Origin of the sequence: Pseudomonas sp. HB05 (genome assembly GCF_016756915.1) — a bacterium.
GTDB lineage: Bacteria > Pseudomonadota > Gammaproteobacteria > Pseudomonadales > Pseudomonadaceae > Aquipseudomonas > Aquipseudomonas alvandae.
Genome location: NZ_JAESPG010000028.1, coordinates 1 through 57,671, shown reverse-complemented (window position 1 = coordinate 57,671; position 57,671 = coordinate 1). Strand labels below are relative to the sequence as shown.

Annotated in this window: 45 protein-coding genes and 1 riboswitch (1 of these 46 running past the window's edge); of the genes, 19 read left to right on the top strand and 26 right to left on the bottom strand. The window is 60.3% G+C overall.

The annotated features are described in order from the left end of the window. Window positions 1-839 carry the beginning of a methionine synthase gene (gene metH / locus JMN22_RS21880; protein WP_198798002.1) on the bottom strand. Its footprint begins 2,872 nt before the window's first position, so the window shows 839 of its 3,711 coding nt (coding positions 1-839); it begins with the start codon at window positions 837-839; its stop codon lies off the left edge, out of view. Window positions 840-994: 155 nt separating this feature from the next. Between metH and JMN22_RS21875 the strand changes: the two genes are divergently transcribed. Together JMN22_RS21875 and nfuA are read left to right on the top strand one after the other, a co-directional pair. After that, window positions 995-3,286 carry a fatty acid cis/trans isomerase gene (locus JMN22_RS21875; RefSeq protein WP_030137970.1) on the top strand — a complete coding sequence of 764 codons (2,292 nt, stop codon included), beginning with the start codon at window positions 995-997 and terminating at the stop codon, window positions 3,284-3,286. Window positions 3,287-3,401: 115 nt separating this feature from the next. Next, window positions 3,402-3,986, top strand: a complete 585-nt coding sequence (nfuA, locus tag JMN22_RS21870) for a Fe-S biogenesis protein NfuA (protein WP_003182850.1) — start codon at window positions 3,402-3,404, stop codon at window positions 3,984-3,986. A 300-nt stretch (window positions 3,987-4,286) separates the two neighbouring features. Here nfuA and cobM read toward each other — a convergent pair whose 3' ends face one another. From cobM to JMN22_RS21850, 4 genes are all read right to left on the bottom strand, one after another. Next, the gene (gene cobM / locus JMN22_RS21865; RefSeq protein ID WP_030137971.1) at window positions 4,287-5,033 is read right to left on the bottom strand and encodes a precorrin-4 C(11)-methyltransferase; all 747 of its coding nucleotides are present in this window, start codon (window positions 5,031-5,033) and stop codon (window positions 4,287-4,289) included. A 68-nt stretch (window positions 5,034-5,101) separates the two neighbouring features. Continuing rightward, window positions 5,102-5,506, bottom strand: a complete 405-nt coding sequence (locus JMN22_RS21860) for a cobalamin biosynthesis protein (RefSeq protein ID WP_030137972.1) — start codon at window positions 5,504-5,506, stop codon at window positions 5,102-5,104. Further along, complete coding sequence (locus JMN22_RS21855; protein WP_030137973.1) at window positions 5,503-6,198, bottom strand: CbtA family protein; 696 nt, start codon at window positions 6,196-6,198, stop codon at window positions 5,503-5,505. Before JMN22_RS21855 ends, JMN22_RS21860 begins: the two co-directional genes overlap by 4 nt. Window positions 6,199-6,209: 11 nt before the next feature. Further along, entirely contained in the window at window positions 6,210-6,398 is a 189-nt protein-coding gene (locus JMN22_RS21850) for a CbtB domain-containing protein (protein WP_030137974.1), read from the bottom strand. Between the two features lie 98 nt (window positions 6,399-6,496). Next, window positions 6,497-6,717, bottom strand: a riboswitch (cobalamin riboswitch). Window positions 6,718-6,881: 164 nt separating this feature from the next. Between JMN22_RS21850 and JMN22_RS21845 the strand changes: the two genes are divergently transcribed. The 5 genes from JMN22_RS21845 (at window position 6,882) to JMN22_RS21825 (ending at window position 16,657) form a co-directional block, all read left to right on the top strand. Further along, complete coding sequence (locus tag JMN22_RS21845) at window positions 6,882-8,507, top strand: methyl-accepting chemotaxis protein (RefSeq protein ID WP_198798001.1); 1,626 nt, start codon at window positions 6,882-6,884, stop codon at window positions 8,505-8,507. A gap of 40 nt (window positions 8,508-8,547) precedes the next feature. Then, window positions 8,548-9,729 (top strand): pyridoxal phosphate-dependent aminotransferase, encoded by a 1,182-nt coding sequence (locus tag JMN22_RS21840; RefSeq protein WP_198798000.1) that lies wholly within the window; start codon window positions 8,548-8,550, stop codon window positions 9,727-9,729. Between the two features lie 297 nt (window positions 9,730-10,026). Beyond that, entirely contained in the window at window positions 10,027-11,988 is a 1,962-nt protein-coding gene (locus JMN22_RS21835; RefSeq protein WP_198797999.1) for a hypothetical protein, read from the top strand. A 103-nt stretch (window positions 11,989-12,091) separates the two neighbouring features. Continuing rightward, a complete protein-coding gene (locus JMN22_RS21830) occupies window positions 12,092-14,062 on the top strand; it encodes a hypothetical protein (RefSeq protein ID WP_198797998.1) in 1,971 nt (656 codons plus the stop codon). Between the two features lie 243 nt (window positions 14,063-14,305). Beyond that, entirely contained in the window at window positions 14,306-16,657 is a 2,352-nt protein-coding gene (locus JMN22_RS21825) for an autotransporter outer membrane beta-barrel domain-containing protein (RefSeq protein WP_198797997.1), read from the top strand. 74 nt (window positions 16,658-16,731) lie between these two features. On the opposite strand, the gene JMN22_RS21820 is transcribed toward JMN22_RS21825, so the two are convergent. Further along, on the bottom strand, window positions 16,732-20,715 hold the full coding sequence (locus JMN22_RS21820) for an Ig-like domain-containing protein (protein ID WP_198797996.1): 3,984 nt from the start codon (window positions 20,713-20,715) through the stop codon (window positions 16,732-16,734). Between the two features lie 139 nt (window positions 20,716-20,854). On the opposite strand from JMN22_RS21820, the gene JMN22_RS21815 reads away from it, so the two are divergent. The 5 genes from JMN22_RS21815 to JMN22_RS21795 all read left to right on the top strand — a co-directional run bounded on the left by JMN22_RS21815 (window position 20,855) and on the right by JMN22_RS21795 (window position 30,794). Further along, entirely contained in the window at window positions 20,855-23,728 is a 2,874-nt protein-coding gene (locus tag JMN22_RS21815; RefSeq protein ID WP_198797995.1) for a hypothetical protein, read from the top strand. A gap of 533 nt (window positions 23,729-24,261) precedes the next feature. Beyond that, window positions 24,262-27,648, top strand: coding sequence for an Ig-like domain-containing protein (locus JMN22_RS21810; protein ID WP_198797994.1), 3,387 nt, complete (start codon window positions 24,262-24,264; stop codon window positions 27,646-27,648). Between the two features lie 646 nt (window positions 27,649-28,294). Continuing rightward, complete coding sequence (locus JMN22_RS21805; RefSeq protein ID WP_198797993.1) at window positions 28,295-28,558, top strand: hypothetical protein; 264 nt, start codon at window positions 28,295-28,297, stop codon at window positions 28,556-28,558. Window positions 28,559-28,787: 229 nt separating this feature from the next. Further along, window positions 28,788-29,489, top strand: coding sequence for a response regulator transcription factor (locus tag JMN22_RS21800; RefSeq protein WP_030141219.1), 702 nt, complete (start codon window positions 28,788-28,790; stop codon window positions 29,487-29,489). Between the two features lie 3 nt (window positions 29,490-29,492). Next, complete coding sequence (locus tag JMN22_RS21795; protein WP_198797992.1) at window positions 29,493-30,794, top strand: ATP-binding protein; 1,302 nt, start codon at window positions 29,493-29,495, stop codon at window positions 30,792-30,794. 230 nt (window positions 30,795-31,024) lie between these two features. On the opposite strand, the gene JMN22_RS21790 is transcribed toward JMN22_RS21795, so the two are convergent. Both JMN22_RS21790 and pncA read right to left on the bottom strand, forming a co-directional pair. Next, window positions 31,025-31,666, bottom strand: a complete 642-nt coding sequence (locus tag JMN22_RS21790) for a DUF1345 domain-containing protein (RefSeq protein WP_198797991.1) — start codon at window positions 31,664-31,666, stop codon at window positions 31,025-31,027. Window positions 31,667-31,704: 38 nt separating this feature from the next. Beyond that, entirely contained in the window at window positions 31,705-32,349 is a 645-nt protein-coding gene (gene pncA / locus JMN22_RS21785) for a bifunctional nicotinamidase/pyrazinamidase (RefSeq protein ID WP_198797990.1), read from the bottom strand. Window positions 32,350-32,683: 334 nt separating this feature from the next. Here pncA and JMN22_RS21780 point away from each other — a divergent pair, with 334 nt between their 5' ends. Beyond that, window positions 32,684-34,762 (top strand): putative bifunctional diguanylate cyclase/phosphodiesterase, encoded by a 2,079-nt coding sequence (locus tag JMN22_RS21780; protein WP_030141224.1) that lies wholly within the window; start codon window positions 32,684-32,686, stop codon window positions 34,760-34,762. A 9-nt stretch (window positions 34,763-34,771) separates the two neighbouring features. On the opposite strand, the gene JMN22_RS21775 is transcribed toward JMN22_RS21780, so the two are convergent. Next, window positions 34,772-35,872 (bottom strand): DNA alkylation repair protein, encoded by a 1,101-nt coding sequence (locus JMN22_RS21775; protein WP_198797989.1) that lies wholly within the window; start codon window positions 35,870-35,872, stop codon window positions 34,772-34,774. A gap of 348 nt (window positions 35,873-36,220) precedes the next feature. Between JMN22_RS21775 and JMN22_RS21770 the strand changes: the two genes are divergently transcribed. Beyond that, window positions 36,221-36,529, top strand: a complete 309-nt coding sequence (locus tag JMN22_RS21770; RefSeq protein ID WP_198797988.1) for an RcnB family protein — start codon at window positions 36,221-36,223, stop codon at window positions 36,527-36,529. Here JMN22_RS21770 and JMN22_RS21765 read toward each other — a convergent pair. Continuing rightward, window positions 36,526-36,849 carry a protealysin inhibitor emfourin gene (locus tag JMN22_RS21765; protein WP_030141227.1) on the bottom strand — a complete coding sequence of 108 codons (324 nt, stop codon included), beginning with the start codon at window positions 36,847-36,849 and terminating at the stop codon, window positions 36,526-36,528. The two genes, JMN22_RS21770 and JMN22_RS21765, sit on opposite strands and share 4 nt — an antisense overlap. Then, complete coding sequence (locus JMN22_RS21760) at window positions 36,846-37,910, bottom strand: M4 family metallopeptidase (RefSeq protein WP_198797987.1); 1,065 nt, start codon at window positions 37,908-37,910, stop codon at window positions 36,846-36,848. The genes JMN22_RS21765 and JMN22_RS21760 overlap by 4 nt, the downstream gene beginning before the upstream one ends. 139 nt (window positions 37,911-38,049) lie before the next feature. On the opposite strand from JMN22_RS21760, the gene JMN22_RS21755 reads away from it, so the two are divergent. Continuing rightward, window positions 38,050-38,391 (top strand): FKBP-type peptidyl-prolyl cis-trans isomerase, encoded by a 342-nt coding sequence (locus JMN22_RS21755; RefSeq protein WP_198797986.1) that lies wholly within the window; start codon window positions 38,050-38,052, stop codon window positions 38,389-38,391. 15 nt (window positions 38,392-38,406) lie between these two features. Here JMN22_RS21755 and JMN22_RS21750 read toward each other — a convergent pair whose 3' ends face one another. Then, entirely contained in the window at window positions 38,407-39,525 is a 1,119-nt protein-coding gene (locus tag JMN22_RS21750) for a cytochrome P450 (protein ID WP_198797985.1), read from the bottom strand. Window positions 39,526-39,606: 81 nt separating this feature from the next. Between JMN22_RS21750 and JMN22_RS21745 the strand changes: the two genes are divergently transcribed. Further along, window positions 39,607-40,362 carry an ArsR/SmtB family transcription factor gene (locus JMN22_RS21745; RefSeq protein WP_198797984.1) on the top strand — a complete coding sequence of 252 codons (756 nt, stop codon included), beginning with the start codon at window positions 39,607-39,609 and terminating at the stop codon, window positions 40,360-40,362. Between the two features lie 226 nt (window positions 40,363-40,588). On the opposite strand, the gene JMN22_RS21740 is transcribed toward JMN22_RS21745, so the two are convergent. Beyond that, on the bottom strand, window positions 40,589-41,383 hold the full coding sequence (locus JMN22_RS21740) for an AraC family transcriptional regulator (RefSeq protein ID WP_030141232.1): 795 nt from the start codon (window positions 41,381-41,383) through the stop codon (window positions 40,589-40,591). A 110-nt stretch (window positions 41,384-41,493) separates the two neighbouring features. Here JMN22_RS21740 and JMN22_RS21735 point away from each other — a divergent pair, with 110 nt between their 5' ends. Further along, window positions 41,494-42,423 (top strand): DMT family transporter, encoded by a 930-nt coding sequence (locus tag JMN22_RS21735; RefSeq protein WP_198797983.1) that lies wholly within the window; start codon window positions 41,494-41,496, stop codon window positions 42,421-42,423. A gap of 215 nt (window positions 42,424-42,638) precedes the next feature. On the opposite strand, the gene JMN22_RS21730 is transcribed toward JMN22_RS21735, so the two are convergent. The 5 genes from JMN22_RS21730 to JMN22_RS21710 form a co-directional block, all read right to left on the bottom strand. Then, the gene (locus tag JMN22_RS21730) at window positions 42,639-43,658 is read right to left on the bottom strand and encodes a branched-chain amino acid aminotransferase (RefSeq protein ID WP_198798003.1); all 1,020 of its coding nucleotides are present in this window, start codon (window positions 43,656-43,658) and stop codon (window positions 42,639-42,641) included. A gap of 241 nt (window positions 43,659-43,899) precedes the next feature. Continuing rightward, window positions 43,900-45,282: a dihydrolipoyl dehydrogenase gene (gene lpdA, locus JMN22_RS21725; protein ID WP_030141235.1), complete on the bottom strand. Its 1,383-nt coding sequence runs from the start codon at window positions 45,280-45,282 to the stop codon at window positions 43,900-43,902. A gap of 3 nt (window positions 45,283-45,285) precedes the next feature. Further along, window positions 45,286-46,554 carry a dihydrolipoamide acetyltransferase family protein gene (locus tag JMN22_RS21720; RefSeq protein ID WP_030141236.1) on the bottom strand — a complete coding sequence of 423 codons (1,269 nt, stop codon included), beginning with the start codon at window positions 46,552-46,554 and terminating at the stop codon, window positions 45,286-45,288. Continuing rightward, on the bottom strand, window positions 46,555-47,613 hold the full coding sequence (locus tag JMN22_RS21715) for an alpha-ketoacid dehydrogenase subunit beta (protein WP_030141237.1): 1,059 nt from the start codon (window positions 47,611-47,613) through the stop codon (window positions 46,555-46,557). It lies immediately after the preceding gene. 1 nt (window position 47,614) lies between these two features. Beyond that, the gene (locus tag JMN22_RS21710; RefSeq protein ID WP_030141238.1) at window positions 47,615-48,850 is read right to left on the bottom strand and encodes a 3-methyl-2-oxobutanoate dehydrogenase (2-methylpropanoyl-transferring) subunit alpha; all 1,236 of its coding nucleotides are present in this window, start codon (window positions 48,848-48,850) and stop codon (window positions 47,615-47,617) included. A gap of 194 nt (window positions 48,851-49,044) precedes the next feature. Between JMN22_RS21710 and bkdR the strand changes: the two genes are divergently transcribed. After that, window positions 49,045-49,533, top strand: a complete 489-nt coding sequence (gene bkdR, locus JMN22_RS21705; protein ID WP_003202929.1) for a Bkd operon transcriptional regulator BkdR — start codon at window positions 49,045-49,047, stop codon at window positions 49,531-49,533. A gap of 28 nt (window positions 49,534-49,561) precedes the next feature. On the opposite strand, the gene JMN22_RS21700 is transcribed toward bkdR, so the two are convergent. Further along, complete coding sequence (locus tag JMN22_RS21700) at window positions 49,562-50,425, bottom strand: MBL fold metallo-hydrolase (protein WP_198797982.1); 864 nt, start codon at window positions 50,423-50,425, stop codon at window positions 49,562-49,564. A gap of 138 nt (window positions 50,426-50,563) precedes the next feature. On the opposite strand from JMN22_RS21700, the gene JMN22_RS21695 reads away from it, so the two are divergent. Next, window positions 50,564-51,364 (top strand): sulfite exporter TauE/SafE family protein, encoded by an 801-nt coding sequence (locus JMN22_RS21695; RefSeq protein WP_198797981.1) that lies wholly within the window; start codon window positions 50,564-50,566, stop codon window positions 51,362-51,364. Between the two features lie 137 nt (window positions 51,365-51,501). Here the strand turns inward: JMN22_RS21695 and JMN22_RS21690 are convergent, their stop codons facing one another. From JMN22_RS21690 to JMN22_RS21660, 7 genes are all read right to left on the bottom strand, one after another. Further along, a complete protein-coding gene (locus JMN22_RS21690; protein WP_198797980.1) occupies window positions 51,502-52,371 on the bottom strand; it encodes an aldose 1-epimerase in 870 nt (289 codons plus the stop codon). A gap of 199 nt (window positions 52,372-52,570) precedes the next feature. Then, window positions 52,571-53,851 (bottom strand): TRAP transporter large permease, encoded by a 1,281-nt coding sequence (locus JMN22_RS21685; RefSeq protein WP_198797979.1) that lies wholly within the window; start codon window positions 53,849-53,851, stop codon window positions 52,571-52,573. After that, window positions 53,851-54,378, bottom strand: coding sequence for a TRAP transporter small permease (locus JMN22_RS21680; protein WP_198797978.1), 528 nt, complete (start codon window positions 54,376-54,378; stop codon window positions 53,851-53,853). The genes JMN22_RS21685 and JMN22_RS21680 overlap by 1 nt, the downstream gene beginning before the upstream one ends. 75 nt (window positions 54,379-54,453) lie before the next feature. Further along, window positions 54,454-55,422 carry a TRAP transporter substrate-binding protein gene (locus JMN22_RS21675; protein ID WP_198797977.1) on the bottom strand — a complete coding sequence of 323 codons (969 nt, stop codon included), beginning with the start codon at window positions 55,420-55,422 and terminating at the stop codon, window positions 54,454-54,456. A gap of 59 nt (window positions 55,423-55,481) precedes the next feature. Continuing rightward, the gene (locus JMN22_RS21670) at window positions 55,482-56,387 is read right to left on the bottom strand and encodes an SMP-30/gluconolactonase/LRE family protein (RefSeq protein WP_198797976.1); all 906 of its coding nucleotides are present in this window, start codon (window positions 56,385-56,387) and stop codon (window positions 55,482-55,484) included. Between the two features lie 43 nt (window positions 56,388-56,430). Further along, window positions 56,431-57,252, bottom strand: coding sequence for an NAD-dependent epimerase/dehydratase family protein (locus tag JMN22_RS21665; protein WP_198797975.1), 822 nt, complete (start codon window positions 57,250-57,252; stop codon window positions 56,431-56,433). A 181-nt stretch (window positions 57,253-57,433) separates the two neighbouring features. Beyond that, window positions 57,434-57,671: OprD family outer membrane porin (locus JMN22_RS21660; protein ID WP_198797974.1), on the bottom strand; the 238-nt coding region annotated here is incomplete at its 5' end.

The window sequence follows — 57,671 nt, the reverse complement described above, 5'->3', positions numbered from 1 at the left end:
AGGCCTGCGTTGGGGTGGGCCGATACGTGGGTGCTGGCCTTGTTCGACAGCTCCTCCAGGTACGGGCGCAGTTCGCTGGCGCCGAGGGCGCAGTTCAGACCGACGGAAATGGGCTTGGCGTGGGCCACCGAGTTCCAGAAGGCTTCGGTGGTCTGGCCGGAAAGGGTACGGCCGGAGGCGTCGGTGATGGTGCCGGAAATCATGATCGGCAGCTCGACGCCCAGTTCTTCATAGACGCCTTGCACGGCGAAGATCGCCGCCTTGGCGTTGAGTGTGTCGAAGATGGTCTCGATCAGGATCAGGTCGGCGCCGCCTTCGATCAGGCCCTTGGTGGCCTCGGTGTAGTTCTCCACCAGCTCATCGAAGGTCACGTTGCGGTAGCCGGGGTTGTTCACGTCCGGTGACAGCGAGCAGGTGCGGCTGGTCGGGCCGAGCACGCCGGCGACGAAGCGCGGCTTGTCCGGGGTTTCCAGGGTCTTGGCGTCGGCCACCTTGCGGGCCAGGCGCGCGCCTTCCAGGTTCAGCTCGTAGGCCAGGCCCTGCATGCCGTAGTCGGCCTGGGACACCTGGGTGGCGTTGAAAGTGTTGGTTTCGAGGATGTCGGCGCCGGCATCCAGGTAGGCCTTCTCAATGGCACCGATCACGTCGGGGCGAGTCAGCACGAGCAAGTCGTTGTTGCCCTTGACGTCGCTCGGCCAGTCGGCGAAGCGTTTGCCGCGATAGTCCTGTTCTTCCAGCTTGTAGCTCTGGATCATCGTGCCCATGCCGCCGTCGAGGATCAGGATGCGTTCCTTGAGGGCTTGCTGGAGAAGATAGAGGCGAGCGCTGCGATCGGACATAGGACTACCTGGAAATAAAGACCATTACGAAGGCTGGAATGATAGCAAACCTGTGCAGGATTTGATCATGGCGGGCTTTTGCATGAATGTCGCTCATGTTTGCAAGGCGATGCTGGCCCGGTAGAATCGCCGGATTATCTCTTAGGGACCGAGACATGCCGTACCGCGTCTTATTCGGCAGTCTGTTGCTGCTGTTGTCTTTTACTGCAGCCGCCGGGAATCCCACTCCCGCGATTTCCTACACCCGCGACATCCAGCCGATCTTCACGGAAAAGTGCGTGGCCTGCCATGCCTGCTACGACTCCGCCTGCCAGTTGAACCTTGGCAGTGGCGAGGGCGCGCTTCGGGGCGCGAGCAAAGTGCCGGTCTACGACGGCGAGCGCCGCCAGGCCGCCGACCCGACCCGCTTGTTCTATGACGCCTCTGGCCAGCGAGCCTGGCAGCGCAAGGGTTTTTATTCGGTGATCGATGCCCAGGGCAGCCAGGCCGCATTGATGGCTCGCATGCTGGAGCTCGGACACCGCACGCCCTTGCAGCCCAACGCCAAATTGCCGGAAGACATCGTGCTGGGCTTGAGTCGCGACAACAGTTGCCCGATGCCGGAGCAATTCAACGAATATGCGGCCACTCACCCCAAGGAAGGCATGCCCCTGGCGGTCACTGGCCTGACCGACCAGCAGTACCAGACGCTCCAGCGCTGGCTGGCCGCGGGTGCCCCCATCGACCAGCAGGCCTTGGCGCCAAGCGCCGCCGAAGCCTTGCAAGTGGTGCAGTGGGAAAACCTGCTCAACGCGCCCGGCGCACGGGAAAGCCTGGTGGGGCGCTGGCTGTTCGAACACTGGTTCCTGGCGCATATCTATTTCAAGGGCGGCGAGCCGGGACATTTCTTCCAGTGGGTGCGTTCGCGCACGCCCACTGGCCAGCCGATCGACCTGATCAATACCCGCCGTCCCAACGACGACCCCGGCACCCGCATTTATTACCGGCTATGGCCGGTGCAAGGGGTGATCGTGCATAAGACCCACATCACCTACGGCTTGAGCGCGGCGAAAATGGCGCGGATCAAGAGCCTGTTCTACAGCGGCAACTGGCAGGTCAGCGCATTGCCGGGTTATGGGCCGGAGCGCCGGGCCAACCCGTTTTCCACGTTCGAAGCGATCCCGGCCCAGGCCCGTTACCAGTTCATGCTCGATAACGCCGAGTATTTCGTGCGTACCTTTATTCGCGGTCCCGTGTGCCGTGGTCAGATCGCCACGGACGTAATCCGCGATAACTTCTGGGCGCTGTTCCAGGCGCCCGAGCATGACCTCTACATCACCGATCCGAACTATCGCGGCCAGGCCACGCCGCTGTTGGCGATGCCGGGGCAGAACGATGACGTAGGCAGCGTCGTCAGCCTGTGGCTCGACTACCGGGACAAACGCAACGAATACGAAGCCCTGCGCCGCGACAGTTACGCCGAGCTGCCGGCGCCGAGCTGGTCGACGCTGTGGGCGGGCAATGACAATGCGCTGTTGAGCATCTTCCGGCATTTCGACAGTGCTTCGGTCACCAAGGGCCTGATTGGCGAAGTGCCGCAAACCATGTGGTTGTTCGACTTTCCGCTGCTGGAGCGCACCTACTACCAGCTCGCGGTGAATTTCGACGTGTTCGGCAACGTCTCCCACCAGGCCCAGACCCGGTTGTATTTCGACCTGATCCGCAACGGCGCGGAGCAGAACTTCCTGCGCCTGATGCCAGCCGATTCCCGCGAGGGTTACCTCGACGACTGGTACCAGGCCGGCGGAAAATTCAAGATGTGGCTCGATTACGAGGCCATCGACGACGACAAGCCGACGGCGCTCAAGCTCGACGAGAAAGATCCCAAAGGCGACTTTGCCCAGCAGTTACTGGCTCGCTACGGTGAGCTGAATGCCCGTCCCGATCCGATCAACCGCTGCGAAGGCGCCTACTGTTCGCGGCCGAACATCGATCCAACGCTGCAAAACGCCGAGCAGGCATTAAGTCGCTTGGTGTCGCGCCCGGCGGCGGGCCTGAAGGTGATCGACCAATTACCGGAAGCGACGATGCTGCGCGTCGAAACCGCTGACGGTCTCCGTGAGGTCTACAGCTTGCTGCGCAACCGTGCCCACAGCAACGTGGCGTTCCTGCTGGGCGAAGAAAGCCGTTACCAGCCGGGGCTGGACACGCTGACGGTCTACCCGGGCGTGCTCAGCAGCTATCCCAATTTTATCTTCAACATACCCGCCGGGCAGGTGCCGGCGTTCGTCGATGCCATGGAAAGCGCGCCGGATGCGGCGGCGTTCGAGCGGATTGTCGAGCGCTGGGGGATTCGGCGGAGTCACCCGCAGTTCTGGCAGTATTTCCACGACTTGAGCCGATACATCCAGGAAACCGACCCTGTGGAAGCGGGCGTGCTGGACATGAATCGCTACCAGAATCTCTGAACAAGCAGCCGACGGCGTGCCCTTGCGCCGTCGGCTGCTTTCCTGACAAAAATACTGGGACTTTGTCCGGCGCGATGATTGGCGTAAACTGCCGGCAAGCCTGCGAGGAGTTTCCATGACCGCCATTACCATTACCGATGCCGCCCACGATTACCTGGCCGACCTGCTGTCCAAGCAGAACACCCCGGGTATCGGGATCCGCATCTTCATCACCCAGCCCGGCACCCAGTATGCTGAAACCTGCATCGCCTACTGCAAGCCGGGGGAAGAAAAACCCGAAGACACCGCGCTGGGGCTCAAGAGCTTCACCGCGTACATCGACTCGTTCAGCGAAGCTTTCCTGGACGATGCGGTGGTCGACTATGCCACTGACCGCATGGGCGGCCAACTGACCATCAAGGCGCCGAACGCGAAAGTGCCGATGGTCAACGCCGACAGCCCGGTCAACGAGCGCATCAACTATTACCTGCAAACCGAGATCAACCCGGGGCTGGCCAGCCACGGCGGCCAGGTATCGTTGATCGACGTGGTGGAAGATGGCATCGCCGTGCTCCAGTTCGGCGGCGGCTGCCAGGGCTGCGGCCAGGCCGACGTGACTTTGAAGGAAGGCATCGAGCGCACCTTGCTCGAGCGTATTCCGGAACTCAAGGGCGTGCGCGACGTGACCGACCATACGCAGAAAGAAAACGCCTACTACTGATAGGTGTTCGCTGCGCGCAAAACACTGTGGCGAGGGAGCTTGCTCCCGCTCGATTGCGTAGCAATCGCAAGGCAACCCGCACGTCTTCCGTGATGGACGCGTGAGTCGCCCTGGGGACCGCTTCGCGGTCCAGCGGGAGCAAGCTCCCTCGCCACAACAGCCTCTGCGATTCCTGTGGGAGCGGGTTTACCCGCGAAGGGGCCAGCCCATCCGACATCATCACCGGCTGACCCACCGCCTTCGTCGAATCGCCGCCCGGAGCAGGTTCGCTCCCACAAGGGATCCGGGTGTGCCGATAGGTCAGGGCCTGTAGAGATGCGCATGCCCGGCGCGGTACAGCGATGATTCGCTGAATACATCATTGCCCAGCACACGTCCGACCAGAATCAAAGCCGTACGCCTGAAGCCCTTGGCCTGTACCTTCCCGGCGATGTCCTCCAGCGTTCCCACTACCCAATCCTGATCCGGCCACGTCGCCCGGTGAATCACCGCAATCGGACAATCCGCGCCGTAGTGGGGCAGGAGCTCGTCGACTATTTTTTCCAGGTGGTTGACCCCCAAGTGGATCGCCATGGTCGCCCCGTGTTGCGCCAGGCTTACCAGCTCTTCCCCTGTGGGCATTGCGGTTTTGTCCGCGTAACGGGTCAGGATCACGCTCTGGGACACGTCGGGCAAGGTCAACTCGGCACCGAGCAGGGCGGCGCAGGCTGACGTGGCGGTTACGCCGGGGATGATTTCGAAAGGAATGTCCAGTTCGCGCAGACAGCGGATCTGCTCGCCGATGGCGCCGTAAAGGCTCGGATCGCCGGAATGCACACGGGCTACGTCGTGCCCCTTGAGATGGGCGTCTTTGATCAGCTCGATAATTTGTTCCAGATGCAGCTCGGCGCTGTTCACCACTCGTTCGGCGCGATGGCCCTCCAGCACGGCTGCCGGAACGAGGGATCCTGCATAGATAATCACGGCGCAACTGCGAATCAGCCGCTGACCCTTGACGGTGATCAGTTCCGGATCGCCGGGGCCGGCACCGATGAAGAAGACGGTCATGACCGGTTTCCTGTTGAGAGTGGGGGTGCATGAGCGGCGCTCATGATTCCAGCGGCGATTATCGAGTGTTACGAAGCCGTCGCCAATGCCAGCGTGGCTTGTGCAGCCTTCTGGCGGGTAACCAGTAAACTCGCGGGGGAAGAACCCCATCGATCGGCCAGCGCGAGGGCGGCGCTTTCGGCGACGCCGTGGCAGCCCGTACGCTCAAAGGCAATCTCGGACAGATGACTGAGCCGTGCTTGATAGCCTGCCAGCTCCTCGGCAGTGAAACACGTCAGCGACAGTGACAATTGCGCCGCCAATTCCAGCAGCCCGGGTTCGTCACGCTTGAGTTCGATGCTGGCCAATGCCCGTACCTGATCAAGCGCAATACCATGGGCCTGCAAGGTCTGGTCAAGCAATGCCCGCAACGTGCTGGCCGGGCAACCGCGCTGGCAGCCGAAGCCGACCACCAGGATGGGCCCATTGCTCATGCGTCGTGGTGGACCTGGGCGCCCCGGCGAAACAGCCAGGCGCTGATCAGGCCCAAGGCCAGCCAGAATGCAACATTGGTCAATTGCGAGGCGAGCTTGAACTCACTTTCCAGCGCCTCGGGAGCCAGCATCGAATGCACTTCGGGCTGGGGCGCGCCGATCACATGAGGCGTCACCAGGATGGCGAGGCCCAGCAACTTCAACAGCCAATGCCGACCGAATGCAATCAGTGCGATGCCCACTGCCGTGGACGCCGCCGTGCCGATCCACCACATTTGCCGCTGGGCCAGATCCGCCGCTGCCGTGCCGGGTAATTCCGGTGGCAGGCCGAGAGTCGGCGCCAGCACGAAAGTCGCATAACCGGCCAGTCCCCAAAGCAAGCCCTGGGACGTCCGCGTCGGTGCACGCAAGGTGTACAGGCCCGCCAGCATCAGCGCAAAACCCACCGCGACCACCAGATTGCCGCCCGTCGTGGACAGTACACGCTGCCAGCCGTCTTCCGGTTCCCAGGCTTCGGCGTCATGGCTATGTGCAGCCCCAGCGGCATGTTCATGGACCTCGGTCGCCGGGGCCTTCTCGAAAGTCTCCGCCTGGAGAATCAGCGGCGACACCCAGAAACTTTGCAGCAGAGTCAGCAGCAGGGCGGCCAGTAGCCCGCTGAAACCAGCGGTTTGCGCGATACGCTTGATCATGTCGGCAGCACTCAGTGGCACGGGAACGCGGCGCTGTGCCGTGTGTCATGGGCTGCGTTGTGCACTGCTTCGATGTGGGAGAAACCGGCGAAATAGACCAGGCCCGCGCCGAGGATCGAGGCGAGGACCGCCGCGCTCAGGCGCTGGCTCAGGGTAACGGTGCTGCTGGTGGAGCGGGCGGTGCTGCTGATGGTCGACATGGCGCTTCCCTCTGGTCTGTCAGCGGGCGGATCGAGCGCAATGAAAACCCGGGCAAAGGCTCGCCGGGATTCGAACAGCGCCCGCCCACCGCGGGTTTGTTGAAAATGAGTCATGGGCCGGTCTCCGGGCTCACGAGGGACAGGGCTTGAGCCGTGCCTGCAAGCGTCACCTTCCCATGCGCACGCACAGTGGATTCGACGCTTCACTCGCTTACCGTTGCGGGGGCAGCACCGGACTGACGTGGCCTTGAAGTAAAGCACACGATTCACCGGTTTCCCGTTTCACCCTGTGAAGGGCACCCAAACTGGCGCACAGGAGACCATGGGCGAGGGCGGGGCGTCAATTGAACACGCCGGGAATATATTTCATCGTCCTCCTGCAAAAAGCCTCAAGCCCAGCCGATAACCGGGTAGGCGTACACATAATTATCCCAATCGATACGCCGGCGGCATGGACGCTCGACCCACCACCGAGGTCTTCCCATGTCCCTACGTAGCTTGAATATCGCCCCCCGAGCCTTTCTCGGCTTTGCCGTCATTGCGCTATTGGTCGTTGTGCTCGGCGTGTTCGCCGCCAATCGCATGTCCGTCATTCGCCAGGCGTCGGTGGACATGGAGCAGACCCAGTTACCCGCCGTCGGTCACCTGGCCAATGTCCTTGAAAACGTGCTGCGCATGCGCATTCTTTCATTTCGTATCCTGGTCAACCGCGACCCGGCCAGCCTCAGCGAGGCCGAGACCCGCATCGGCGTGCTGGTGGAAAAACTCAACAAGGCGAATGCAGCCTATGCAGCGCTGCCCGCCGAGCCAGATGAAGCTGAACTGTATAAAGTCTTTTCGAAAACCCTGGAAAACTACCTCCAGGCCCAGAAGGAAATGCTGGATCTGTCCCGACAAGACAAGGCCGACGCGTTGCGCAGCCTCATCAACACACGGATCAAGGAAGGCACTGACCAGATGGGCGAGCAACTCAACAAGCTCATTGCAATGAGCGTGGCGGAGGGGCATGAAGCGTCGGATCAGGCCGGCGACTATTACAACAGCGCCATCACCGGCATTCTCGTCGTCTCGATCATCGCCGCGCTGGCCACCGTGCTGCTGGCCCTGCTGCTGACCCGCAGCATCGTCACGCCTCTGAACCGGGCGCTCGAAGCGGCCCGGACCATTGCCGGAGGCAATCTGGTCGCCGTTATCACCGACGAGGGCAAGGACGAACCCGCCCGGTTGCTCCAGGCCCTTGGCGCGATGCAAAGCAGCCTGCGCCAGACCATCGAGCAGATCGCCGGCTCCGCCACCCAGCTGGGCGCCGCCGCCGAAGAGCTGAGCGCCGTCACCCAGGAATCTTCCCGGGGTTTGCAACAGCAGCACAATGAGATCGAGCAAGCGGCCACCGCCGTCAATGAGATGACCGCCGCCGTCGAAGAAGTCGCCCGCAACGCCGTGTCGACTTCCGAAGCGTCGAACCAGTCGACCCAGGCCGCCCAGGAGGGGCGCACACGGGTAGTGGAAACCGTCGACGCGATCCAGACCATGACCCACGACGTGCAAGCCACCGCCTCGATGATTGAAGGCTTGGCAATCCAGGGCCGCGACATTGGCAAGGTGCTGGACGTGATCCGCGCCATCGCCGAACAGACCAACCTGCTGGCCCTCAACGCCGCCATCGAAGCCGCCCGTGCCGGCGAGGCCGGGCGGGGTTTCGCGGTGGTGGCCGATGAAGTCCGCGCCTTGGCCCATCGCACTGCGCAATCAACCCAGGAAATCGAAAAAATGGTTGCCGGCATCCAGAACGGCACCGGCCAGGCCGTGCAGTCGATGCAGCAAAGTAACCAGCGCACCCAAAGCACCTTGGAACTGGCCCGGGCCGCTGGCGTGGCGCTGGAGCAGATCACTCAGTCGATCCACCAGATCAACGAGCGCAACCTGGTCATCGCCAGTGCGTCTGAAGAACAGGCCCAGGTCTCGCGAGAAGTGGACCGCAACCTGATGAACATCCGCGACCTGGCCACCCAGTCGGCCAGCGGCGCGCAACAGACCAGCGACGCCACCCATGAGCTGTCGCGCCTGGCGGTGGGGTTGAATGCGGCGGTGGCGCGTTTCGTGATTTGAGATAGGGTTGAGGCTGGACACCGCGCTCACAGGAGATTCCATGCGCTTTTCAGCCTTGACCCAACGCATCACCGGTGACGGCGCTGCCGCCTGGGACATTCACGACCGGGCGCTGGCCATGCGCGAGGAGGGCAGGGAAGTCTTGTTGCTCTCGGTGGGCGATCCGGATTTCGACACGCCGCCCGCGATTGTCGAGGCTGCCGTCGCCAGCCTGCGGGCGGGCGATACACACTATTCGGATACGCGGGGCCTGCACTCGTTGCGCGCGAGCATCGCCCGACGCCATCAACAGCGCTGCGGCCAACCGGTGGGCGCCGGGCATGTGACCGTGCTGCCCGGCGCGCAATGTGCCGTCTATGCGGTCGCGCAGTGCCTGCTCGACCCTGGCGACGAGGTGATCGTCGCCGAGCCGATGTACGTTACCTATGAAGCGGTATTCGGCGCCTGCGGGGCGAAAGTGGTGCCGGTGGCGGTGACACCGGAAAACGGCTTCCGCGTCCAGCCGAACGACGTCGCCCGGCTGATTACCCCACGCACCCGCGCCATGCTCCTCAACAGCCCGAACAACCCCTCCGGCGCCAGCCTGGCGCTGCCGACCTGGCAAGCACTCGCGCACCTGTGCATCGACCATGACCTCTGGCTGATCAGCGACGAGGTCTACAGCGACTTGCTGTACGAAGGTGAGCACATCAGCCCGGCGGGCCTGTCGGGAATGGCCGAGCGCACCGTGACCATCAACAGCCTGTCCAAGTCCCACGCCATGACCGGCTGGCGCATCGGCTGGGCGATCGGTCCCGAACCCCTGGCTGAACATCTATCCAACCTGTCGCTGTGCATGCTGTTTGGTTTGCCGGATTTCGTCCAGCGTGCCGCTCAGGTTGCGCTGGAGCGGGATTTGCCTGAAGTGGCGCGGATGCGCGAGGAATATCGCCAACGTCGGGATCTGGTATGCGAGGCGCTTGCGAAGTGTCCGGGGCTCAAACCTGTACGACCCGATGGCGGCATGTTCGTAATGGTCGACGTATGCGAGACCGGCCTGGCGGCCCAGGCGTTTGCCGAGCGGCTGCTGGACGGGTACGCCGTGTCGGTGTTGGCGGGGGAGGCGTTTGGGCCGAGTGCGGCGGGGCATATTCGGATTGGGTTGGTGGTCGATCAGGTGAAGCTGGCGGAGGCGTGCCGGCGGATTGCCTCGTGTGCCGTTCAGTCCTTACAAGTGCGCTGAAGTTCTACAACGGTCTACACACACACACACACCAGCGTAGCGTATTCAAAAAGAGCGCCCGATCCAGAAAGAGCGATGTTCGCGTGCAAGGCGCGTTCATTTACAGAATTGAAATATTGCCGTTCGCTGCCTGTTAAAACGACGGACGGTATCCGCACCTGTCAACTCTGACAGTATTCAATCGATTGGATAGAGAGTCGAATAGGTTCACTTGGGTTCTGTTGTGTAGACCCGGAATGCACTACGCATCATCAGCGCGGCGCAAATAACCTCAATGTCGCGAGTTTGGAGTGGAAAGTGAGCGAATCGAAAGAGAACAAAGACTCAGGTGAAAGAGAAGGGCCTTTGATGCGCAAACGAGGTCCAATATTGGCTGAGCTGAAGAAATTATCGATTCCCTTGATTATTGAAGACAGTGACCCAGAAGGGCTGCTTCCCACAGGGTCACAAAATCAACCGTTGCCTGTCTATGTGCCTGAGCGATGGCCCGAATATGCGATTGCGGGTGAAGAAGACATTATCGAACTTTATTGGGAGCGTCCCACTAATAGGACGGGCGCGCCCGTTCAAACACTCCCCGTGAAAGGCCCCATTACAGAGGATATGTTTCCCCTTCCTCTTGCCGTACCGAGGAACTTGCTCCAGCCCGATGGGCGTTTCGAAATATGGTACGAAGTTGTCATAGAGGGTGCTGGTAATGGGGCGCCTTCTGAACATCGCTTTGTGACAGTGGATACCGAACCGCCCAGTTACGATAAACAACTTGAGGTGTTGCTGTTTCCCAGTAACTTGCCTGGGAACATCATTACCGAAGAGTATCTTCTGAACAACAATGACAAGGTCGAGTTTCGCCTTCCGTCGCCCACTTATACCGGCGCGGCGGACGGCGATGTGCTTGAGTTGTTCTGGTCGCAAACGAACCCGCCCACCGAGACGTTTGTCACACCAAAAACGGTTCTTCAGGCGGAGATTGATGCCGGAGACATTCGTGTGGATTTGATGGGCGACGACATTCGTGCGCCGAACCAAAATGGAACCTTCCATGCTTTTTATAAAATTCGGGACCGTGCCGGAAACGAAACGCTGACCTATTCGAAGCCAGCCACCGGCACCGTTTCACTCATACCTTGGCCTGGCCGACTTCCGCCACCCACTGTGCCGCTGCATGACGATGACAACCTCGTACACCGGGCCGATGCGCGAGCGCAAGTGCAGGCAGTCGTTGAAAATATTCCCCCTCCATTGCTACCCAGTGACCAGATAGAACTGGTTTGGGACGGTATTCGGCTGCCCCGGCGCAACGCTGTTCTTCCGTTGAACATACCGGTGCCATGGATTTTTTTGATCGCCAATGGACCAGGCCCCTCGGTCGTCAAGGTGGGCTACAACTTCATTCGTGGTGGTAGTTCGCGTGCTTCGGAAGAAGCCGATATCAGCATCAATTTCACGGTTGCCGGTCAGGACCATCCCAATGCACCGGCGTTGCTCAACCCGCTTTTACCGCTCATTGATATTGTGGGTGGTTCGGGCGTGCCCAATGTGTTGTTGCCCGGTGACAGGACCTCTCCGGTCATTCCGAAGCTAAAACTTTATCAGGCGCCGAGTCCCGGAGAGATGCTCGAGCTCTACTGGGGGCAATACAGCGGGGCCGTCGCCACCTATACCGTGCGGGCCGGCGATGTCGAAGGCGCGGAAGTTTTGTTCTCCGCCGTATCTTGGGATGTGATTGATACGGAGCCTAACAACGCGAGATTGCCGGTGTACTACACAACCAGCAACGGCGTTAACGAACAGCAATCCGAAAATACTTATGTGCGCGTTCAGGTCACTACCATTGATGATTTGCCAGCGCCGGTTTTTGAGGATGCGGATGGTTTTGGTTATATCGGTTGTGAAGATAAACCATGGGAAGGGATTCGGGTTCGCATAAAATTCGACAGTGGTCATTTTGCAGCAAGCGACGAAGTCAGGGTGTTTTGGCAAGGTTATCGAGCATTCAATTCTGCCGATCCTATTGACGAAACTTATGGTGAATTTCCAGAAGAGATAAGACCTGAGCATATTCGTGACGGGTTTATCGATGTCTGGATCTTGCCCTTTGATCCGCACATAAAACCGGTGTCGAGAGGATCGTGGGGCACTTATTACACACTGAGCAAAACGGACGGACAATTTGGCACTTCTCCGGCGCCGGAGAATTTGAAGATTGTTGAAACCGTTTCGGAGGAACAGTGTGCTGCCTCAAGACATGAGGGCTGAAGGACTGAAGACTGTTTGATGTCGGGCTCGCTGGGAAGTAATAAGTTGTAAGTGTTTGTCTGTTCATGGGTGTGTCTAACTGATATCTACCGGAGCTGAGAAGATGAATGACCAGAAGAAAATTGTATTGACCTCCGCGCAGGCTCGTCAGGCCTACACGACTTGGTATTTACAGGAGAGGGCCGACCAACTAGCTGATCCCTTGGATCCGATAATTGTTCCGAACTACTTTCCAGCATTTCCCGAATACAAAAACTATGTGCCTCGGGCACTGCAGGAGACTGATCTTGATCTAGAGGTCCCTGAATGGCCAGAGCAAGCCGAACTGGGCGAGACAGATACGCTCAGGATCTTCGTCAGGCGCAAAGGGAGCTCCGATTGGGGTGTTCCTACGGATATGCATCCGATCCCCGGGCCATTTCAACCTGGTGACTTTCCCTATCCGACCACTGTGAGTGCTTCGGCTTTTGCAGAGGAAGGGACGTACGAGTTGAAATACAGTGTAGAAATCCCCTCGGGGAGCACCACAGATTCTGATATAGCGGAATTCGTTATCGATAAGACTCCGCCAAATGACAATCAATCTTCTACCCTCCCGTTGGAATTTAGAGACCAGGTCGCTAAAGACGACGGGTTGACAAAGGCATACCTAGATAGTGTCAGTAGTACAGGCGTGCCGCTAATCGTACCTCCTTACGCAGGCGAACGTAACCAGGACGAGATTGAGGTTTACGCCCTGTTAAAAGAAGACCTTGTTTCGTTCAAAGTCTTTGATGAGGAGATTCCTAACGACCGGACAATCTTTATTCCGACTATATATTTCACGGGGAAAGACGATGGTCAGCTTGCTTTCGAATTTAAACTAAAAGATATTGTGGGTAATGTCGGCCCAGAATCGGTACCGCTTGAAACTCATTTACTGCTCCTTCCCCTTCCTGTTGGGCCGTTCCGTCCTCTGAGGGTGCCATTGGCTGAAGATGCCAAGACATTGATTGATTTGGCCGACGTTAAAGCAGGCGTCCGGGCATTGGTACCGCGCTATACGAATCACGGAAAGAACGATCGTATTTACCTGACGTGGGGCGCCTATAAGGCCAGTACTCCCTACAGAGTTGGAGATAATCCAACAGACCCAATGATCATTGATGTAAGCGATTCTGAACTGATCGAACCGGATTATGGTAGCACTACGGGAGAAAAGCCGACGGCAGTGACTTATCAGATCCAGCGAGGCCCACACAGGTATGATGCTGACAGCCCGCTGGATATCAATGTCGATCTATCTCAGCTTATCAAGCCAGGTATTCTGCCGGCGGTGCTTGTCCGAGGCGGTGGCACAGCGCCAGAAAATAATAAGCTGGTGGAAAGCGACAAAGGGCTGCCTGCAACGGCGACTATTTCGGTACCCATGGGGCTTGTCGGTGTTGACTGGGCGAGACTGTACTGGGGAGATCTACCCGATTTCGTAGCTGAAGTAACTCCCGTGCCGGCCCCAGGTAATCCTCTCGTGTTCAATGTGCCTTGGAGTGAGATCGAGAAGGTACCGGGCGTGCTGATTGATGTGTGGTACGAAGTGGGCGTAGTCGGCGATAACAACCCTACCCCTTCTCCTCCTACGGAGGTGAATGTAGAGGAAGCCGTACCTATCAGACTGGCCGAGCCGGAATTCCCTGATGCTCAGTTTGTAGGTGGCACCACATGGTGGATCAACTGTTCGTCTTGGATCGGTCCAGACGCTAACTTGCGGTTGCATATTCCACCGAATCCAAGGCTGTCGGCGGGCCAGTCAATGGCCATTACGGTACAAGGATATGATGTGTTTCCACCTGTCCTGGGCAATGAAGTGGGAACGGCTTGGACAACGACGATTTCTTCACTGAGCCAATCACAAGTAGATGACGGCTTTATTGAGTTGGTTGGGCCCAGGGCCAATTATTTTGACGATTTCCTAGGACGCAGGGGGGCATTGAAGGTTGACTATTCGGTGGTAGTCGGCACGTCGACATTGTCAGGCACGTTTTCGATACGTGCCGCTTCGGTGGATGCTGCAGGTCTGTGCCCGATAAATCCTTGATATTCCTTGGTCCCGATAAAGGTGAAGAGGCGTAAAGGAAAAATTTTTTTCCTTTACGTTGTTATTTCTCCAAGAGATCGGAAAATTCTATTGGTGTAAGTTTATGGGATTTTTCTAGGTGCTATTTGGGATTTTTCCTACATGCTATGCGTGGTTCTTTGAGTATCCTGCGGCCGCCTTGCACTTTGATTGCGGCTGAGTCGTGAGGAAGTGCACCTTCACTCTTACTTCAGGTTCATCACTATGCATTCCTCGAATTCCGCACGATCACTTTTGTCCGGTATAGCGCCGGTGTCTTGTTGCCTTATCTGGTCGATGCTGGTCAGCACATCGGTGCAGGCCGACTTAGTAGAAAATGGTCAGGTCAGGGACGTTGTCCCTAGTACCCCTAGTGATCGCTACGAAGTCATAACAGGTTCCACGCTCAATGTGAACGGCGCCAACGTAATGGATATTATTTCAAACAGCTCCGCTGTTAATGTCCGCCCTCGTAGTACGACGCAGCAAATATGGGCAAGTAACGGTTCGCGAGTGGCGCTGGATGGTGCCACGGTGACTGCCACGGGCGCAGGACTCATCGCTGGCGTGCAACTGGAAGCCAGTGAAGCAACGATCAATAACAGCACGGTGACCAATGACTACGGGATTGGCCTGCATTTGCTGCAAAGCCTCGGCGTGGGGTCGTCGGCGACGGTAACTGCCGGTAGCGTTATCAAAGGGCTGGAAGGTGGAGCCTTTGCTTCGGCGTTAAGTACTCTGAAAGTCCACAACTCTCACATCGAAGGTACGGGGGTCGATAGCTACGGCGTCAGATTGTTCAGTGCCGATGCGGAGTTTATCGGCAGCACGATTATCGGCGGTCTGAATGGACTCGATCTGCGAGGCAATCGGCCACTTCCGCGTGAAGGCAAGGTATTGCTCGATGGTACGACCGTTGAGGGCAAAAACGGTGCCGCTATTCGTGTCTCGGCTGCCGGCGCCGCATCGACGGTGATCAATATCGAACTGACCAATGGTTCGAATCTCATCGCAGGCAACGGCAATTTGCTGGAGGTGGTTGGCGGTTCCACAGCGAACATGGGTGTGAGCAATAGCGGCGGTGTCGTGCTGAAAGGCAACATTGATGTATCCGAAAACAGCACCGCTAATCTGCGTTTCGATCAAGCCCGAATGGAAGGTGACTTTATTGTCGAATCCGGAAGCACCGGTACCCTGGGGCTCGCTAACGGTTCGTTCTTCAAAGGGAATCTGGTCGGCGTTTCCGGCGTCACGATCAATAGCGGTTCCGAATGGGAAATGGCTGGTGACAATACGGTTGGCACCTTGTCCATGAACGCGGGAACGGTGGCCTTCGGCGGTGCTGGGAAGTTCTATCAGTTGAACGTGGGCACCCTGACGGGCGACGGAACCTTCAAGATGGATGTCGACTGGGCCACCAATCAACACGATGTGCTCAATGTCACCGGCGTTGCCAGCGGCGATCACTCTTTGCTGGTGGCTGGCTCCGGCGTCGATCCGGCGTCTGCAGAAGCGCTGACCCTGGTGAAAACGGCGGCGGGCGACGCTACCTTTGGCTTGGTCGGCGATCAGGTGGATGTCGGGACCTACTCTTACAAATTGGTTTCCACCGCGAATGGTTCAGGGGGGACTGATTGGTTCCTCGATCCCGAGACGGCGACGGTCAGCCCTGGTACCCGCACGGTCATGGCCCTATTCAATACTGCCCCAACAGTTTGGTTGGGTGAGCTGACCAGTTTGCGCAGTCGCATGGGCGAGTTGCGTTTCAACGGAGGAAAGTCGGGCGCATGGGGCCGTACCTATGGCAACAAATACAGCGTGGACGCGGCCTCCGGTACTGGCTACAAGCAAACTCAGCAGGGCTTTTCCCTGGGAGCCGATGCGCCGTTGCCCATGGGTGACGGACAATGGCTTATCGGTGCGATGGCGGGCCACAGCAACTCCGACCTGGATTTGAGCCGCGGCAGTTTAGGCACCGTGAAAAGCTACTACCTTGGGGCTTATACCACTTGGCTGGACGCGGACACGGGCTACTACTTCGACGGTGTACTCAAGCTCAACCGTTTCCATAACGAGGCAAAAGTCTCCATGAGTGACGGTGCCCGTGCCAAGGGTTCCTACAACACTGCAGGTCTGGGCGGCTCGGTTGAGTTCGGACGGCATATCAAGCTGGACAACAACTACTTCATCGAACCCTATACTCAATTCTCGACGGTGGTGATCCAGGGCCAGGATTATGGGCTAAACAACGGCATGCAGGCCGAAGGCGATCGTACTCGTTCTTTCCTGGGCAAGGTCGGCATGACGGGTGGGCGTAATTTTATGCTGGACGACGGCACCGTGCTGCAGCCCTATGTCCGGGTGGCGATGGCGCATGAGTTCGCCAACAACAACGAAGTGCAAGTTAATAACAATGTGTTCAATAACGACCTTTCCGGATCGCGCGGCGAGCTCGGAGCCGGTATAGCGGCGCAGCTCAGCGAGCGCTTGCAACTGCATGCCGATTTCGACTATGCCAATGGCAAGCATATCGAAATGCCGTTCGGCGCGAATGTGGGGCTGCGCTATAACTGGTAAGCGCTGGAGCCCCTTAGACATAACCCAAAGAACCCTGCCGCAGTGCAGGGTTCTTTCGATTGAAGCGGCTCACCTCACCTCCCGATACCCAGGCCTGTGCCGATCGGGTTCAGATCCCATAGTCCCCACGTAGCACCATTGGGCATGGTCAGCGCATACATGTACACCGGAGGGAATGGATTCTTGACACTGCTGGACCAGGTGTAGGCTCCCCCCCAAGGCCAGCGGCCCCGGTAGGCGGCGCTGATTGCATTCAACGTACCGAGATCCGGGACGCTCAAACCGCGTGAAGCGGCTACGCTGCGAATCGTCTGGTAATGCCCGCCTCCAAGGTTATGGCATAGCCAGACGCCCGTAACCGTAACGGTGTAACTTTTGGATTGTGGTGGCGTGGCCGAATCGGTCGCGGTGATGGTTGTGCTGCCATTACGACGCACGGTTACGAGCCCGGCCCCGTCAACCGCCGCGACGGCTGGATTACTGGAACTATACCGATGGGATCCTACGCCTCCGGTGGCAGCATGACGTACCGATGTGCCGGCGCCGAAGTTGGGCAGCGCGGCGCTCCCGGCGAGTATGTAAGCTGCTCCACCCAATGTGACGGGGCTCTGGTTGAAGTTCAACGCTGGCGTTGGTGCAACGACCGTGAACGTTCTCGGCGACGAAATGGGGACGTTGTCACCGTACAGCGCTTTGGCGGTCAGGCTGTAGCCTCTGGGAGTCACAGCCAGTTCTGCCAGGGTCCAGATACCTAGGCCATCAGCCCGGATTTCGGGAGCTGTCGTCGTGGTACCCAGTATCTGGACGATTTGATAAGCGCTGCCGCTCCCCCTCAACGTCACCTTGTTATCTGTCGTACTGCCGCCGTTGTTGAGTTCGCCACGGGAGTCCCGAACGCTGGTGATCGTCGGGTTGACAACTGGCGTCACGGTGAATGACCGCGGCGCGGACGGCGGAACGCCCTCGCCATAAAGTGCCTCAGCCACAACACTGTATCGCTGGAGAGCCAACGTGCTGAACGTGAGGGTCCAGCCACCGCTGTCGTCGGTCGGCACCTGCGGTGGGGGAACTGAAATACCCGTGATTCTCACATTCTGCCGGGCATTGGCCTGGCCCTTGATCGTGACCTGTCGGTGAGTGGTGTAGCCGTCGTGGGCAATTTCACGCCAGGCGTCCTTGAGGCTGGTAATGGTCGGGGCATTGGCGGCCTCCACGGAAAACGTGCGCGGTGATGAGATGAAACCGCTGCCATCCAGCGCGTGGACGGTAAGCCGGTACGATTTCACGCTCAGCGAGGACATGTCGTGCGACCAAGCCCCTCCGATACTCACCGGCAGAATCGCCACGGGAACGGTACCTTCGTAGAGTTGCACACTGGAGTCGGGGGTTGCCGTGCCGTCCAGTCTCACACGGGTGTCGAGCGTGTTCTCTCCTTCTCCTACTTCGCCCCACGAGTCCTTGACGCTGGTAATCTCCGGCATAACCCAGTCATGACGACTCTTGAACGTATAGCGGGTCAGAGGGAAGGCAAGCGCGTAAAACTCATCGGTTTCGGTGCTGAAGCCCACCTTGCATACGACCGTCAGCGGTGTGTTGTGGCCAAGCCGTTCCAGCTCGGTTCGCAGCACAACTTCGCTCAGGCCATTCGCGGCCTCATTGGCCGTCAGCTCATGGCCGTCCAACAACGGAATAGGAAAAAGCATTCCAGTCTCGGAATGTCCTTCTAGCCGCAACCAGATGCGTTGTTTGGCGGCAATGAATGGCCATCTTCCAACGGTGACGTTGGCGTTGCCGGTAAAGGTTGCCAGGTTCAGTACTGAGGTGGTGTTGTTTGCCTGGGGCATCCATGGTTTGGGCAGCTGGTTGTCCGGATCCTGAAAGGCCAGTACTTTCAGCGCCAGGGTTTCGGAGGGAAATACGAAGCCTTTATGCGTCACCTCATAACCGAGCATCACGTTACGGTTGATATTGGCGCCGACCACCGAGGCCGGGACGGTGAACAGAACACTGCCGTTGGCACTGCCGGGCAACTCCAGATCATCGGATGTACCCGCCCCGGGGGTGCCCAGCCAATTCAAATGAATCCTGTGTGGCTCATCCATGCTCTCGTATCGCACCTCTACCGTGGCGCCGGCGAGTGCATTGATTGGATCGAGCTCATCTGCGGGCGAGGCTTCGATCACCATGGGTTCCGGGAGGTCGCCCAACAGGTCGCCGATGACCAGCTCAAGCAAGCCCGAATAGCGATACCGACCGGTGAGTTTCTCCAGGACAACATAGCGAATCCGGACGATGTTGTTGATGTTCGGTTCGATGTACTTGCGCAGGATCGTAAAATCCAGCTGTTTGCCGGCGCTGGCTTGGGATATCGGTACCCAATCGCTGGTGCTGCCATCTCCAGGGTTGCCATGCCAGTAGTAGGTGAGAATGTCGTCTTTTGCGGTGCCGAGGTATCCGATACGCAACGTCACGCTGCCGGTATGAATGTACGGATCCAATTTATTCTCGGGCGCTTCAACGACCATGGGCGCGGGGATTTCAGCACGGATGACTTGGATTTTGGCGTCGAGGAAGTCGGACTCCCGGACGTCGTACACGACGGCATTGTCGTTGGAGACCCAGTAACTTAGCCTCAGGCTGCCTCCTGTCAGCACCGCGATGTGTTCACCGAGGACGAACATCACGATGTCTGTGTCCTCTTCATTGTCGCTGACGATGTGCTCTTCTTCATGCAGGTAGGGGCCTGCGTTGTTGGCCTTTTCACCCAGCCAGACCAGTTTGAGATGGTCGCCCCCCTTCATGCCCGGATAAGCATGGATGATCACTGTGGCGAAGGGCTGGTCCGGTTCGAGTGTGTCCCCAATCAGTTCGATAAGTGTCGGCGCGGGTAGAGCGGAGACCTGCCCCTCGACGTTTGCGAAGGCATGTTTGGATGACAGAGGAGGATCACCGTTGGCTTTTTCCAGGATATAGAACGCATCGCCAGACCCGCCCGCCAGGGCACGGATTTCAGCGTTGGGAATCTCGAATGCATAGACTGCGGGCAGGTTGTCGATGACTTTGGATTGACGGTTCTCCAATGGTAGGCCGACCACTGGAGTTCCGATCCAGGTCATATTCAACGTGTCGTTCAGAGCAAAGTCGGGTGCGCGCGCGATAACCTGGATCGTCACGGGCTGTTTGCCCAGCGTCGGCAAATCGATGACACCGCTGGATGCTTCCTTGATGATGGGCTCGGACAGTCGAGCAGCTCCGGCGTCTACTTGTACGTAAGTGCGCGAGGAGTATTTTTCGGCATAGTTCCAGACCAGATCGAACACCATGTAATGGACCAGCAGTCGGGCACTGTCTCCGGCGGCGAGGATGGTTTGTTGGTCGATCCTGATGAAGATCGAATCGGTCGTACTCGCCTCCTGCGGGGTGATCTCGCGGTATACAAAAGCGCTACCCCAGGCCAGCTGGATGGTGTCGTGGGCCGCACGACCGGGATAATGCCGGATCTCAAGGTCGAAGCCGTTCTTGGCGGAACCGGCGTCTACCCCATTATCGATCACATCCTGAGGGGGCAGCGGAGCCTTTAGTTCTGAATGACCTGGGTTGTGAGGTTCTCTGTCTTTGCCGCCGGGGCGATCCAGCTTGACTCGCAAACGCCAGGGTGTCGACTCGTCGCTGGGCCCGGTTTCACCTACGGGCGTCAACTTGAAGTGAAAGTTCTCGCCCCAGGTGGGGGTGATTTTTTCGTGTGGCAATGACAAGAACAGGCGCTTGTTGAGCCCTCCCTTTTCAACAGTCCCCTGAGCGATTATTTCATCGTTCAGGTAGACATCGATCTTGTCGCCTTCCTTCTGCTCGTTCCAAGGGTCGATGATGCAGAGTGCGTCCTTGGGAGGGTCTTCGGTCTGGGGGGGGCGAGCGAGGTCGAAGACAATGCTGCGGTTGATTCCGTAATCAGCATCGATGACGGGACTGGTCCAACCTGCAATGAACAGCCCCCTGAGCTGCAGCGGTGCTGGGGAAAGGGGCAGGGGAGGAAGTAGGCAGGGCATGAACCGGGTCATGGGAAACGTCCAGTTGTGATGTGGGTGTGCTCTAATTTAGTAGCCGTGGAAAGGTGTGCCTACTGTCAACTCTGACAGTAGGCACACCCCGATTTCCGGCATTGAATAACCCCAGACCTCATCCAACTGGGACCCTGCCATGGCCATTACCGACAACAACCCTCTCGAGTATGACGAGCTGGAGATCCCCGACGGCGGCCCGGCGCATCCGCCGGCTCCAGCCGACAGCGTCGGCATCAACATTGCCGCCGCCAGGCTGGTCTTTCCCCACGACGGGCTACGGCTGCTGCTACCGCCCTGGGACAACATGGGGCGGGGAGACTCCTTCAGGATCAAGTTGAACAACATCCCCGTGTTGCCGGGCTCCATTGATGAAGAGACGGAGGTGGGCCAGTGGATTGAGCGGTATATCCCGGTAGGTGGGCTGGTCGATGGCGACTTTGACCTAAGCTACGACGTGAAAATACTGGGGGAACCCGGCTACACGCCTTCAGCGGTGACGAAGGTCCACGTCAAGATCGAATTTGCCCCACCCGGTGGCCAGGATCAGGACGGTGATACGCCCGGTCACTCGGAACTGAGACTGACAATCCCGCCCGAGTTCCTGCCCCCCGGCGCGGTGGATCAGGAAGCCGCCAGGCTAGGTGTCCCGGTGACCATCGAGCCTTACCCGATCATGGCCGAAGGGGACCGGATCAAGATGTCCTGGGGCGGTGAAATTATTTGGAAAACGGTAGGGCCGGAACATTTTCCGCCACAGAACCAGCCCTTGGTCATCACTGTCGATGAGGAGACCATTCTCAACGGCAAAGACTCCGATGACAGTGGCTTGCCGGTGGTCTTTGAAGTCTATGACCGGGTGGACAACAAGTCTGAAGACTTTAGCGCCGAGGTGCGGGTGATCGTGGACACCGGCAATTCGCGCCTGGATGCACCGTTGATCGAGGAGGTGTTCAACCTGGAGCTGGACGTGGACCAGCTTGGCGAGGCGGACCTGACCTTTCAGGTGATCGCGGTAGGTAGTCACTTCAAGGTGGACGATGAGGTCGAGATGAGTTTGACGGGCACAACGGCAGAGGGGGAAAAGATCGAAGAAGTCATCTTTGCGCGGGAAAAAATTCTCAGCGTCCCGAATGTCCTCATGTTCAAACGCCCCAGCGCCGAGGTACGACAGCTGGCCGGCGGCCCTCATGCGGCGTTTTTCTACCGGCTGATCAAGGCGGATGGCAGCGCCGACCTGTTCTCCAAGATATTCTCCCCGCGGATCGTGGGCAGGGCCAATCCCCTGGCGGCGCCGATTCCCCTGGACGAGATCGCCGGCACACTCGATCCACAACTGTCCAGTACCACCATTGAGATTCCGCTGGATCCAGCTATGGAAGAGGGCAATGCGATTGAATTGATCTGGAACGGCACCAAGGCGAACGGCACTTCCTATAAACCTGATCTCCCACTGCACCCGATCACCGCGAACGAGGCGGAGGGCCGCGTACCGATCGAGATCGTCGTGGCTGGCGAACACCTTACTGCCATCGAGGAGGGCACGCTCGATCTGTATTACAAGCTGCTGCGCGATGCGGTGAGCCGGGAAGTTATCGAGGAAGAATCGCTGCACACCGACCTGCTGAGCATCGGTGAGCCCCGGGCCGAATTGCCGCTGCCGGTGGTCGAGGGCGAAAGCGGAGGCGTACTGGATCCTGCGGACAAGCCGGACGGTACGCGCTTGATCGTTCTCAAATACAGCGGGCAAACGGCCGGCGACCGGGTGCATATGTTGTGGTGGGGGTCGAACACCGGACGGTACCGGGATTCGATTCCGGTCACCGGATCTACCGAGAACCAAAACATCCCGTTCACCATCAGGGCCGCGTTGATCGAGGACAATCGCGATGGCACGGTACGGGCGATGTATTGGGTCAAACGGGCGGGGGGCGGGACTTCTGCCTCTGAGATATTGAATATCAGCATCGGCGTGCAGGCGATACCGACCCTCGATAACGTCAAGGATGCCAATGGCGTGGAGATCCCGGAAGGCACCAGCGCCGTCACGACCAGCGTTTCGGTGAACGGAACGGCGAGCAAGGGGCGTGATGTCGAGATTTATGATGGCAGTGGGGCCAGTGCCGTATTGAAAGGCACCAGAACAGCCGATCCCGTAACCGGGGTCTGGTCGCTCGCGGACATTGCGGTTGCTGATGGAGGGCATCGCTTTTATGCCAAGGCGCTTTACAACACCGGTGGGACACCCAATTCCAACGTCCGGTTATTCACGGCGATAGCGGCCATGACGCCGACGATTGCCTCGGTGAAGGATCCGCAGAACACCGAGATCCCCCATAACAGCACGACCACCGCGACGACCGTCACCCTCAGCGGCAAGGCTGTGAACAGCCAGCGAGTCGAGATCTTCGACGGCGCCACCTCGAAGGGCACCGCACCGGTCAGCGCCAATGGGGACTGGAGCAAAGAGGTCACGGGGCTCAGCTTGGCGGCCCACAGTTTCACGGCCAAGGGCCTTTATGGCAGCAATCCCGTCTCGGAGGCTCGCACGCTAACTGTGTGGGACTTGACCACCTTTGACGGACGTGATTGGAACAACTGGCAAATAGACCCTACGGCAGAGGGGGAGTTTAATGTTAGATCGGAAAATAATAATTTTTACTTGGATTTTGTCACTCCTCGTTCCTCCGTTGCGCGCTACGTCTTGCTGAAACTTATTTCTGGTCTTGAAGTGGGCGCGACGTATGAATTTTCGCTCGATAGTGTGGCACTACAGACTTTTGCAAATAAACCGGAGATAAACTTAATGAGCCCGCAAGGTCTTTCGGCGGCTGGTGAACTTACTAATGTCTGGAAAAACATAGCTGGCTCTTTTTTGGCAACGTCCAGAGAAATGCGACTGGGAATTGTTTTTTGGCCGTTCGGAGATTCTCCTCATACTCATAGTGGCTTTAAGTTGGATAACATCCTGATAAAGCAAATACAAAAGAACGATGCTGTGGAATCGAATTAGCAGGTAAAATAGGGGACGCATCTATTTTCAATGCGGCGTTTTGTGGAGCTGGTGTGAGCCGTGATTGCAACGGATCAATGGGGCGAAGGCGTCAGCTCCTTCACCCTTGGGCAATTGCCGCATCTTGTGATCTCACCGAACCTTGAACCGGCTAGGTAGATACGCCCCTTTGTCAGATAGCCTGTTCAACATATCATTCCCGACAGTAACCGTAATGACCGCCCCGCTGCTAATGGAACGCTATGCATAAGAGGAGCAACGCCATGGCCGCGGATAAGCGCGTTGATGAAAATCTGATCGTCAACGGTACATTTGAGATGAGACGACCCTGGAGGGGGGCGCTTACCGAGTCAGTCCAGCAGTTTCAGGCGCCCGCTTCGATAATGCCGGCCGCCTCTCGCAAATGGCCATCTTACGAGGCGCCGGGATCGTCAAGGTCACTTTGAGCAGTTAGCACCTGTCAACCTTGACAGTAGGCACCCCCCGATTTCCGGCATTGAATAACCCAGACCTCATCCAACTGGGACCCTGCCATGGACACTGCCGACAACACCCCCCTGCAGCTTCAAGAGCTGACCATCCCTGACGGCGGACCCGCGTATCCGCCGGCTCCCGTAGGCAGCGTCGGCATCAACATTGCCGCCGCCAGGCTGGTCTTTCCCCACGACGGGTTACGGCTGGTTCTACCGCCTTGGCCTAACATGGGCCGGGGTGATGCCTTCAGGATCAAACTGGGCACTATTCCAGTGGTGACGGGCTCCATCAATGAAGACGCTGAGGTGGACGAGCCGGTTGTACGGCACATCGCGGTAGGCGGATTGGTCGACGGCGACTTTGACCTGAGCTACGACGTGAAAATAGTGGGGGCCTCCAACTACGAGCCTTCGGAGGTGACGAAGATCCACGTCAAGGTCGAGTTTGCCCCACCCGGTGGCCAGGATCAGGACGGTGATACGCCCGGTCACTCGGAACTGAGACTGACAATCCCGCCCGAGTTCCTGCCCCCCGGCGCGGTGGATCAGGAAGCCGCCAGGCTAGGTGTCCCGGTGACCATCGAGCCTTACCCGATCATGGCCGAAGGGGACCGGATCAAGATGTCTTGGGGCGGTGAAATTATTTGGAAAACGGTAGGGCCGGAACATTTTCCGCCACAGAACCAGCCCTTGGTCATCACTGTCGATGAGGAGACCATTCTCAAGGCCGGGGACACCGACACCAACGGCATGGCGGTGGTCTTTGAAGTCTATGACCGGGTGGACAACAAATCCGAAGACTTTAGCACCGAGGTACGGGTGATCGTGGACACCGGCAACTCGCGCCTGGATGCACCGTTGATCGAGGAGGTGTTCAACCTGGAGCTAGACGTGGACCAGCTTGGCGAGGCGGACCTGACCTTTCAGGTGATCGCGGTAGGTAGTCACTTCAAGGTGGACGATGAAGTCGAGATGAGTTTGACGGGCACAACGGCAGAGGGGGAAAAGATCGAAGAAGTCATCTTTGCGCGGGAAAAAATTCTCAGCGTCCCGAATGTCCTCATGTTCAAACGCCCCAGCGCCGAGGTACGACAGCTGGCCGGCGGCCCTCATGCGGCATTTTTCTACCGGCTGATCAAGGCGGATGGTAGTGATGACCTGTTCTCCAAGATATTCTCCCCGCGGATCGTGGGCAGGGCCAATCCCCTGGCAGCGCCGATTCCCCTGGACGAGATCGCCGGCACACTCGATCCACAACTGCCCAGCACGACCATTGAGATCCCGCTGGACCCGGCCATGCAAGAGGGCAATGCCATTGCGCTGATCTGGAACGGCATCACCGGGACCGGCAGCACTTATACACCTGACCTGACACTGCATCCGCTCAGCAAGAACGAAGCGGAGGGCAGTGTGCCGATTGAAATCGTCGTGGCCGGTGAGCACCTCACCGCCATTGAGGGAGGCACGCTCGATCTGTATTACAAGCTGCTGCGCGATGCGGTGAGCCGGGAAGTCATCGAGGAAGAATCGCTGCACGCCGACCTGCTGAGCATCGGTGAGCCCCAGGCTGAATTGCCGCTGCCGGTGGTCGAGGGCGAAAGCGGCGGCGTACTGGATCCTGCGGACAAGCCGGACGGTACGCGCTTGATCGTTCTCAAATACAGCGGGCAAGCGGCCGGCGACCGGGTGCATATGTTGTGGTGGGGGGCGAACACCGGACGGTACCGGGACTCGATTCCGGTCACCGGATCTACCGAGAACCAAAACATCCCGTTCACCATCAGGGCCGCGTTGATCGAGGGCAACCGCGATGGCACGGTACGGGCGATGTATTGGGTCAAACGGGCGGGGGGCGGGACTTCTGCCTCTGAGATATTAACGATAAAAATTGGCGCGGCCGTGAATCTGACTGCGCCCAGCGTCAAGCAGGCCAGCGGCGCTACGCCCAATCAGCAGTTGAATCCGGTGGCGGCCAAGGATGCGTTGACTGTGGTGATTCCCGATTATGGTATTCAACCCGGCGATAAGGTCAGCGTGACTTGGGCCGGCACTGCCGGGGCCGGTTCCCATACCACCCCGGTACAGGCATTGCCCGGCAGCCGGGAAATTCCGCTCCCAGTGTCGGTGCTCGCCTTCAACCTGGACAGATCGGTCACGGTTACCTACACCGTGACCCGTGACGGCAGCGAAGGGCCGGCGTCAGCCCCGCTGACGCTGAATGTGCAGGCGATGCCCGCGACGAGTTTGGCAATGCCGCTGATCCCCCAGGCGGCACAGGGCGGCCTCGGCCGCGAACTGGACCTGACCAGCTTCACCGGCAACGCGCGCGTGACCTGCGCGCCCTGGCCGCTGATCGCGGCCGGCCAGCGTGTGTGGCTGCGCGCCGAGGGCATCGACCAGAACGGCGCCTCTTACGTCATCACGCTCTATACCGCCTCGGCAGTGAATTCCTCCGAAGTGAGCGCCGGGCTGGTCACGGACCTGCTGCGCAGCGAGCTGGTCAAACTGCGCGACGGCTCCGAGCTGAAGGTCATCCTGCAGGTGACCTTCGACCGCAGCTCGGCCCAAGCCAATGCCGTGGACTTCCCGCTTCGGACCTATACCGTCAAGGCCATGCCGGCGACGGCGCCGACTATTGCCTGGGTAAAGGGCCAGCCAAGCAATACTGAGATTCCTCCCAATGGCACCACGAGAGATACCAGCGTGACATTGAGCGGTACTGCCTCGGCCGGGTTGGAGATTGAATTGTTTGACGGAGCTACGTCCAAGGGACGGTTTACGGCGATCGGTGGGATCTGGACCAGCACGGCTATTCCCGTAGCACTCGGGCTGCACACCTTCAAAGCTGAGGCTCTGTATGTGGGCAATCCGTCCTCGACCGCGCGCAGCTTTACCGTGTCGCGGTTACGCATTGATAACTCGAATATGACGCTAGACCTTTTGCATTATTACAAAGCACCCTGGCCACGGAGGCAGGCCGAAATTTTCGACGAGGTTACACGTTTGCCTAGCGATGGAATACTTCCTTACACCTACTCCACCAGTAATTCTACTATTGCATCAGTCAGTTCCACCGGGAAGGTTCGAGGGCTAAGAAACGGGACCACAACAATAACGGTTAGGGATGCAGCTGGGCTGACGGCATCATATCAGGCGTTGGTAAGCCGCAAGTATGAAATCATTGTCCACGGCGGCCCTTTTAATGCGCTTCAGGCCTACAACTGGTTAGTCAGTCAGAAATTCGAGTACGACGCGGAATATGAGTACCCCTACCATGATATTGCCAACAACTTTATAGTCCCATCAAGCTGGACATCCCAATGGTTGGGCTCATCGGCAACACGGGCAACTTATTATCGTTTTCTAGAGATTCATCTTAAGAGGACGAATGCCACTATTTACCCGTACAGTAGCAACATAACTCAGGCACTGGGCCTTCGATCGTGATGCATTTGCCTTGCGTCAGTATTTAATGATGCAACAACTATTAAGTTAGTGATGGCTGCAAAGGGCTTTGCAGTTGTCGAGAGGGCTGAAGTATGAAGAAGATTGAGCAAATTTCGACATGGGTCGTTTTTTTGAAAAGTGCTGACGGCTCGATAGCCGGAAAACATCTGGTTATTTAAGAATGTCCCCAGCGCCCTGGAACGGCTAAACATCGGTTCGCAGTCCCGAAAAATAATGTTAATTCGATAAAACATCATTTTTCGGGCCGCACAGTCTTACTCAAGAAAAGGGCGCAAGAAAGGCAAAAAGAGGAAGCATTTATTATCCGCTTGGCGAACGGTTTGGAAGGAGGATAACAGAGTAGCGGCGCGCCCCTGACAGGCAGGTGGAAGGACGGTCCCGAGGGTGTGCCTACTGTCAACTCTGACAGTAGGCACACCCAGTTTTCTGGCATTGAATAACCCCAGACCTCATCCAACTGGGACCCTGCCATGGACACTGCCGACAACACCCCCCGGACCCTTCCTGAACCGTTGGTCATTGGGAACACAACGACCATGTCAAGGGCGCGAACAATCGGGCGCAGTTTGAAAACGGCGGGAGACTTTTCCAATCGGTGGTGGTGAAAACTGCTGCGCCTGTCCGCGTGAGTTTTGACATCGCCAATTATTACGGATCAGGGCAGGTAGCGATTGCTGAATACAATCTCGCCTATTCATTCGATTCCGCGGGACATTTCAGTGTTGGTTTTGTCGCGCCGGAGGGCTCTGGTGCCAGTGAGATTACCCTGAGCTTCACTTCTATCGGTGGCGCTTTTGATCTGGATAATGCTGAGCTGTGGGCTTGCCCCGATGAGGGTGGGCGCGGTGGACGAACCTCTATTGCGATCTTACCTGCCGACAAAGTTTGACTGTCCACCGTTAGGGTTTTGTAGGCTGTGTGTGAAATTGTGTAAGGGGTTTGGTCGGCGACGGGCGAGGGCGTATATCCTTGGCGGCTTGAGATTTCTGCGCCTGGATATCGCCATCGCGAGCAAGCTCGCTCCCACAGTGGGTCTGTGCCATACAGAAGACTTGTGGGAAGAGGCTTGTTCGCGATGAGGCCTAGCCCAGCACCACAGCATTTGTCTGGACCCACCCATGCCCAACATCCTCCTCGTCGAAGACGACGCCGCCCTCTGTGAACTGATCGCCAGCTACCTGGAGCGCAACGGCTATCACGTCAGCGTGCTCAACCGTGGCGACCACGTCCGTGAACGTGCGCGGGCGAATCCGCCGGACCTGGTGATCCTCGACCTGATGCTGCCGGGGCTGGACGGCCTGCAGGTCTGCCGCTTGCTACGCGCCGATTCGGCGACCCTGCCGATCCTGATGCTCACCGCCCGGGACGACAGCCACGATCAGGTGCTGGGCCTGGAGATGGGCGCCGATGACTACGTCACCAAGCCCTGCGAGCCACGGGTGCTTCTCGCTCGGGTGCGCACGTTGTTGCGGCGCAGCAGCCTGACCGAGCCGCAGACGGTCAACGATCGCATCGTCATGGGCAACCTGTGCATCGACCTGTCCGAACGCACGGTGACCTGGCGCGGCCAGCCGGTGGAATTGTCCAGTGGCGAATACAACTTGCTGGTGGTGCTGGCACGGCATTCCGGCGAAGTGCTGAGCCGCGACCAGATCCTGCAACGCCTGCGCGGCATCGAATTCAACGGCACCGACCGTTCGGTGGACGTGGCGATTTCCAAGCTGCGGCGCAAGTTCGACGACAACGCCGGCGAAGCGCGCAAGATCAAGACCGTATGGGGCAAGGGCTATCTGTTCAGCCGTTCCGAGTGGGAATGCTGATCGATGTGGAAGCTGCTGATTCGACTCTACCTGGTCACCATCGTTTCCTACAGCGCGGCGATCTACCTGATGCCGGAACTGGTGATCCGCCTGTTCCAAGAGCGCTTCCAAGCCTACAACCTCGACTATTCCCGTGGACTGCAAACCCTGATCGTCAAGCAGTTCCGCGCCGTGCCCAGCGCGCAATGGCCGGCGCTGGCTGCGCAGATGGACAAGGAATTCGAGCCGTTGCGCATCGAGCTGGCAGCCACCGAGGACACCGGTTTCACTGCGATCGAGCAGGCGCGCCTAAAGCGTGGAGAAAACGTGGTGCGCATCGGCGATTGGGGCTGGCGCACCCTGGCGGCGGCGCCTTTGGACGAACGCACGGCGGTGAAGATGGTCGTGCCGCCGGATCCGGCGGACGTCAGTTGGCTGTATTGGAGCATCAACGTGCTGATCGGCGCGACGATGCTGGCGTGCCTGCTGCTCTGGCTGCGGCCGCACTGGCGCGATCTGGAGCGCCTCAAGCGCACCGCCGAGCGTTTCGGCAAGGGACATTTAAGCGAGCGTACGAAGATCGCGCCGAGTTCCAACATCGGCAGCCTGGCCCATGTATTCGACACCATGGCAGGGGACATCGAGAACCTGCTCAACCAGCAGCGAGACCTGCTCAACGCTGTATCCCATGAATTGCGCACGCCGCTGACCCGGCTCGATTTCGGCTTGGCCCTGGCGTTGTCGGAGGACATGCCAACGGCCAGCCGCGAGCGCCTGCAAGGGTTGGTGGCGCACATTCGTGAACTGGACGAGTTGGTGCTGGAGTTGTTGTCCTATAGCCGCCTGCAAAATCCCGAGCGTTTGCCGGAGCGGGTTGAAGTGCCGTTGGATGAGTTCATCGACAGCATTCTCGGCAGCCTCGACGAAGACCTGGCCGCGCCGGAGGTGGTGATCGACGTGCTGCTGCACGGGGCGCTGGAGCGTTTTGTGCTGGACCCGCGCCTGACCGCCCGCGCTTTGCAGAACCTGCTGCGCAATGCCATGCGTTATTGCGAGAAACGCATCCAGGTCGGGGTGCTGGTCAGCGAGCAAGGCTGTGAAATCTGGGTCGACGATGACGGCATCGGCATCCCCGACAGCGAGCGCGAGCGTGTCTTCGAACCATTCTACCGCCTGGACCGCAGCCGCGACCGCGCCACCGGCGGCTTCGGCCTCGGCCTGGCGATCAGCCGCCGCGCCCTGCAAGCCCAGGGCGGCACGCTGACCGTCGAGGCCTCGCCGCTGGGCGGGGCACGTTTCCGGCTGTGGCTCCCCACACCGTCTTGAGGCCAGTGCAGTCTCTGTGGTGAGGGGATTTATCCCCGCTGGGCTGCGCAGCAGCCCTGAATCAATGAATTCAATCTTCCTGGCACACCGAGTTGTCTGGTTTGGGGCCGCTACGCAGCCCAACGGGGATAAATCCCCTCGCCACAAGGGAAATGCTGTTCACTTAAGGTATCGATATTCCCGTGGCGAGGGAGCTTGCTCCCGCTGGGCCACGAAGTGGCCCCAAACAGTCACCCAAACAACCCCGCCGCAATATTGATCGAAAAACCCAATATCGCCGTGTTGAACACGAACCCGATCAACGACTGCGCCAAGACAATCTTGCGCAACTGCCGTGTGGCAACCCCCACGTCCGAGGTCTGCACCGCCACGCCGATGGTGAACGAGAAATACAGAAAGTCCCAATAGTTGGGTGTGGTCAGCCCCTCGGCAAAACGCAGGGCCGGTTCCTTGCCGTCCCAGGTGTAATACAACCGGGCGTAGTGCACGCTGAAGATCACCCCGATCAGCAGCCATGAGCCGATAACGGTCAATGCGGTGACGCCGTAGTGCAGCAGTTTGCCAGCGGTTGCCAAGTCGCGGCTGCCGGCCAGTTCAAAGGTGATGGTCGCCAGGCTCGCCAGCGCCGCGATGCAGACCATCAGCAACACCAATCCGGCGTTTTCGTCCTCCATCTCGGCGATGCGCTTCACGTCCGGCGCCTTGGCCCGCACCGTCAGCCAGAACATCAGCACCAGGTAGGTCCAGACCCCGGCGTTCCAGCCGATCAGGATCTTGCTGATGATCGAGTCCGTTGGAATCAACAGGCCCGCTGCCAGGCCGATGACGGTGGCTAGGGAGAGTCGCGGATGAGTGCGGGTGAGGCGGGGCATGGGGGCTCACTGTGGCGTGGAAATGCTCGGAGTATGAATCATCCGCTGGTTATGTCATTGGATTGAATCAGCCGTACGCCGGCCTCCTGCATGCGCCGCATGGCCGCGTCCATTGAGCCGTCGATATCGATGCCCCGGCAAGCGTCGAGCACGACGATTGCGTTGAAACCGACCATTCGTGCGTCAAGCGCCGAATACATCACACAGAAATCCAGGGCCAGCCCGACCATGTACACCGTGTCGATGCCGCGCTCCTTGAAGTAGCCGGTCAGGCCGGTCTGGGTCAGGCGGTCGGCTTCCATGAAGGCCGAGTAGCTGTCGATGGCCGGGTTGCAGCCCTTGCGGATGATCAGTTGGGCATGAGGCAAGTCAAGGTCAGGGTGCAGGGCGGCGCCCTGGGTATCCTGGACGCAGTGTTCGGGCCAGAGCTTTTGTTCGCCGTAGGGCAACTGGATAAGGTCGAAGGGGTGTTTGCCTTCGTGGCTGGAGGCGAACGAGGCATGCCCGGCGGGGTGCCAGTCCTGGGCACAGACAACGTTCAGGAACGAGCGGCCGAGTCGGTTGACCAGCGGCACGATTTCGTCGCCGCCCGGCACCGCCAGTTGGCCGCCGGGGATGAAGTCGTTCTGGATGTCGATCACGAGTAAAGCGGTGGTTGTGGCTTTGGTATCCATAGGGGTCATGCCGGCTGCTCCTGGTAATGATCTGTGGAGATTAGCCGAACCTGCACGGGCTCAGGTTGTTCTTTGTCGCGGGCACCGCATCGCGAGCAAGCTCGCTCCCACATGGGCTCGGAGCCGAACCTCAGATTTTCATACGTCCGCAGCCTTCTGTGGGAGCGAGCTTGCTCGCGATAGCGCACTGGCAGCCGCCTGCCCCAGTGTCTTTCGTCGCAAACTTTCCAAGGATGATGGCTTTTTGATGTGTGGTCAGTGCACTCTCGTCCCGATTGTGTACAATCGCCGCCTTTCAACCGGGCATGGACGCAGTACGGCCTTCAGGTCACGAGAAAAATCCATGCTCATCGGCAGTTATTCCCCCGCCCTTGTTTCGATTTCTTTATTTGTTGCGATCCTCGCTTCGTTTACCGCCCTGGACCTGACCGGGCGTATCGCCACGGCCCAGGGCCGGGCCAAGCATTACTGGATGGCCGGTGGTGCGCTGGCGATGGGCGTGGGCATCTGGTCGATGCATTTCATCGGCATGCTCGCGTTCACCTTGCCGGTGGAGCTTGGCTACGATGTGGCGATCACCGCGCTGTCGCTATTGATCGCCATTCTGTCCAGCGGCTTTGCCTTGTGGTTGGTCAGCCAGCCGCAACTGCGGGCCTGGCAACTGGCGTTCGGCGCGTTGGTGATGGGCACCGGCATCAGTGCCATGCATTACACCGGCATGGCCGCGTTGCGGATGCAGCCGGGTATCGACTATGACCCGACGTTGTTCGGGGCTTCGTTGCTGATTGCCGTCGTGGCCTGTGCGGCGGCGCTGTGGATCGCTTTTCGCCTGCGTCGGAACACCCCTCATGTTCGGCTGGCTCGCGCTGGCGCCGCGGTGGTGATGGGCGCTGCCATCGTCGGCATGCACTACACGGGCATGGCTGCGGCGCAGTTCAGCGAGGGCAGTTTCTGCGGTTCCCTCGATGGCCTGAGCGGCAAGGGACTCGACAATCTGGTGCTGATCACCACCCTGGCGGTGCTGGCGATTGCCTTGCTGACTTCCATCCTCGACGCCCGCCTGGAAGCTCGCACGGCGGAGCTGGCCAGGTCGCTGACCCAGGCCAATCGGGAACTGACCCAATTGGCCTTGCACGACCCCCTGACCGGATTGCCCAACCGCGTATTGCTGGCGGATCGCATCGGCCAGGCCATGCACCGAGTGCAGGAGCAGGGCGGTTGTTTCGCCTTGATGTTCATCGACCTGGACGGCTTCAAGCCGGTCAACGACGCCTTTGGGCACCACATGGGCGATCTGTTGCTACGGGACGTGGCCCTGCGCTTGCGTGAAGATTTGCGCAACCAAGACACCCTCGCGCGTATTGGCGGCGATGAATTCGTCCTGCTGGTGCAGTTGGCTGATCCTGACGATGCCCTGCGTCTGGCTGCGCGGCAGGTCGGGCTGATCGGCCAGACGTTCCGTGTCGCCGACCATGACTTGCAGATTTCCGCCAGCGTCGGCATTTCGCTGTACCCCGGTAACGGCCAGAGCGCCGATGAATTGCTGATGAATGCCGACGCGGCGATGTACCACGCCAAGGGCGCCGGCAAGAACGGCTACAGCTTTTTCGACGCCTCGATGAACAGCAACGCCCGCAAGCAATTGCAACTGCTGCAAGACTTGCGCATCGCCGTTGAGCAGCGGCAATTCAGCCTGCATTACCAACCCAAGTTCGACGCCGCCAACGGCCGTCCGGTGGGCGCCGAGGCGCTGTTGCGCTGGACTCATCCGACCCAGGGCCTGTTGATGCCCGATACCTTTATCGATCTGGCGGAAAAAACCGGGCTGATCATCCCCATCGGCGAATGGGTGCTCAACGAAGCCTGCCGGCAGATGCGCGAATGGTACGTGCTGGGCTACACCGACTGGCGCATCGCAGTGAATCTCTCTGCGTTGCAGTTCTGCCATGTAGGCCTGGTGCAGAGCGTCGCCAAGGCGCTGGAGACTCACCATCTGCCGCCAAACAGCCTGACCCTGGAAATCACCGAGACCACTGCCATGAGCGACGCGGACGCGAGCATGACGGTGTTGCAGCAGTTGTCGGACATGGGCGTGGACTTGTCCATCGACGACTTTGGCACCGGCTATTCGAGCCTGATGTACCTCAAGCGCCTGCCGGCCAATGAGCTGAAGATTGATCGCGGTTTCGTCCGCGACCTGGAGCACGACAGCGACGACGCGGCTATCGTCTCGGCCATCGTCGCCCTTGGCCAGGCCCTGGGCCTGCGGATCGTCGCCGAAGGGGTGGAGACCGATGTGCAGCAGGACTTCCTGACCCAGTTGGGCTGCGACTCACTGCAAGGTTATCTACTGGGGCATCCGCAGCCGGCCGAGCACTTCCTCAAGAACATCCGCCAATTCCCGCGCGTGGCAATCGCCTGAGGCGACTGCTCAGGAAACGATGTCGAATGCGGTGCTGCCCAGCCGCTCGCCATTGATCAGCACATGCACCGAATGCCGGCCCTCATAGTGCCGGCGCGTGGTCAGCTCGCGGATGTGCTGGGAGCGGCTGAGGTTGGCGGACGCCAGGGCGGGCAGGTCGAAGGTCTTGAGCTTGAATACCTTGGCCGACGTGCCGCCGGATGCCTTGACGTAGTCGATGGCGTAATCGATCACCAGACGCTGGTTCTCGGGACACGTCGATTGCACTTTGAACGACAGCGTGACCTGCTCCCCCAGGCGAATCACCGCCGGCAGCACCTGCAGATCCAAGACCTCGACCTGAGCCTTGCCACCCGCTCCGATCACGGCCAGCGCCCGAGGATTGCCTTGCTTGATCAGGCTGCGCAGGGCATGCCGGGCGATCCAGGCGGTATGGCGCTGCTGGAGCGGCCAGCCTTCGATCCGGTCGAGGACCCATTCGGGATGCTGCTTGGTCACGTCGTTCAGGTGGTTGGCGACGGATTTGCGTACGTACAGGCTGTCGTCGGCCTTGAGCGTTTCGAGGATCGCGGCGGCAAGTTCCGGGTTGGCCTGGATCGGTTCCAGGTGGAACGACCAGGGCAGGCGCGGGCGGCTGCCTTCGCTGGCGAGGCGGCGGACATGCTCGTTGGTGTCCAGTGCCCAGTCGTGCATCACCGCTAGCGTGCGCGCCAGGTCATCGCGCAGGAAATGCCGTACGGCGAATTCTGCTGAGCCGAATCGGGTGAAGTATTTGAGGGCGTCCATGGAGGACTCGAACGCATGTCGACCGTACGACGCCACGTAGTGCGGCAGGAACATGCTGACGAACATGCTGTTCAGCCGCGGAGCCAGTGCCCGCAGGATCTCCAGTGAAGCTTCGTAATCCAGCGCCAGGACCGCATGCAGGCACTCGCTGACCCGCGCCATGCGCTGCATCACCGACAACTGCGCCAGTCCATCATTGGCCATGTTCAGGAACGCCTTGGCATCGAAGGCGGGGTAAACCGCACGCATTTCCGTGGCGATGTGTTCGAGGCGGGTGCTGTTGAAGATTTCCTTGAGGGCTGGGGAAGAGGTGGTGGTGCTCATGTTGGGTCCGTCCGGCGGGTGTTGGGCCAAGGCTCGCCACTATGCCATGCCCGGCACAACCTGTGGTGAGGGAGCCCGCCGCGTCTCGACGCTGCGCTGTCGCGCGGTGAACTAGGTCATGTGGCGAGGGGATTTATCCCCGTTGGGCTGCGCAGCAGCCCTAAAGCAGTGAACTCAATCTTCCTGGCACACCGAGTTGCTTGGCTTGGAGCTGCTGCGCAGCCCAGCGGGGATAAATCCCCTCGCCACAAAAGGGGGGGGGCCAGCTTCTAAGCACCACAGTAAACGGAATGATTCGCCGCCGCTGAAGTCCCAGACTCAGTACCTTGAATTAATTGGAGCTCTTCTATGCGCAAACCCACCCTCATCGCCAGCCTGGTCCTGATCGCCGGCCTCGGAGCCTTTGGGCCTGTCGCGCAAGCCGTCGAGAAGACCGGCGATGCCCTGGAACATTCGCCGAGCAATGGCCGCCGGTTGGTGGAAAACGACCGGGTACCGGCGGACTATCAGCGTGCGGACAGGGCCATGAAGGACTGGAAGCAGAAAAAACTCGAACAGCCGACAAGCGAGCAGCAATGGGTGCAGATCGACGATAAATACCTGCTGATCGAAACCGTGTCCGGCGCCATCGTCAAGATTGTCCCTGCGACACGCTAAAGCACTTCGCCTTTATCCCACAGATGAACCAAGTCGCCAGGTGCCCGGTCCTCGGGCACCTGTAGCACCATCTCGTCGTCCTGGTCGTTGGACCGGTAACGCACCTCGATCTGGAAATAACGCTGGTCGCCCCGGCCGGGCGTGGAGGAGGTGAGTGGCAGGCACCCCTCCAGCACCGAACATATGCGCGTGCGTTGGTCGAGGTCGCACTGGGCGAACTCGATTTCCCGAGGTCGGGTCAAGGCGTGGATGGCTGCCACGCCACCCTGGCGCGACAGTTTCACCACCGCTTTGTCATCAAGGTCTGGAAGGGTTTTCATCCGTTCTCCTCGTTCAGGTCGACGCCCACCTGCGTCCAGCCGTCCTGCACCGCCTTGACTTCCCGGGCGCCGAAGCGTTGGCGGGCGTGCTCGACGGTCAGGCCGGCGAACGCACTGAAGGACGCGTCGTTGGCCAGTTGCCTGTCGCACAAGGTGTCATACCAGATTCGCCCGGCCTTTTCCCAGGCGAATCCGCCGAGCGCGGTTGCCACCAGATAAAAGGCCCGGTTGGGAATGCCGGAATTGATGTGCACACCGCCATTGTCTTCGCGGGTGATGACGAACTGGCGCATGTGCGCCGGCTGGGGATCCTTGCCCAGCAGCGGGTCATCGTAGGCTGTGCCGGGGTTGGACATGCTGCGCAGGCCGTCGCCGTTGATCTTGTCGGTGAGCAGATCGGCGCCGATCAGCCAGTCGGCCTGCTCGACGGTCTGGCCCAATACGAATTGCTTGACCAGCACGCCGAACACATCGGAAATCGACTCGTTCAACGCGCCGGACTGGTTGGCATAGATCAAGCCGGCTTCGCTCTCGGTGACGCCGTGGGCCAACTCGTGGGCCACCACGTCCAGGGAGCGGGTGAAGCGCTGGAAGATCTCACCGTCGCCGTCGCCAAATACCATCTGCGCGCCATTCCAGAAAGCGTTCTCGTAGCCTTGGCCGTAATGCACGCTGCCGACCAGGGCAAAGCCTTTGTTGTCGATGGAGTCACGCTCCAGCACTCGCCAGAAAAAATCATAGGTGGCGCCGAGGGCGTCGTAGGCTTCGTCTACCGCTGGGTCACCGCTGGCCGGCTGGCCTTCCAGGCGCACCGGTTGACCCGGCAGTTCCATGCCGTTCTGGGCATCGTGGATGCTGCGCGTTGGTTGGCCGGCCTTGCCGGGCTTGGGCAGCCTGGCTGTGGCGGGTGGGTTGCTGGGCGGGCCTGGATTGTGGCGCAGGTTCTTCACATGGGTCAGGGTGCCGAGTGCGCTGGAACGCTGCTGCTCGGAGCCATGGGCGATGATGCGGTTGAGGATATAAGGCGGAATGAAGCCGTGGAGGGGGCGAGAGTCGATCATCAGAAAATCCTTATCTGAAATGCAGGGTCGATACCCATGTGAACCGAAGTGGCCGTTGCGGTTCCCTTTGCCGCAAAAGGTTGCCTGTCACGCAAATATCTGCGAAAACCCCGCGCCTGGATCACACGGGAAAGAAGCCATGATTGAAGAGCTGCAAATCATCGACCTGGAAGAGGGCAATGGCAAAAGCGTAGTCAAAGGCGCGCTGATTACCACCCAATACCGCGGCACCCTCGAAGACGGCACGGAGTTCGATTCATCCTACAGCCGCGGCAAGCCGTTCCAATGCGTGATCGGCACGGGCCGTGTCATCAAGGGCTGGGACGTCGGGCTCATGGGCATGAAGGTCGGCGGCAAGCGCAAACTGTGGGTGCCGGCGCACCTGGCCTATGGCGAACGATCCATGGGCGCCCACATCAAGCCCAACGCCGACCTCATCTTTGAAATCGAATTGCTGGAAGTCCTGACGCGGGACGATTGATAGCGTTTTTGTTGATTACCGATCGCTGAACAGCGGGATGCGTCCATTGGCGGAGGGGCGGTAGCGCCAGATCAACTGGTCCAGGCCCGGCTCGCGTTCCAGAATGGCATCTAACGTCGCATGGGCGATGGTCATCGCCAAGGCCTGGCCTGGGCATTCGTGGCGGCCACTGCCAAAGCTGAAGCTGCGCCGATTCGGCCGATCCAACAGGAGGGCGTCCGGTTGCGGATTGAGCTGCGGGTCGCGATTGGCCGAGGCCAGCAGCACCAGGATCACGTCGCCCTGCTGCAGGGCAGTGCCGAGAATTTCGCAAGGGGCGGCGATGAAGCGCCGGGTGTTCTGCACTGCCGGGTCGAAACGTTGGACTTCAGCCAATAACGGGCTGATTTGCGTGGGATCATCCCGTAGCTCGCGTTGTAGCGCTGTATCACGGATCAACGCCAACAACGCGTTGCCGATCAGGCCGGCCGTGGCTTCATGGGTTTGCGAAAGCAAGCCGATCAGGTTGGCGATCCGACTGTCCGCGTCGCCCGCTTCGAAGCCTCGGCAGATGCCGTTCAACAACTGGCTGTCTTGCGCAACGATCCGCTCCTGGAAAAGCTTCGCCAGTTGTTCGCTGGCCCGGTGCGCAGCTTCCAGTTGCGGGGCTTGGCTCAGGGGCGACAGGCAGGCGACGAAATCCCCCGTGAGTTCGCTGATCAGGTGGCTGTCCGTCGGATTGAAGCCCAGCAGTTGCGCCACCACGCTGACCGGGCCGATGAACTGCGCCTGATGCACGCCTTCGGCACCCTGCCTGAGCCAGCGCGCCTTGACCAACGCCTCGACCTGGTGGGGATCGATGTCTTGCAACCCCGGCGCAATCGCCGCCCTCGGGCAGCGTTGTCGTTCACCTTCGTTCATCCGCATCAGGTGCCCGAATACCTGGCCCGCGGGACCCTCGGCAATCGCTTGCGGCACCGGTTCGTGGGCGGGGCGCACATGGCAGTCGGGGTGATGCAAGACGGCGCACACGGCTTCGGCCCTGCTGGCTACCCAGAGGTTAAGGTGTGGGTCGAAGTGCAGTCCGCCGCTGGCGCGAAGGGTCGCGTAGTAGGGGTACGGATCGGCGTGTGTCGCGGCGGTGATCGGGTCCATGATGGGCTACCTCGTTCATGCGGGAGAAGTGCTGCTACTATCTCCAGTCGACGCATGGCTTGATTCGTCCGGGAGCGAAATATGAACGCAGAGCAACACGATGTAGGCGTGTCCCAGGTGGCCGCGGCGATTGCCGAACCGGCCCGGACCCGAATGCTCTGCGCACTGATGGACGGCCACGCCCGCACCAGCACGGAGTTGGCGAGCATCGCCGACGTCAGCGCGTCCACCGCCAGCGCCCACCTGGCGAAGCTCAAGGAGTTGGCCCTGGTGCGCTTGCATGTGCAGGGCCGTCATCGTTACTACAGCCTCGCCGATAAGCGTGTGGCAGAAGCCCTTGAAGCGTTGATGGTGATCGGCCAGAACGCCGCGCCGGCGTTCACCTCGCGCACGCCGGATCGCCTGCAATTCGCTCGCACTTGCTACGACCACATGGCCGGTACCCTGGCGGTGCGGCTGCATGATCGCTTGCTCGAAGCCGGGTGGCTGCTCGATGTAGAAGGGCAGGGTTATCGGCTGAGTGAAACGGGTGAGGCCCTGTTTGCAGGCTTGGGCATTGACGTGCAGGCATTGGCGGCCCAACGGCGGCGGTTTGCCTGCCCCTGCCTGGACTGGAGCATGCGCCGGCCGCACCTGGGTGGTGCCTTGGGGGCGGCGTTGCTGCAAGTGGCGATCAAGCGCAAATGGGTCGTCCAGGACCTGGACAGTCGTGCGCTGGGGGTGACGGCCGCTGGACGGCGGGAGATGGCGGCGCGGTTTGGCGTCAGTGGCGAGATGGAGGTTGAATCCGCTGGCGCTTTCGCGAGCAGGCTCGCTCCCACAGTGGATCTGCGCTGAACGGAGAACCGTTGCTCACCGAAATTCCCTGTGGGAGCGGGCTTGCCCGCGAAGGGGCCGTCGCATCCAACATCCATGCAAGCTGAGCCACCGCCTTCGCGAGCAAGCTCGCTCCCACAATGGATTTGCGGTGAATACAGGCGTCATGAACACCTGAAATCCCTGTGGGAGCGGGCTTGCTCGCGAAGGGGCCATTCCATGCAACTGACCCACCGCCATTGCCACATCATCCAACCATATGCCTGCGCCGATATTCATCCGGCGTGGTGCCCATCATTTTGCGGAACATGCTGATGAATGCCGAGGCGCTGCTGTAGCCCAGGTCCAGGCCGATGGTTTCCACGCTCTGGCCGCGTTCGAGCAGGGCCAGGGCCTCGATGACTTTTAGGCGCTGGCGCCATTCCACCAGGGACATGCCCAGGTCTCGCTGGGCCCGGCGCATCAGTGTGCGCTCGGTGGTGTTGGCGGCGCGGGCCAGTTGCGGCAACGAGCGCGGGTCGCTGGGGTTCGCCTCCAGGGCCCGCAGTACAGGGCCCAACAGCGGATCATCCGAAGAGGGCAGGTAACTGCCGACGTGGGGCGCCCGGGCCAGCTTGTCCACCAGCACCTGCAACAAGCGCTGCTGTTCGGGCGTCTGTGGCTGGCTCGGCGGGTCGCTGCGCAGCTCTTCCAGCAACGCGCGGATCAGCGGACTCAAGGTCAGCGCACAAGGTACGGCCGGCAACGCGCCGCACAGTTCGGCCGCCAGGTACAACGAACAATGGCAGGCTTCATGCCGATTGAACCCCACGTGTTCCATGTCCGGCGGCAGCCAGATGCCGTACTGCGGTGGCGCCAGGTAATGGTGCTGGGCGATCTCGATTTCCATCACACCGCTGTAGGAGTAGACGAACTCACCCCAGGCATGCCGGTGCCGGGGGTACGTGGCATGGGCCGGCATGCAGGCGCTGCGGAAGAAAATCGGCGAGGGCAGGGCCGCGTCGAACGGAGGAATCTTCAGGTGTTGGGCTGGAGGCTGCATATCGACCGCAATGGCGGATTACCGGGATGGCTTGTCGGGTAATCACTATATCCAGCAAAGGTGTCAGGCAGACAATCCTTTCATCTCTTTTCTGCCCGAGGACCTTTTCCATGACCACCCGCCGCGCCCTGGATGGCCAGGTCATTGCCCTGATGACCGGACTCTGTGCCATCTGGGGGTTCCAGCAAGTCGCGATCAAGGCCGGCGCCGTCGACATGGCGCCGATGCTGCAATTGGGCGTGCGCTCGGCCATCGCCGCGGTACTGGTCTGGCTGTTAGTGCTGGCGCGCGGTGAACGCCTGTCCCTGGCCGACGGCAGTTGGCGCCCAGGCCTGTTGGTGGGGTTGTTGTTTGCCCTGGAGTTCGTGATGGTGGGCGAAGGCCTGCGCCATACGACGGCATCGCACATGGTGATTTTCCTCTACACCGCACCCATGTTCGCCGCCCTCGGCTTGCACTGGAAACTGCCGAGCGAGCGTCTCAAGCCGGCGCAATGGCTGGGCATCGCGGTTGCCTTCGGTGGGATCGTGGTGGCCTTCAGTGGCGGCTCGGGTGCGGCGAACGGCAGCTCATTGCTCGGCGATGGCATGGGCTTGCTGGCCGGCGCGCTGTGGGGCGCAACCACGGTGACGGTGCGTTGTTCGCGGCTCACGGACCTGCCGGCCAGCCAGACGCTGCTTTATCAGTTGGTGGGTGCCGGGGTGCTGTTGATCGGCATGTCGGCAGCGCTGGGGCAAACGACAATCAACCCCACGCCACAACTCATTGCCAGCATGGCGTTCCAGGTGTTGCTGGTGTCCTTCGCCAGCTTCCTGATCTGGTTTTCCCTGCTGCGCCGCTACCTGGCGTCGCAATTGGGCGTGCTGTCGTTCATGACGCCGCTGTTCGGCATCGGTTTCGGTGTCTGGTTGCTGGATGAGCCGCTGGAGCCGAACTTTATCGTTGGCGCGGCTTTGGTATTGAGTGGGATCTTGCTGGTCAGCGGTTATGGATGGTTTCGCCAGCGTTGGGGGCGAGGGCTGGTTTTGCGGCGAGGGTAACTGAACGAAGGTGTAAAAAAGCCCACCCCTGAAGCAGGGGTGGGCTTTTTACTGCGGTCGCGCAATCTCTGTGGCGAGGGGATTTATCCCCGCTCGAGTGCGAAGCGCTCGCAAGGTTTTTGTGGCTCACCCAAGTACTTGGGGGTTGCTTCGCAACCCAGCGGGGATAAATCCCCTCGCCACAAAAAAGCCCTCAAGTGCCTAGGGGGCTTGGATCAAACCTTGACGATCCAACCCGCCGGCGCTTCCACGTCGCCGGTCTGCACGCCGGTCAACTCTTTGTAGAGCTTCTGGGTGATCGGGCCGACCTCGGTTTCGCTGTGGAACACGTGCAGCTTGTCCTTGTAGCTGATGCCGCCGATCGGCGTGATCACCGCAGCGGTACCGCAGGCGCCGGCTTCCTTGAAATCCGACAGCTTGTCGATGAACACGTCGCCTTCGATCACTTCCAGGCCCAGGCGCGATTTCGCCAGTTCGATCAGCGACAGGCGGGTGATGCCTGGCAGGACCGACGGGGAGTTGGGGGTGATGAATTTGTCATCGTGGGTGATGCCGAAGAAGTTGGCCGAACCGACTTCCTCGATTTTCGAATGGGTCAGCGGATCCAGGTAGATGCAATCGGCGAAGCTGGCTTTCTTGGCCTGGGAGCCGGGCATCAGGCTGGCGGCATAGTTGCCACCGACCTTGGCCGCACCGGTGCCTTGCGGGGCGGCGCGGTCGAAGCTGGAGATCAGGAAATTGTGCGGAGTCAGGCCACCCTTGAAGTAGGCGCCGACCGGAATGCAGAAGATCGAGAAGATGAACTCGGGTGCGGTGCGCACGCCGATGTTGTCACCCACGCCGATCACGAACGGACGCAGGTACAGCGCGCCGCCAGTGCCATACGGCGGGATGAAGCGCTCGTTGGCGCGGACCACTTGCTTGCAGGCTTCGACGAACTGCTTGGTGTCGACGTGCGGCATCAGCAGGCGGGCGCAGCTGCGCTGCATGCGGGCGGCGTTCTGGTCCGGGCGGAACAGGTTGATCGAGCCGTCCTTGCAACGATAGGCCTTCAGGCCTTCGAAGCACTGCTGACCGTAGTGCAGGGCGGTGGAGCCCTCGCTGATGTGCAGCACGTTGTCTTCGGTCAGGGTGCCCGCGTCCCAGGCACCATCGCGCCAGTGCGACAGGTAGCGCTTGTCGGTCTTGATGTAGTCAAAGCCCAGTTTGTCCCAATTGATGCTCTCGTTACCCATGACACCCTCTATTTCCTGACAACCGTCGAAACGGTTCAAGGCTTCTGACGTTTTGAATGGGGACAACAATACTTCATTCCGGGGGTGTTTCGCAGCTTGTGGCGAGGGGATTTATCCCCGCTGGGCTGCGAAGCGGCCCCATTAGCTCAGATATCTGACGCCTGGCGCTGACAGGTTTGGGGTTGCTGCGCAACCCAGCGGGGATAAATCCCCTCGCCACAGGGGGAGTCACCCACAGCTGTCACAGATGCAACGCATGCCCCAACGCCCGCAACGCCGCTTCCTGCACCGCTTCACCCAGCGTCGGATGAGCGTGGACAGTGCCGGCGATGTCTTCCAGGCGCGCACCCATTTCCAGGGATTGGCCAAATGCGGTGGACAACTCCGAGACCCCCACGCCAACTGCTTGCCAACCGACGATCAAGTGATTGTCCCGGCGCGCCACGACGCGGACGAAACCGCTTTTCGATTCCAGGGTCATGGCCCGGCCATTGGCGGCGAACGGGAAGCTCGAAACGATGCAGTCCAGGCCGGCAGCCTTGGCCTCGTCCGGCGTCTTGCCGACCACGACCACTTCCGGATCGGTGAAGCACACCGCTGCGATGGCGGTCGGATTGAACTCCCGGTGCTCGCCGGCGATCAGCTCGGCGACCATTTCACCCTGGGCCATCGCTCGGTGGGCGAGCATCGGTTCGCCGCTCAGGTCGCCGATGGCCCAGACATTGCGCATGCTGGTCTGGCAGCGGTTGTCGATCTTCACTGCCGAACCGTTCATCGCCAGGTCCAGCGCTTCCAGATTCCAGCCTTGCGTATTTGGCTTGCGCCCGACCGCCACCAGCACCCGGTCGGTGTCGAGGTTCAGCGTGTCGCCGTTGGGATCACGCACTTGCAAGGTGCTGGCCTGGGCATCGAAACCTTCGACGCTGTGCTTGAGATACAGCCTCACGCCCAATTGCTTGAGCGCTTCATGCACCGGTTGGGTCAACTCACCGTCGTAGGCCGGCAGGATCCGCTCTTGGGCCTCGACCACACTGACCTCGGCGCCGAGCTTGCGATAGGCAATGCCCAGCTCCAGGCCGATGTAGCCACCGCCGACCACCACCAGATGCTTGGGCACCGAGGTAGGCGCGAGGGCTTCGGTGGACGAGATGATCGGCCCACCTATCGGCAGCATCGGCAGGTTGACGCTTTTCGAACCGGTGGCCAGCAGCAGGTGTTCGCACTGGATGCGCGTATCACCGACCTCGACTGTTTTGCCATCGATGACCTTGGCCCAGCCATGAATGACCTGGACCTTATTCTTCTTCAGCAACGCGGCGACGCCGGTGGTCAGGCGATCGACGATGCCGTCCTTCCATTCGACGCTCTTGCCGATGTCCAGGGTTGGCGCGGACACGTTGATACCCAAGGCCGAGCCCTGGCTGTGGTGGCGCGTCTGGTGGAACTGCTCGGCCACATGAATCAGCGCCTTGGACGGGATGCAGCCGATGTTCAGGCAAGTACCGCCCAGCGCCTGGCCTTCCACCAGAATCGTCTCGATGCCCAGTTGGCCGGCGCGGATCGCCGCCACATAACCGCCCGGGCCGCCGCCGATGATCAGCAGCTTGGTGTTCAGAGTTTGCATCGCCTACTCCACAAACAAAGTGGCAGGTTGTTCGAGCAAGCCACGCAGGGCCTGGATGAATTGCGCCGCGTCCATGCCGTCGACCACCCGGTGATCGAAGGAGCTGGAAAGGTTCATCATCTTGCGGATCACGATCTGGCCCTTGATCACAACAGGCCGCTCGACGATCTTGTTCACGCCGACGATCGCCACTTCCGGCAGGTTCAGCACCGGCGTGCTGACGATGCCGCCCAGCGCACCGAGGCTGGTCAGGGTGATGGTCGAGCCAGACAGCTCATCGCGACTGGCCTTGCCATTGCGTGCGGCCGTGGCCAGGCGCGAGATTTCCGCCGCACTGTCCCACAGGCTGCGAGCCTCGGCGTGACGCACCACCGGCACCATCAGGCCGACATCGCTTTGGGTGGCGACGCCAACATGCACCGCGCCGCTGCGGTGGATGACCTGGGCCTCGTCGTCATAGCGTGAATTCATCTGCGGGAAATCACGCAAGGCCACGACCAACGCGCGGACCAGGAACGGCAGCAAGGTCAGCTTGCCGCGACTGCCGCCGTGTTTTTCATTCAGGTGAACCCGCAGTTCTTCCAGGGCCGTGACGTCGATTTCCTCGACGTAGCTGAAGTGGGCGGCGCGCTGGGTCGCTTCCTGCATGCGCTGGGCGATCTTGCGACGCATGCCGATCACCGGGATCTGCTGCTCGTCGTGGCGTTCGGCATAACCCGAGCCGCCCTTGGCCTGTGGCGACGAACCCTGGGCCAGATAGGCTTCCAAGTCCTCATGCAGGATTCGCCCGGCGGGGCCGCTGCCCTGGACCAGGCGCAGTTGGATGCCCAGGTCCAATGCATGTTTGCGCACGGCCGGCGAGGCCAATGGGCGCTCTTCAGGGTCGCGGGCCACCGGAGCTTGCGGGGCGCAGCGTGGCGCGGCGGTTTTTTCCACCATCGGTTCAGGCGTGGCCACTGGCGCTGGCTTTGGCGCCGGCACAGCCGCCGCAGCGGGAGCCGATTGCGCCGACTCCTTCAAATTGCCCGCACCTTCCACCTCAATGCGGATCAGCTCGCTGCCCACCGCCATGACTTCACCCGGCTCGCCACCCAGCGCGATGACCCGGCCATGCACCGGCGAGGGGATGTCCACCATCGCCTTGTCGGTCATCACGTCGGCCAACACCTGGTCCTCGACCACCATGTCGCCAACCTTGACATGCCACACCGACAGTTCAACTTCCGCGATGCCTTCGCCGATGTCCGGCATCTTGATAACGTGCGTGCCCATTCAGACCTCCATGACCCGTTTCAACGCCGCGCCCACACGGGACGGCCCTGGGAAATACGCCCACTCCTGCGCGTGCGGGTAGGGGGTGTCCCAACCGGTGACACGCTCGATGGGCGCTTCCAGGTGGTGGAAGCAGTGTTCTTGCACCAACGACACCAACTCGGCGCCGAAACCGCAGGTGCGGGTGGCTTCGTGGACGACCACGCAGCGGCCGGTTTTCTTCACGGATTTGACGATGGTCTCCAGGTCCAGCGGCCAGAGGCTGCGCAGGTCGATGACTTCGGCGTCGATGCCGGTTTCTTCGGCGGCCACTTGCGATACGTAGACCGTGGTGCCGTAGGTGAGGATGGTCACGTCCTTGCCCGGACGGGTGATGGCGGCGACGTCCAGCGGCACGGTGTAGTAGCCGTCTGGCACTTGCGCTTGCGGATGCTTGGACCACGGCGTTACCGGACGGTCATGGTGGCCGTCGAACGGGCCGTTATACAGGCGCTTGGGTTCGAGGAAGATCACCGGGTCATCGTTTTCGATGGAGGCGATCAACAAACCCTTGGCGTCGTAGGGGTTGGACGGCATCACGGTGCGCAGGCCACAGACTTGGGTGAACATCGCCTCGATGCTCTGGCTGTGGGTCTGGCCTCCATAGATGCCGCCGCCGCACGGCATGCGCAGGGTCATCGGCGCGGTGAATTCGCCGGCCGAGCGATAGCGCAGGCGCGCCGCTTCGGAAATGATCTGGTCCGACGCCGGGTAGACATAGTCGGCGAACTGGATCTCGGCCACCGGCCGCAGCCCATAGGCGCCCATGCCCACCGCCACGCCGACGATGCCGCTTTCGGAAATCGGCGCGTCGAACACCCGCGAGGTGCCGTACTTGTTCTGCAGGCCTTCGGTGCAGCGGAACACGCCGCCGAAATAGCCCACGTCCTGGCCGAACACCACGACGTTGTCGTCGCGCTCGAGCATCACGTCCATGGCCGAGCGCAGGGCCTGGATCATGGTCATGGTGGTAGTGGTCATGGCGGTGTCCAACGCAATATTGTTGTTGTGATCGTTCATGTCAGATCCCCAACTGCTGACGCTGGCGCTTCAAGTGCTCCGGCATCTCTTTGTAGACGTCTTCGAACATGGTCGCGGCGCTTGGAATCTGCCCGCCGGCGAGGGTGCCGTACTGCTCGGCTTCCTTCTGCGCGGCGATCACCTCGGCTTCGAGTTCGGCGGTGACGGCGGCGTGTTCCTCTTCGGACCACTGGCCGATCTTCACCATGTGCTGCTTGAGGCGGGCAATCGGATCGCCCAGGGGGAAGTGGCTCCAGTCGTCGGCGGGGCGATATTTGGACGGATCGTCCGAGGTGGAGTGCGGGCCGGCGCGGTAGGTGACCCATTCGATCAGTGCCGGGCCGAGGTTGCGACGGGCGCGTTCGGCGGCCCAGCGCGAGGCGGCGTAGACCGCCATGAAATCGTTGCCGTCCACGCGCAGGGAGGCGATGCCGCAACCGACGCCGCGTCCGGCGAAGGTCGTGGCTTCACCGCCGGCAATGGCCTGGAAGGTGGAAATCGCCCATTGGTTGTTGACCACGTTGAGGATCACCGGCGCGCGGTAGACGTGGGCGAAGGTGAGGGCGGTATGGAAGTCCGATTCGGCGGTGGCGCCGTCACCGATCCAGGCCGAGGCAATCTTGGTATCGCCCTTGATCGCGGAGGCCATGCCCCAGCCCACGCCCTGGATGAATTGCGTGGCGAGGTTGCCGGAAATGGTAAAGAAACCAGCATCCTTGACCGAATACATGATAGGCAACTGCCGGCCCTTAAGCGGATCGCGCTCGTTGGACAGCAGTTGGCAGATCAGGTCCACCAGCGGCACCTCGCGGGCCATTAGGATGCTTTGCTGGCGGTAGGTGGGGAAGCACATGTCGTCGATGTTCAGGGCCAGGGCCTGGGCGCTGCCGATGGCTTCTTCGCCAAGGCTTTGCATGTAGAACGACATTTTTTTCTGACGTTGGGCGACGACCATGCGGTTGTCGTAGATGCGCGTCTTGAGCATGGCACGCATGCCCTTGCGCAGGATCTCGACGGGGATGTCGGCGGCCCAGTCGCCCAAGGCATTGCCTTGGTCGTCGAGCACGCGGATCAGGCTGCGGGCCAGGTCGGCGGTGTCGGCGGGTTCGACGTCGATGGGTGGTTTGCGCACCGTGCCGGCATCGGACAGATGCAGGTAGGAAAAGTCGGTCTTGCAGCCGGGACGGCCCGAGGGTTCGGGAACGTGCAGGCGTAGCGGTTCGTACGCTGGGTTCATGGCTTTCTACGCTCGATCTTGTGAATTTCTTGTAGTGGGCGCGCTAGCTGACGAATTTCCCTGGGTAGGTGGGAAATTGTCCTACAACAATCATAGGCTCGACGAAGAAGAATATTTTTCTCTGTTGGCTTGCTGTTCAGATCATTTGCAGATAAAAAATCTGCACAACGATAAAAAACAGGATTATTTGTCTCATGCGTAAATTGGATCGCACCGACATCGGCATTCTGAACAGCCTTCAGGAAAACGCCCGCATCACCAACGCCGATCTCGCCCGTTCGGTCAATCTATCGCCGACGCCGTGCTTCAACCGCGTCCGCGCGATGGAGGAGTTGGGGGTGATCCGTGAGCAGGTCACGCTGCTGGATGCCGACCTGCTGGGGCTGCACGTCAACGTGTTTATCCATGTCAGCCTGGAGAAGCAGGTGGAAGAGGCGTTGCAGCATTTCGAGGAGGCGATCTCAGACCGGCCGGAGGTGATGGAGTGCTACCTGATGGCCGGCGATCCGGATTATTTGATTCGCGTGTTGGTGCCGACGATCCAGTCGCTGGAGCGGTTCATGATGGACTTCCTGACCAAGGTCCCGGGCGTGGCGAACATTCGCTCCAGCTTCGCCCTCAAGCAGGTGCGCTACAAAACCGCGCTGCCGTTGCCGGCGAATGGGTTGACGCTGGGTACCTGAGTCACCCCACATTGGATATGGGGTGATCTTAGAGCTGGTTGATCGGAATCTTCAGGTAAGTCACGCCATTGCCCTCGGCCGGCGGCAAGTGTCCCGCTCGCACATTCACTTGGATCGCCGGCAACAGCAGCGTCGGCATTCCCAGGGTCTTGTCGCGCTGGGTGCGCATGGCCACGAACTCGGCTTCATCGATGCCATCGCGCACATGGATATTGCGCTGGCGCTGCTCACCCACCGTACTCATACACTGTGGCTCGCGTCCCTCCGGCGGATAGTCGTGGCACACGTACAGCCGCACACCGGCAGGGAACGCCAACAGCTTGCGGATCGAGGCGTAGAGCTGGTGGGCATTGCCGCCGGGAAAATCACAGCGGGCGGTGCCCACGTCGGGCATGAACAGCGTGTCGCCCACCAGAACCACATCGCCATCGATCAAGTAGGCCATGTCCGCCGGGGTGTGGCCGGGCACGTGTAGCGCGGTGGCCTTGAGGTTGCCGATCAGGAAGGACTCGTCGGCCGCGAACAGATGGTCGAATTGCGAACCGTCGATGGCGAATTGCGGCTCCAGGTTGAACAGCGTCTTGAACACGTTCTGCACCTGGCCGATGGATTCGCCGATGGCGATTTTGCCCCCCAGTTCCCGGCGCAGGTAAGGCGCGGCGGACAGGTGATCGGCATGGGCGTGGGTTTCCAGCAGCCATTGCACCGTCAGTTGATGTTCGCGCACAAAAGCGATCACTCGATCCGCCTGTGCGGTGCCGCTGCGGCCCGAGGCAGGGTCGTAGTCGAGCACCGGGTCGACCACCGCGCATTGCCCGCCATCATGCTCATAAACCACGTAGGTGTAGGTCTTTGAAGCGGGATCGAGAAAGCTTTGAATCTGCGCGGGCATGACGGCGGACCTGTACGGGAAGAAGCGGTTGCTACGCTTGGGGTTTACAACATATGGTCCGCAGCTTAGTGAGGGCCAAGGCGTCCTGCAAATGCGATCGCACCTGCCAACAGGTGTGCGCGGCTTGAGAGAACCTGAATGTTACTGGCGAGTTTTTTTGGCGTGGTCATGGGCCTGGTCCTTGGCCTGACGGGCGCGGGCGGCGGGATTCTGGCCGTGCCGGCGTTGGTGTTGGGCCTGGGCTGGAGCATGACCCAGGCTGCTCCGGTGGCTTTGTTCGCGGTGGGCAGCGCGGCGGCGGTCGGCGCCATCGATGGGCTGCGCCATGGCCTGGTGCGTTATCGGGCGGCTTTATTGATTGCCTTGCTAGGCGCTGTGTTCTCGCCGGTGGGCATCTATTTTGCCCACCAGCTTCCGGAAAAAATCCTGATGATTCTGTTCAGCCTGCTGATGGTGCTGGTGGCGGCGCGCATGCTGCGTCGGGAAACCGCGCAGCCCGGTCCCAGCGATCATGGTGCCGCCAGTTGGGGCCAGAAGAATTGCATGCTCGATCGCCAGACTGGTCGCTTGGCCTGGACCGCTCGCTGCACCGCCACGCTGTCGGCATTGGGCGCGGTAACAGGCATGGTTTCGGGCCTGCTGGGCGTGGGCGGGGGGTTCCTGATCGTGCCGGCGTTCAAGCAACTCACCGACGTGCAGATGCGCGGGATCGTCGCCACCTCCTTGATGGTCATCAGCCTCATTTCGTTGATTGGTGTGGTGGGGGCGTTTCATGCCGGAGTGAGCATCGACCGGGTTGGGGCGGTGTTCATTGCGGCGAGCATCGTCGGGATGATCCTGGGGCGACGGTTTTCGGCGAAGGTCCCGGCGCGGGCGTTGCAGGTGGGGTTCGCCGGGGTGTGCCTGGGGGTGGCGGTGTTCATGCTGGTGCGGGCGTAGCGATCTGGTCGGAGCTTTTGTGGCGAGGGGATTTATCCCCGCTCGGCTGCGAAGCAGACGCCAGGCTTGATAATGGATGGGCCTGCTTCGCAGGCCAGCGGGGATAAATCCCCTCGCCACAAGGGATCGTGTGCCACCTAGAGCGCTCGACACTGCATCGAAAACCCCAACGCCATCGACTGCCCTTGCTCCAGCAAACGCAACCCCGGCCGTCCTGGCAGGTGATGGGCATTGACCGGGTGGCTGACCGGTTCGATGCAGAAGAAGTCCAGGCCCACGGGGCAGTACAGCAAGAAGTAATCGCTGCCACTGGCGCGGCATTCCAGTTCGTAGCCCAAGTCAGGCTGCTGCATCAGGCACTGGCCATCCCAGCCACCGAAGCCGTTGTCGACGAGGGTGTCCGGCAACAGTCGCGCGTGTTGGAAATCCCAGTCCGAGGGAACGTCCTTCAGCTCCGTCGGTAGTTTCGAGGCGTCGCACATCCAGACCTCGCTCGCGCGGGTTTGCAGGCGCGTACCGGCAGTGCGCGGAAAATACGGATGCAGCCCCAACCCATGCCAGGCAGCCTGTTCGGCCATGTGTGTGACGTGCAATGCCATCTGCAATTGGCCGCCGCTCAACCGGATCCGCAGGCTGGCGCAATAGGCGAACGGGGTTTGGCTGTCGAGTTGCAGCAAGACTTCCTGGGCACTCTGTTCGGCCACTTGCCACGGTTGCTGCCAGGCACTGCCATGGATTGGAAACGGATCGTTGGGGCTGTTGGCTTCCAGGGCGAGCCAGCCGTCCGGGCAATCGAAACCGCCTTGGGCGATGCGGTTCGACCAAGGGATCAGCGGGAAGCAACCGAGTTTGCCTGGCAGGCCGTTTTCTACAGCGTTCGGCGCGGGCGGGCGCAACAAGGGGGCGCCGTTGCTGCGCAAGGTCCATTCAACGAGGCTGGCGCCCAGGTGCGGGGCCAGGGTGAGGCGGGTTAGTTCGTCTTCGAGGTGGAGGAGAGGTGGTGTCATGGCGGCGTCTGATAGGTTGGCAAAGCTGGAGGGGAATACGCCCAAGTGTGGCGAGGGGATTTATCCCCGCTGGGCTGCGAAGCAGCCCTAAAGGCTCCAATCTCGGTGTATCAGACAAATCGAGATGGCTGGTTTTGGGGCCGCTGCGCAGCCCAGCGGGGATAAATCCCCTCGCCACAAGGGGACCTATTGTTTTCTGTTACAACACCAAATGCGGCAGCCACAGCGAAATGGCAGGCACGTAGGTCACCAACATCAGCACCACGAACAGCATGGCGTAGAACGGCAGCAGGGCTTTGACGGTGCTTTCGATGCTGACCTTGCCGATGGCGGAGCCGACGAACAACACCGCACCCACCGGTGGCGTGATCAGGCCGATACCCAGGTTCACCAGCATGATCATGCCGAACTGCACCGGGTCCACGCCGATGCCCACGATCACTGGCATCAGGATCGGCGTCAGGATCAGGATCAGCGGCGCCATGTCCATCACGGTGCCCAGCAGCAGCAACATCACGTTGATGCACATCAGGATCACGTAGCGGTTGTCCGACAGCGTCAGGAATGCGGTGGTGATCTTCGCCGGGATTTCCATCAGCGTCATGATGTAGCCGAAGCTGGCGGCGAAGCCGATCAGGATCATCACGATGGAGATGGTGCGTACCGTGCGGTGCATCAGTTTCGGCAACTCGCTCCACTTGTAGTCGCGATAGATGCACATGGTCACGAAGAACGCCCACACCACGGCGATCGCGGCCGATTCGGTGGCGGTGAACACACCCGAGAGGATGCCGCCCAGGATGATGAACAAGGTCATCATGCCCCACATGGCTTCCTTGCAGATCTTCAATGCTTCTTTGAGCGGAATTACTTCGCCTTTAGGGTAATTGCGCTTTTTCGCGAAGACCAGGCACAGCGCCATCAGGCAGAGGTTCATCATGACGCCGGGGACGATGCCGGCCATGAACAGTGAGCCGATCGACACGGTGCCGCCTGCTGCCAGCGAGTACAGCACGGCGTTATGGCTTGGCGGTGTCAGCAGCGCTTGCACCGAACCACTGACGGTGACAGCGGTGGCGTAATCACGCGGGTAGCCCCGGCGTGTCATTTCCGGGATCAGCACCGAGCCCACCGAAGCGGTGTCGGCCACCGAGGAACCAGAGATCGCGCCAAAGAAACTCGACGCCACGAGGTTGACCAGGGACAGGCCACCGCGCACGAAACCGACCAGCACGCTGGCGAAGGCCACCAAGCGACGGGACATGCCGCCCTCGGCCATGATCGCGCCGGCCAGGACGAAGAACGGAATGGCCAACAGCGAGAACTTGTTCACCCCGCCCGCGACCTGAATCATCATGGCCTGGAACGGAATATCGATCCACCACGCCCCGATCAGGGCGGCGGCGCCCAATGCGTAGGCGACCGGCATGCCGATCAGGATCAACAGCAAAAAACTGCCCAGCAGAATCAGAGCGTCCATTAAGCGGCACCTTCGTTTTCTTCAACCAGGTCGAACTGCACGACCCGACGCTGGCTTTGATCACCCAGCAAGAGTTTTTCCAAGACGAAAATCAAGGTCAGGAAGCCACCGACCGGGATCGGCATGTACGTGATGCCGACGCGCAGGGTAGGGATGGCGCTTATGAATTGGTTCCAAGTGGTCATGCACAGCTTGGCGCCCCAGACGGTCATGAATATGCACACCGCCGCCATCAATAACTGGGTGAAAATCGACGCCGCGGTTCGCCATTCAGATGGCAAACGGCTGGTGACCATGTCCACGGCCATGTGCGATCCGGAACGGTAGCTGGAGGCAGCACCGATGAAGGTAAATACCATCATCAGCAGGATGGCGGTGGGCTCCGGCCAGCTGGCGCCCGAGCCCAATACGTAGCGGGCAAACACACCCCAGGGAATCATCAGGGAAACTGCCAGGACAGACAGGCCGGCGACCCAGATGCAAGTCATGTAGATCGTGTCGTTGATACGCAGCAGCAAATTCTTCATCGGGTTCCACCGTAACTGGGCGCGCCTTCAACCGCAGGCGCGCCCAGCCTTTTCAAGAGTGCAGATTGAGAGGCCTTACTGGACAGCTTCGATGCGCTTGATCAGGTCGGCATACGGCGCACCGTATTTGGCCCGGACTGGCGCGGTGGCGTCGTAGAAGGGCTTCTTGTCGACCGTGATGAACTCGACGCCGGCAGCCTTGAGTTTTTCTTCACTGGCGGCGGACTTCTTGTCCCACAGATCCCGTTCTTCAGCCTGGGCCGCCTTGGCGGCTTTTTTCACCATGTCCTGCTGTTCCGGCGTGAGCTTGTTCCAAGTGATTTTCGACATCACGATCGGCTCGGGCAGGATCAGGTGGCCGGTCAGGCTGTAGTACTTGGCGTTCTGGTAGTGGTTGTGTTCGAGCAGGGTCGGCGGGTTGTTTTCCGCGCCGTCGATCACGCCGGTCTGCAGGGCGCTGAAGATTTCGCCGGTGTCCATGGCGATGCCGTTGGCGCCCATGGCGTTCATCATCTCGATGAACATCGGGTTGCCTTGGACACGGATTTTCATGCCCTTCAGATCTTCGAGCTTGCGCACGGGATTCTTGGTATAGATGTTGCGCGTACCACCGTCCATCCACGCCAGGGCCACCAGGCCGAACTCCGAGTTGGTGATCCGGTCGAGGATCGCATCGCCGACTTCACCGTCGATGACAGCGCGCATGTGCGCCTGGTCGCGGAAGATGAATGGCATGTTGAACACGTTCACGTCAGGCACCACAGGGCCGACGATGCCCAGGCTGACGCGGGACATCTGGATCGCGCCAGCTTGCATCTGCTCGATGACTTCTTTTTCAGAACCCAGTACGCCGCCCGGGAAGTACTTGAACTTCAGTTCGCCCTTGCTCTCTGCTTCGAGAGCTTTACCCATGGATTCCTCCGCGACTACGGTTGGGTAGCCCTTGGGGTGGATGTCGGCGATCTTGATATCGAGGGCGTGAGCCGCCTGGGCCAGGAAGGCCAGGGGCAGGGCTGCGATCAGAAGCGTGCGTTTGAAATTCATGGTCAATCTCCAGTGTTGTTGTTTTTTTATTGGCTCATCCAGTAAAGCGGTGCAGCAGATCAGTTCGCGGAGTGTTTCCGTCCTCCGAAAGCAGGTTCGGCCAGGCCCTTGACGCCGGGGTTCAGCGCGAACACGCCACCGGCCAGGGATTGCGGATCGTTGTCGTCACCCGGACGAATCGAGGTCACGAAAAGGGTGTCCAGCTGGCTGCCGCCAAAGGCGCACATGGTCGGTTTTTTCACCGGTACTTCCAGGGAGCGGTCGAGACGTCCGTCCGGGGTGAAACGGTGAATCAGCCCGGCGTCGTTGGCGCAGATCCAATAGCAACCGTCGGCGTCCACCGCCGCGCCGTCCGGGCGACCGGCCAGGGGCATCATGTCGACGAACAGCCGCCGGTTGGACGGGGTGCCGCTGTCGATGTCGTAGTCGAAGGCCCAGATCTGCTGGATCAACGGGTGCGAATCAGAGAGGTACATCGTCCGTCCGTCCGGGCTGAAGCCCAGGCCGTTGGGCACGATGAAACCGCTCAGTTGCGCCTCGACCGGGCTGCGTTGCCCGGCTTCATGACGGTACATCCGGCCTTCGTCGGCGTTGGCGCCCATGTTCAGCACCATGCTGCCGGCCCAGAAACGGCCCTGGCGATCGCAGCGGCCATCGTTGAGGCGCATGTCGGCGCGGCTGTGTTCGACGCTGGCGCAGAGTTCACTGTCCAGGCTGCCGTCGTCATGGGGGTGCAGGCGGAAGAAACCGCTCTCCATGCCCGCGACCCAACCGCCGTCCTGGTGACGGGCGATACAGGCGAGCATTTCGGGCGCTTCCCAGCCCTGGATTTTCCCGCTGCTGGCATTCCAGCGTTGCAGGCCGCCGCTGGGGATGTTCACCCAATACAGGGCGTTTTCCTCGGGGACCCACACCGGGCTTTCCCCGACGGCGTTGCGTGCATCGACAATCAATTCGGCTTGCATGGCGATTCCTTGGTTGGTTCGTATCCCATGAACAACAGGCGAATCAGTCGTCGAACGGGCCGGCCGCCACAAAGGCGCCACCCTGGTAGATCATGGCCGGGTCATCGGCGGCCGGCATTGGCTGCGCCTCGACCTTGGCGCGGAAGATTTCCGACGTGTCCTTGGGCTTGTAGCCCAGGTGCGCGGCGTGGCTGTTGTCCCACCAGACATCACGGTTGGCGGAGACGCCGTAGACGATGGTGTGGCCGACTTTCGGGGTGTAGAGCGAGCATTCGATCAGTTGAGTGAGATCGTCGAAGCTCAGCCAGGTGCTCATCATCCGGCGGTTCTGCGGTTCAGGGAACGACGAACCGATGCGGATGCTCACGGTCTCGATGCCGTAGCGATCGAAATAGAAATTGGCGACGTCTTCGCCGTAGGACTTGGACAGGCCGTAGTTGCCATCCGGACGACGAAGGCAATGGGCGTCGAGGGTTTCGTCCTGTTTGTAGAAACCGATGACGTGGTTGGAGCTGGCGAAGATCACGCGTTTGACGCCGTGCTTGCGCGCGGCTTCGTAGATGTGGAACACGCCGCTGATGTTGGGCCCGAGAATTTCTTCGAATGGACGTTCAACCGATACCCCGCCGAAATGCAGGATGGCATCGACACCTTCCACCAGTTGATGCACGGCCTGCTTATCAGCCAGGTCGCACGGCACCACTTCCTCGCTTTCGTCGATGGCCGGCGCCATGTTCGCGATGTCCGACAGGCGAATGTGACGGGCATAAGGCTTGAGGCGTTCGCGCAAGACTTTGCCAAGGCCGCCGGCGGCGCCGGTCAAGAGCAGGCGATTGAAGGGGTGGCGAATTTGTGTCGTGGTCATGGCATTACCTGAGCAAACAGTGAGAGGTACAGTTGTTATAAGTTGTCGTACGACCGAGAGGGAATATCCTTATCCTTCCGCTACCTTGTCAACGTTTGATCGACGAACCGCTCTAGGTCGGCATCCTTGCCGGGCTCGCCATGGCGCTGGCAGGCGCACATGGCAAGGGTTCCATGGGGTGTTACAGGAGCGAGATCGGATAGCTGATGAAGATGCGGTTCTCGTCGAATTCGTTGGTGCTGAAGTCGCGACGAATCGATGCGTTACGCCATTTCACGTTGAGACTTTTCAACGCACCGCTCTGCACGGTGTAGGCCAGTTCGGTTTCACGGCCCCATTCCTTGCCGTCATCGACGGTGGCGGTGTGCACGTTGTCACCGCTGATGTAGCGGTTCATCAGGGTCAGGCCCGGCACGCCG

What these genes read in the sequence shown, in the direction of transcription:
- JMN22_RS21745 (WP_198797984.1), top strand. Translation starts at nt 39,607, where the DNA reads ATGAACGCAGAGCAACACGATGTAGGCGTGTCCCAGGTGGCCGCGGCG.
- nfuA (WP_003182850.1), top strand. Translation starts at nt 3,402, where the DNA reads ATGACCGCCATTACCATTACCGATGCCGCCCACGATTACCTGGCCGAC.
- JMN22_RS21720 (WP_030141236.1), bottom strand. Translation starts at nt 46,554, where the DNA reads ATGGGCACGCACGTTATCAAGATGCCGGACATCGGCGAAGGCATCGCG.
- JMN22_RS21665 (WP_198797975.1), bottom strand. Translation starts at nt 57,252, where the DNA reads ATGACCACGACACAAATTCGCCACCCCTTCAATCGCCTGCTCTTGACC.
- JMN22_RS21690 (WP_198797980.1), bottom strand. Translation starts at nt 52,371, where the DNA reads ATGACACCACCTCTCCTCCACCTCGAAGACGAACTAACCCGCCTCACC.
- lpdA (WP_030141235.1), bottom strand. Translation starts at nt 45,282, where the DNA reads ATGCAAACTCTGAACACCAAGCTGCTGATCATCGGCGGCGGCCCGGGC.
- JMN22_RS21755 (WP_198797986.1), top strand. Translation starts at nt 38,050, where the DNA reads ATGATTGAAGAGCTGCAAATCATCGACCTGGAAGAGGGCAATGGCAAA.
- JMN22_RS21815 (WP_198797995.1), top strand. Translation starts at nt 20,855, where the DNA reads ATGGCCATTACCGACAACAACCCTCTCGAGTATGACGAGCTGGAGATC.
- JMN22_RS21845 (WP_198798001.1), top strand. Translation starts at nt 6,882, where the DNA reads ATGTCCCTACGTAGCTTGAATATCGCCCCCCGAGCCTTTCTCGGCTTT.
- JMN22_RS21695 (WP_198797981.1), top strand. Translation starts at nt 50,564, where the DNA reads ATGTTACTGGCGAGTTTTTTTGGCGTGGTCATGGGCCTGGTCCTTGGC.
- JMN22_RS21775 (WP_198797989.1), bottom strand. Translation starts at nt 35,872, where the DNA reads ATGAGCACCACCACCTCTTCCCCAGCCCTCAAGGAAATCTTCAACAGC.
- JMN22_RS21795 (WP_198797992.1), top strand. Translation starts at nt 29,493, where the DNA reads ATGTGGAAGCTGCTGATTCGACTCTACCTGGTCACCATCGTTTCCTAC.
- JMN22_RS21790 (WP_198797991.1), bottom strand. Translation starts at nt 31,666, where the DNA reads ATGCCCCGCCTCACCCGCACTCATCCGCGACTCTCCCTAGCCACCGTC.
- JMN22_RS21850 (WP_030137974.1), bottom strand. Translation starts at nt 6,398, where the DNA reads ATGTCGACCATCAGCAGCACCGCCCGCTCCACCAGCAGCACCGTTACC.
- JMN22_RS21675 (WP_198797977.1), bottom strand. Translation starts at nt 55,422, where the DNA reads ATGAATTTCAAACGCACGCTTCTGATCGCAGCCCTGCCCCTGGCCTTC.
- cobM (WP_030137971.1), bottom strand. Translation starts at nt 5,033, where the DNA reads ATGACCGTCTTCTTCATCGGTGCCGGCCCCGGCGATCCGGAACTGATC.
- JMN22_RS21710 (WP_030141238.1), bottom strand. Translation starts at nt 48,850, where the DNA reads ATGAACCCAGCGTACGAACCGCTACGCCTGCACGTTCCCGAACCCTCG.
- JMN22_RS21875 (WP_030137970.1), top strand. Translation starts at nt 995, where the DNA reads ATGCCGTACCGCGTCTTATTCGGCAGTCTGTTGCTGCTGTTGTCTTTT.
- JMN22_RS21670 (WP_198797976.1), bottom strand. Translation starts at nt 56,387, where the DNA reads ATGCAAGCCGAATTGATTGTCGATGCACGCAACGCCGTCGGGGAAAGC.
- JMN22_RS21770 (WP_198797988.1), top strand. Translation starts at nt 36,221, where the DNA reads ATGCGCAAACCCACCCTCATCGCCAGCCTGGTCCTGATCGCCGGCCTC.
- JMN22_RS21765 (WP_030141227.1), bottom strand. Translation starts at nt 36,849, where the DNA reads ATGAAAACCCTTCCAGACCTTGATGACAAAGCGGTGGTGAAACTGTCG.
- JMN22_RS21825 (WP_198797997.1), top strand. Translation starts at nt 14,306, where the DNA reads ATGCATTCCTCGAATTCCGCACGATCACTTTTGTCCGGTATAGCGCCG.
- JMN22_RS21680 (WP_198797978.1), bottom strand. Translation starts at nt 54,378, where the DNA reads ATGAAGAATTTGCTGCTGCGTATCAACGACACGATCTACATGACTTGC.
- JMN22_RS21860 (WP_030137972.1), bottom strand. Translation starts at nt 5,506, where the DNA reads ATGAGCAATGGGCCCATCCTGGTGGTCGGCTTCGGCTGCCAGCGCGGT.
- JMN22_RS21760 (WP_198797987.1), bottom strand. Translation starts at nt 37,910, where the DNA reads ATGATCGACTCTCGCCCCCTCCACGGCTTCATTCCGCCTTATATCCTC.
- JMN22_RS21715 (WP_030141237.1), bottom strand. Translation starts at nt 47,613, where the DNA reads ATGAACGATCACAACAACAATATTGCGTTGGACACCGCCATGACCACT.
- JMN22_RS21750 (WP_198797985.1), bottom strand. Translation starts at nt 39,525, where the DNA reads ATGGACCCGATCACCGCCGCGACACACGCCGATCCGTACCCCTACTAC.
- JMN22_RS21840 (WP_198798000.1), top strand. Translation starts at nt 8,548, where the DNA reads ATGCGCTTTTCAGCCTTGACCCAACGCATCACCGGTGACGGCGCTGCC.
- JMN22_RS21700 (WP_198797982.1), bottom strand. Translation starts at nt 50,425, where the DNA reads ATGCCCGCGCAGATTCAAAGCTTTCTCGATCCCGCTTCAAAGACCTAC.
- JMN22_RS21735 (WP_198797983.1), top strand. Translation starts at nt 41,494, where the DNA reads ATGACCACCCGCCGCGCCCTGGATGGCCAGGTCATTGCCCTGATGACC.
- pncA (WP_198797990.1), bottom strand. Translation starts at nt 32,349, where the DNA reads ATGACCCCTATGGATACCAAAGCCACAACCACCGCTTTACTCGTGATC.
- JMN22_RS21830 (WP_198797998.1), top strand. Translation starts at nt 12,092, where the DNA reads ATGAATGACCAGAAGAAAATTGTATTGACCTCCGCGCAGGCTCGTCAG.
- JMN22_RS21855 (WP_030137973.1), bottom strand. Translation starts at nt 6,198, where the DNA reads ATGATCAAGCGTATCGCGCAAACCGCTGGTTTCAGCGGGCTACTGGCC.
- JMN22_RS21810 (WP_198797994.1), top strand. Translation starts at nt 24,262, where the DNA reads ATGGACACTGCCGACAACACCCCCCTGCAGCTTCAAGAGCTGACCATC.
- JMN22_RS21730 (WP_198798003.1), bottom strand. Translation starts at nt 43,658, where the DNA reads ATGGGTAACGAGAGCATCAATTGGGACAAACTGGGCTTTGACTACATC.
- JMN22_RS21685 (WP_198797979.1), bottom strand. Translation starts at nt 53,851, where the DNA reads ATGGACGCTCTGATTCTGCTGGGCAGTTTTTTGCTGTTGATCCTGATC.
- JMN22_RS21820 (WP_198797996.1), bottom strand. Translation starts at nt 20,715, where the DNA reads ATGACCCGGTTCATGCCCTGCCTACTTCCTCCCCTGCCCCTTTCCCCA.
- bkdR (WP_003202929.1), top strand. Translation starts at nt 49,045, where the DNA reads ATGCGTAAATTGGATCGCACCGACATCGGCATTCTGAACAGCCTTCAG.
- JMN22_RS21800 (WP_030141219.1), top strand. Translation starts at nt 28,788, where the DNA reads ATGCCCAACATCCTCCTCGTCGAAGACGACGCCGCCCTCTGTGAACTG.
- JMN22_RS21780 (WP_030141224.1), top strand. Translation starts at nt 32,684, where the DNA reads ATGCTCATCGGCAGTTATTCCCCCGCCCTTGTTTCGATTTCTTTATTT.
- JMN22_RS21740 (WP_030141232.1), bottom strand. Translation starts at nt 41,383, where the DNA reads ATGCAGCCTCCAGCCCAACACCTGAAGATTCCTCCGTTCGACGCGGCC.